At 69.3% G+C, this 57671-nt stretch carries 47 protein-coding genes, 1 tRNA gene, 1 pseudogene and 1 CRISPR repeat array (1 of these 50 cut by a window edge); of the genes and pseudogenes, 32 read left to right on the forward strand and 17 right to left on the reverse strand.

All coding sequences use genetic code 11. The features are described 5' to 3' along the window. Window positions 1-220: 220 nt before the first annotated feature. Window positions 221-1507, reverse strand: a complete 1287-nt coding sequence (locus SALPAC4_RS0119355; protein WP_019871735.1) for a hypothetical protein — start codon at window positions 1505-1507, stop codon at window positions 221-223. Between the two features lie 117 nt (window positions 1508-1624). Between SALPAC4_RS0119355 and SALPAC4_RS0119360 the strand changes: the two genes are divergently transcribed. Together SALPAC4_RS0119360 and SALPAC4_RS0119365 are read left to right on the forward strand one after the other, a co-directional pair. Continuing rightward, window positions 1625-2470 (forward strand): hypothetical protein, encoded by an 846-nt coding sequence (locus tag SALPAC4_RS0119360; protein ID WP_019871736.1) that lies wholly within the window; start codon window positions 1625-1627, stop codon window positions 2468-2470. Then, a complete protein-coding gene (locus SALPAC4_RS0119365; protein ID WP_019871737.1) occupies window positions 2467-3489 on the forward strand; it encodes an HAD-IIA family hydrolase in 1023 nt (340 codons plus the stop codon). The genes SALPAC4_RS0119360 and SALPAC4_RS0119365 overlap by 4 nt, the downstream gene beginning before the upstream one ends. A gap of 59 nt (window positions 3490-3548) precedes the next feature. Here the strand turns inward: SALPAC4_RS0119365 and SALPAC4_RS0119370 are convergent, their stop codons facing one another. Beyond that, window positions 3549-3896, reverse strand: a complete 348-nt coding sequence (locus SALPAC4_RS0119370; protein WP_018815353.1) for an SCP2 sterol-binding domain-containing protein — start codon at window positions 3894-3896, stop codon at window positions 3549-3551. Between the two features lie 109 nt (window positions 3897-4005). Between SALPAC4_RS0119370 and SALPAC4_RS0119375 the strand changes: the two genes are divergently transcribed. The 13 genes from SALPAC4_RS0119375 (at window position 4006) to SALPAC4_RS0119440 (ending at window position 19462) form a co-directional block, all read left to right on the forward strand. Next, a complete protein-coding gene (locus SALPAC4_RS0119375) occupies window positions 4006-4548 on the forward strand; it encodes a phasin family protein (RefSeq protein WP_019871738.1) in 543 nt (180 codons plus the stop codon). A 40-nt stretch (window positions 4549-4588) separates the two neighbouring features. Next, the gene (locus SALPAC4_RS0119380) at window positions 4589-4846 is read left to right on the forward strand and encodes a hypothetical protein (protein ID WP_027645087.1); all 258 of its coding nucleotides are present in this window, start codon (window positions 4589-4591) and stop codon (window positions 4844-4846) included. Between the two features lie 17 nt (window positions 4847-4863). Next, window positions 4864-5709, forward strand: a complete 846-nt coding sequence (locus SALPAC4_RS0119385) for a TlyA family RNA methyltransferase (protein ID WP_018738602.1) — start codon at window positions 4864-4866, stop codon at window positions 5707-5709. A gap of 64 nt (window positions 5710-5773) precedes the next feature. Continuing rightward, on the forward strand, window positions 5774-6658 hold the full coding sequence (locus SALPAC4_RS0119390; protein WP_018733353.1) for an NAD kinase: 885 nt from the start codon (window positions 5774-5776) through the stop codon (window positions 6656-6658). A 69-nt stretch (window positions 6659-6727) separates the two neighbouring features. Beyond that, on the forward strand, window positions 6728-8485 hold the full coding sequence (gene recN / locus SALPAC4_RS0119395; RefSeq protein ID WP_019871739.1) for a DNA repair protein RecN: 1758 nt from the start codon (window positions 6728-6730) through the stop codon (window positions 8483-8485). 121 nt (window positions 8486-8606) lie between these two features. Beyond that, window positions 8607-9785 (forward strand): putative cytokinetic ring protein SteA, encoded by a 1179-nt coding sequence (steA, locus tag SALPAC4_RS0119400; RefSeq protein WP_027645086.1) that lies wholly within the window; start codon window positions 8607-8609, stop codon window positions 9783-9785. Window positions 9786-9815: 30 nt separating this feature from the next. Next, the gene (locus SALPAC4_RS0119405) at window positions 9816-10757 is read left to right on the forward strand and encodes a copper transporter (protein ID WP_019871741.1); all 942 of its coding nucleotides are present in this window, start codon (window positions 9816-9818) and stop codon (window positions 10755-10757) included. 129 nt (window positions 10758-10886) lie between these two features. After that, a complete protein-coding gene (locus SALPAC4_RS0119415) occupies window positions 10887-11753 on the forward strand; it encodes a hypothetical protein (protein ID WP_027645085.1) in 867 nt (288 codons plus the stop codon). A 1-nt stretch (window position 11754) separates the two neighbouring features. Further along, a complete protein-coding gene (gene murJ / locus SALPAC4_RS0119420) occupies window positions 11755-13458 on the forward strand; it encodes a murein biosynthesis integral membrane protein MurJ (protein ID WP_019871744.1) in 1704 nt (567 codons plus the stop codon). Then, window positions 13455-14624 (forward strand): glycosyltransferase family 4 protein, encoded by a 1170-nt coding sequence (locus tag SALPAC4_RS0119425; protein ID WP_019871745.1) that lies wholly within the window; start codon window positions 13455-13457, stop codon window positions 14622-14624. The genes murJ and SALPAC4_RS0119425 overlap by 4 nt, the downstream gene beginning before the upstream one ends. Next, window positions 14624-16969 carry a hypothetical protein gene (locus SALPAC4_RS0119430; RefSeq protein WP_020113538.1) on the forward strand — a complete coding sequence of 782 codons (2346 nt, stop codon included), beginning with the start codon at window positions 14624-14626 and terminating at the stop codon, window positions 16967-16969. The genes SALPAC4_RS0119425 and SALPAC4_RS0119430 overlap by 1 nt, the downstream gene beginning before the upstream one ends. A 145-nt stretch (window positions 16970-17114) precedes the next feature. Further along, window positions 17115-18860: a CTP synthase gene (locus SALPAC4_RS0119435; RefSeq protein WP_027645084.1), complete on the forward strand. Its 1746-nt coding sequence runs from the start codon at window positions 17115-17117 to the stop codon at window positions 18858-18860. After that, window positions 18857-19462 carry an NUDIX domain-containing protein gene (locus tag SALPAC4_RS0119440; protein ID WP_018741676.1) on the forward strand — a complete coding sequence of 202 codons (606 nt, stop codon included), beginning with the start codon at window positions 18857-18859 and terminating at the stop codon, window positions 19460-19462. The genes SALPAC4_RS0119435 and SALPAC4_RS0119440 overlap by 4 nt, the downstream gene beginning before the upstream one ends. Window positions 19463-19521: 59 nt before the next feature. Here the strand turns inward: SALPAC4_RS0119440 and SALPAC4_RS0119445 are convergent, their stop codons facing one another. Further along, window positions 19522-19746, reverse strand: a complete 225-nt coding sequence (locus SALPAC4_RS0119445; RefSeq protein ID WP_019871748.1) for a TM2 domain-containing protein — start codon at window positions 19744-19746, stop codon at window positions 19522-19524. Window positions 19747-20059: 313 nt separating this feature from the next. Between SALPAC4_RS0119445 and ald the strand changes: the two genes are divergently transcribed. The 9 genes from ald (at window position 20060) to SALPAC4_RS0119490 (ending at window position 28349) form a co-directional block, all read left to right on the forward strand. Next, window positions 20060-21175, forward strand: a complete 1116-nt coding sequence (gene ald, locus SALPAC4_RS0119450) for an alanine dehydrogenase (protein WP_018733365.1) — start codon at window positions 20060-20062, stop codon at window positions 21173-21175. 17 nt (window positions 21176-21192) lie between these two features. After that, window positions 21193-22170 (forward strand): site-specific tyrosine recombinase XerD, encoded by a 978-nt coding sequence (locus SALPAC4_RS0119455; protein WP_019871749.1) that lies wholly within the window; start codon window positions 21193-21195, stop codon window positions 22168-22170. 169 nt (window positions 22171-22339) lie between these two features. Next, the gene (locus SALPAC4_RS0119460; RefSeq protein ID WP_018733367.1) at window positions 22340-23263 is read left to right on the forward strand and encodes a ParA family protein; all 924 of its coding nucleotides are present in this window, start codon (window positions 22340-22342) and stop codon (window positions 23261-23263) included. Between the two features lie 20 nt (window positions 23264-23283). Further along, window positions 23284-24342 (forward strand): segregation and condensation protein A, encoded by a 1059-nt coding sequence (locus tag SALPAC4_RS0119465; protein ID WP_019871750.1) that lies wholly within the window; start codon window positions 23284-23286, stop codon window positions 24340-24342. Beyond that, window positions 24335-25135, forward strand: a complete 801-nt coding sequence (scpB, locus tag SALPAC4_RS0119470; RefSeq protein WP_019871751.1) for an SMC-Scp complex subunit ScpB — start codon at window positions 24335-24337, stop codon at window positions 25133-25135. The genes SALPAC4_RS0119465 and scpB overlap by 8 nt, the downstream gene beginning before the upstream one ends. Next, window positions 25122-25892, forward strand: a complete 771-nt coding sequence (locus SALPAC4_RS0119475) for a pseudouridine synthase (protein ID WP_019871752.1) — start codon at window positions 25122-25124, stop codon at window positions 25890-25892. Before scpB ends, SALPAC4_RS0119475 begins: the two co-directional genes overlap by 14 nt. A 172-nt stretch (window positions 25893-26064) precedes the next feature. Further along, entirely contained in the window at window positions 26065-26748 is a 684-nt protein-coding gene (gene cmk / locus SALPAC4_RS0119480; protein ID WP_019871753.1) for a (d)CMP kinase, read from the forward strand. Next, the gene (gene der, locus SALPAC4_RS0119485; protein ID WP_027645083.1) at window positions 26745-28148 is read left to right on the forward strand and encodes a ribosome biogenesis GTPase Der; all 1404 of its coding nucleotides are present in this window, start codon (window positions 26745-26747) and stop codon (window positions 28146-28148) included. The genes cmk and der overlap by 4 nt, the downstream gene beginning before the upstream one ends. Window positions 28149-28275: 127 nt before the next feature. Then, window positions 28276-28349, forward strand: a tRNA-Pro gene (locus tag SALPAC4_RS0119490). A 114-nt stretch (window positions 28350-28463) separates the two neighbouring features. Here the strand turns inward: SALPAC4_RS0119490 and SALPAC4_RS0119500 are convergent. Beyond that, window positions 28464-29252, reverse strand: a complete 789-nt coding sequence (locus SALPAC4_RS0119500; RefSeq protein WP_019871755.1) for a tyrosine-type recombinase/integrase — start codon at window positions 29250-29252, stop codon at window positions 28464-28466. Window positions 29253-29313: 61 nt separating this feature from the next. Between SALPAC4_RS0119500 and SALPAC4_RS0119505 the strand changes: the two genes are divergently transcribed. Then, a complete protein-coding gene (locus SALPAC4_RS0119505) occupies window positions 29314-30408 on the forward strand; it encodes an IS630 family transposase (RefSeq protein WP_027644775.1) in 1095 nt (364 codons plus the stop codon). A 22-nt stretch (window positions 30409-30430) separates the two neighbouring features. On the opposite strand, the pseudogene SALPAC4_RS26850 reads toward SALPAC4_RS0119505, so the two are convergent. The 4 genes and pseudogenes from SALPAC4_RS26850 to SALPAC4_RS0119520 form a co-directional block, all read right to left on the reverse strand. Next, window positions 30431-30871: pseudogene (locus SALPAC4_RS26850) on the reverse strand (site-specific integrase); the annotation flags it as partial. Window positions 30872-30874: 3 nt separating this feature from the next. Continuing rightward, window positions 30875-31084: a helix-turn-helix transcriptional regulator gene (locus SALPAC4_RS0119510; RefSeq protein WP_018724371.1), complete on the reverse strand. Its 210-nt coding sequence runs from the start codon at window positions 31082-31084 to the stop codon at window positions 30875-30877. Beyond that, window positions 31081-32310, reverse strand: a complete 1230-nt coding sequence (locus SALPAC4_RS0119515) for a TRM11 family SAM-dependent methyltransferase (protein ID WP_019871757.1) — start codon at window positions 32308-32310, stop codon at window positions 31081-31083. Before SALPAC4_RS0119515 ends, SALPAC4_RS0119510 begins: the two co-directional genes overlap by 4 nt. Further along, window positions 32303-32992: a hypothetical protein gene (locus SALPAC4_RS0119520; protein WP_019871758.1), complete on the reverse strand. Its 690-nt coding sequence runs from the start codon at window positions 32990-32992 to the stop codon at window positions 32303-32305. The genes SALPAC4_RS0119515 and SALPAC4_RS0119520 overlap by 8 nt, the downstream gene beginning before the upstream one ends. Before the next feature lie 643 nt (window positions 32993-33635). Here SALPAC4_RS0119520 and SALPAC4_RS0119525 point away from each other — a divergent pair. Beyond that, on the forward strand, window positions 33636-36647 hold the full coding sequence (locus SALPAC4_RS0119525; RefSeq protein ID WP_223874794.1) for a tetratricopeptide repeat protein: 3012 nt from the start codon (window positions 33636-33638) through the stop codon (window positions 36645-36647). 468 nt (window positions 36648-37115) lie between these two features. Continuing rightward, entirely contained in the window at window positions 37116-37922 is an 807-nt protein-coding gene (locus SALPAC4_RS0119530; RefSeq protein ID WP_019871760.1) for a hypothetical protein, read from the forward strand. A 968-nt stretch (window positions 37923-38890) separates the two neighbouring features. On the opposite strand, the gene SALPAC4_RS0119535 is transcribed toward SALPAC4_RS0119530, so the two are convergent. Beyond that, window positions 38891-39430, reverse strand: coding sequence for an SLOG cluster 4 domain-containing protein (locus tag SALPAC4_RS0119535; RefSeq protein WP_317888998.1), 540 nt, complete (start codon window positions 39428-39430; stop codon window positions 38891-38893). After that, window positions 39405-40832, reverse strand: a complete 1428-nt coding sequence (locus SALPAC4_RS0119540) for a hypothetical protein (protein ID WP_019871761.1) — start codon at window positions 40830-40832, stop codon at window positions 39405-39407. The genes SALPAC4_RS0119535 and SALPAC4_RS0119540 overlap by 26 nt, the downstream gene beginning before the upstream one ends. Before the next feature lie 695 nt (window positions 40833-41527). Between SALPAC4_RS0119540 and SALPAC4_RS28630 the strand changes: the two genes are divergently transcribed. The 4 genes from SALPAC4_RS28630 to SALPAC4_RS0119560 all read left to right on the forward strand — a co-directional run bounded on the left by SALPAC4_RS28630 (window position 41528) and on the right by SALPAC4_RS0119560 (window position 45991). Beyond that, window positions 41528-41716: a hypothetical protein gene (locus tag SALPAC4_RS28630; protein WP_027644887.1), complete on the forward strand. Its 189-nt coding sequence runs from the start codon at window positions 41528-41530 to the stop codon at window positions 41714-41716. A 932-nt stretch (window positions 41717-42648) separates the two neighbouring features. Further along, complete coding sequence (locus SALPAC4_RS0119550; RefSeq protein ID WP_027644888.1) at window positions 42649-44445, forward strand: B12-binding domain-containing radical SAM protein; 1797 nt, start codon at window positions 42649-42651, stop codon at window positions 44443-44445. Next, window positions 44433-45539, forward strand: coding sequence for an aldo/keto reductase (locus SALPAC4_RS0119555; protein ID WP_019871764.1), 1107 nt, complete (start codon window positions 44433-44435; stop codon window positions 45537-45539). Before SALPAC4_RS0119550 ends, SALPAC4_RS0119555 begins: the two co-directional genes overlap by 13 nt. After that, window positions 45536-45991 carry an NUDIX domain-containing protein gene (locus SALPAC4_RS0119560; RefSeq protein WP_018727853.1) on the forward strand — a complete coding sequence of 152 codons (456 nt, stop codon included), beginning with the start codon at window positions 45536-45538 and terminating at the stop codon, window positions 45989-45991. The genes SALPAC4_RS0119555 and SALPAC4_RS0119560 overlap by 4 nt, the downstream gene beginning before the upstream one ends. 396 nt (window positions 45992-46387) lie before the next feature. After that, window positions 46388-46865: a CRISPR direct-repeat array (repeat unit 33 nt; unit sequence TCAATGAAGGGCAGCTCCGTTGGGAGCTGCGGC). Between the two features lie 185 nt (window positions 46866-47050). Here SALPAC4_RS0119560 and cas2 read toward each other — a convergent pair. Genes cas2 through cas7g form a run of 6 tightly spaced genes read right to left on the reverse strand, consistent with a single transcriptional unit; the run spans window position 47051 to window position 55469 of the window. Then, a complete protein-coding gene (gene cas2, locus SALPAC4_RS0119565) occupies window positions 47051-47353 on the reverse strand; it encodes a CRISPR-associated endonuclease Cas2 (RefSeq protein WP_019871765.1) in 303 nt (100 codons plus the stop codon). Beyond that, the gene (gene cas1, locus SALPAC4_RS0119570) at window positions 47350-48942 is read right to left on the reverse strand and encodes a CRISPR-associated endonuclease Cas1 (RefSeq protein WP_019871766.1); all 1593 of its coding nucleotides are present in this window, start codon (window positions 48940-48942) and stop codon (window positions 47350-47352) included. Before cas1 ends, cas2 begins: the two co-directional genes overlap by 4 nt. Beyond that, window positions 48942-49988 (reverse strand): hypothetical protein, encoded by a 1047-nt coding sequence (locus SALPAC4_RS0119575; protein WP_019871767.1) that lies wholly within the window; start codon window positions 49986-49988, stop codon window positions 48942-48944. The genes cas1 and SALPAC4_RS0119575 overlap by 1 nt, the downstream gene beginning before the upstream one ends. Next, window positions 49985-52729 (reverse strand): type I-G CRISPR-associated helicase/endonuclease Cas3g, encoded by a 2745-nt coding sequence (gene cas3g / locus SALPAC4_RS0119580; RefSeq protein WP_019871768.1) that lies wholly within the window; start codon window positions 52727-52729, stop codon window positions 49985-49987. The genes SALPAC4_RS0119575 and cas3g overlap by 4 nt, the downstream gene beginning before the upstream one ends. Beyond that, entirely contained in the window at window positions 52717-54237 is a 1521-nt protein-coding gene (gene csb2 / locus SALPAC4_RS0119585; RefSeq protein WP_020113540.1) for a type I-G CRISPR-associated protein Csb2, read from the reverse strand. The genes cas3g and csb2 overlap by 13 nt, the downstream gene beginning before the upstream one ends. Then, the gene (cas7g, locus tag SALPAC4_RS0119590; RefSeq protein WP_019871770.1) at window positions 54234-55469 is read right to left on the reverse strand and encodes a type I-G CRISPR-associated RAMP protein Csb1/Cas7g; all 1236 of its coding nucleotides are present in this window, start codon (window positions 55467-55469) and stop codon (window positions 54234-54236) included. Before cas7g ends, csb2 begins: the two co-directional genes overlap by 4 nt. 323 nt (window positions 55470-55792) lie before the next feature. Between cas7g and SALPAC4_RS0119595 the strand changes: the two genes are divergently transcribed. Next, window positions 55793-56080 carry a hypothetical protein gene (locus tag SALPAC4_RS0119595; protein WP_019871771.1) on the forward strand — a complete coding sequence of 96 codons (288 nt, stop codon included), beginning with the start codon at window positions 55793-55795 and terminating at the stop codon, window positions 56078-56080. 148 nt (window positions 56081-56228) lie between these two features. Here the strand turns inward: SALPAC4_RS0119595 and SALPAC4_RS0119600 are convergent, their stop codons facing one another. Then, on the reverse strand, window positions 56229-57671 hold the 3' portion of the coding sequence (locus SALPAC4_RS0119600) for an ATP-binding protein (RefSeq protein ID WP_018826008.1). Its footprint extends 696 nt past the window's final position; only the last 1443 of its 2139 coding nucleotides appear in the window; the start codon falls outside the window, past its right edge; it ends in the stop codon at window positions 56229-56231.

A 57671-nucleotide genomic window follows, 5' to 3' on the forward strand; every position in this document is an offset into this window, starting at 1 on the left:
TAAGCCCTCCAGCGCCGATGGTACTGCACTCGGGAGGGTGTGGGAGAGTAGGACACCGCCGGGCAAAACTTCAGTTGAGGGCCGACCCTACCCGGGTCGGCCCTCACTGCGTGCCGCCACCACCGGCCTAATCAGGAAGGATGAACCTGTGAACTCAGGACCGCACGGCGGCGACCGCTCCCGTCGACACGAAGACCGATCAGCTGGTCGTGACGGTGCGTCACGTCGTGACGGCCGTCCCTCCTACCGGGATGACCGAGCCGCTGAACGCAGCGGCGAACGTGGTCACCGCGGTGGTGACCGTCGTGAGGGTGGCTTCCGCGGTGGTGACCGTCGTGAGGGCGGCTTCCGCGGTGGTGACCGTCGTGAGGGCGGCTACCGGGGTGGCGACCGCGATGGCTACCGGGGTGGTGAGCGCCGTGAGGGTGGCTTCCGCGGTGGTGAGCGCCGTGAGGGCGGCTTCCGCGGTGGTGAGCGCCGTGAGGGCGGCTACCGGGGTGGCGACCGCGATGGCTACCGGGGTGGTGAGCGCCGTGAGGGTGGCTTCCGCGGTGGTGAGCGCCGTGAAGGTGGCTTCCGCGGTGGTGAGCGCCGTGAGGGCGGCTACCGGGGTGGCGACCGCGATGGCTACCGGGGTGGTGAGCGCCGTGAGGGTGGCTTCCGCGGTGGTGACCGTCGTGAGGGCGGCTACCGGGGTGGTGAGCGCCGTGAGGGTGGCTTCCGCGGTGGTGAGCGCCGTGAGGGCGGCTACCGGGATGGTGACCGCCGTGAGGGTGGCTTCCGCGGTGGTGACCGTCGTGAGGGTGGCTTCCGCGGTGGTGACCGTCGTGAGGGCGGCTACCGGGATGGCGAGCGCCGTGAGGGTGGCTTCCGCGGTGGTGACCGTCGTGAGGGCGGCTACCGCGGTGGCGAGCGCCGCGAGGGTGGCTTCCGCGGTGGTGACCGTCGTGAGGGCGGCTACCGCGGTGGCGAGCGCCGCGAGGGCGGCTTCCGCGGTGGTGACCGCCGTGAAGGTGGCTACCGGGATGGCGAGCGCCGTGAAGGTGGCTACCGGGATGGCGAGCGCCGTGAAGGTGGCTACCGCGGTGGTGACCGGGAGGGTTACCGGGGCGGTGAGCGCCGTGAGGGTGGCTTCCGCGGTGGTGACCGTCGTGAGGGCGGCTTCCGCGGTGGTGACCGCCGTGAAGGTGGCTACCGGGATGGCGAGCGCCGTGAAGGCGGCAACCGCGGTGGTGACCGTCGTGAGGGCGGCTACCGCGGTGGTGACCGGGAGGGTTACCGGGGCGGTGAGCGTCGTGAGGGCGGCTACCGCGGTGGTGACCGGGATGGCTTCCGTGGCGGTGATCGTGGTGGTGACCGTCGTGAGGGCGGCTACCGGGGTGGTGAGCGTCGTGAGGGCGGCTTCCGCGGTGACCGGGATGGTTACCGGGGCGGTGAGCGCCGTGAGGGTGGCTACCGGGGCGGTGACCGGGATGACTACCGGGGCCGCGACCGTCGTGCGGAGCACCGGTCTGAGCCTGACGCCCCGGTAGGACCGGAGCTTCCTGAGGAGATCGTCGCTACCGACCTAGACAAAGATGTTCGTGCCGAACTGCTCGCCCTAGCCAAGCCGACCGCCGAGAAGGTGGCCCGGCACCTGGTTGCAGTCGGCCAGCTGATCGACGAGGACCCGGCTGAGGCGCTGGCGCATGCCCTCGCAGCCCGGCGGCTTGCCGCCCGTATCGCTGCCGTCCGTGAGGCAGTCGGCCTGGCCGCGTACCACGCTGGTGAGTGGCAGACGGCGGTCGCCGAACTGCGGACGTACCACCGGATGACCGGCCTGCAGAGTCACCTTGCGGTGCTCGCTGACTGCGAGCGGGCGCTCGGCCGTCCGGAGCGGGCGATTGATCTGTACCGGGGCGCGGACCGGAAGGAACTGGACCCTGCGGTCGCCGGCGAGCTACTGATCGTTGCCGCTGGCGCACGGGGCGACCTGGGCCAGAAGGATGCCGCGGTGGCGATGCTCCAGGTGCCGGAGCTGACCGGGGAGGCGACGGAGCCATGGACGGTACGGCTGCGGTACGCGTACGCCGATGCGCTGCTCGCGGTGGGCCGGCGTGAGGAGGCCCGCGAGTGGTTCTCCCGTGCGGCGGAGGTCGACACTGACGGGGCGACCGATGCGGCCGAGCGCCTGTTGGAGCTCGACGGGGTGATGATCGAGGGCGACGAGGAGGACGAGGTCGAGGACGTCGCCACTGACCCCGGTGCCCTCGGCGCTGGGTCGGAACAGCCGGATGCGGAACACGCGGACGGGCAAGCACCCGATGCCGAGTCCACCGGGGCCCAAGACCGTGCTGACGACACCCCCGATGACGGTGCTGACGAAACCCCCGACGACGGTGCTGGTGACCCGAGCGGCCTCAGTTACCAGCGGTCCGGTGGCGACTCGGAAAGCCCTGTTGACGGCGATGAGGCGGGTACCGGGAAGTGACCCTGACCGGGGGAAGTCGGCTGGTCGACGGGTACGCCCTGGTCATCTTTGACCTGGACGGGGTGATCTACCTGGTTGACCAGCCGATCCCCGGGGCGATCGAGGCGGTGCGCCAGCTGCATGCTGAAGAGCGGGCGGTCGCGTACGCCACGAACAACGCGTCTCGTCAGTCCAGTGAGGTCGCCGACCTGCTCACCGGTATGGGCATCGCCGCCCGCCCCGAGGAGGTGCTGACCTCAGCGGCAGCGACCGCGCAGTTGCTCCGCGAGCGGCATCCGGCCGGGACGCAGGTCCTGGTCGTGGGGGCGGAGGCGCTGCGTGCCGAGATCCGCGCCGTTGGGCTTACCCCGGTCGAGCGGGCCGAGGATGAGCCGGTGGCGGTGGTTCAGGGTTATGGTCCGCAGGTCGGCTGGGCTGACCTGGCTGAGGCAACGGCGGCGATTCGGGGCGGGGCGACCTGGGTCGCTACCAACACCGACCGCACGCTGCCCAGCAAGCGGGGTCCACTACCCGGCAATGGCGCCTTGGTCGCCGCGGTGCGGATCGCGCTCGGTCGGGACCCGGACCTGATCGTGGGTAAGCCGGCGCCGGAGCTCTTCGTCGCTGCCTCCCGCCGGGCCAGCGGGGGGCGGGCCCTGGTCGTCGGTGACCGCCTGGACACCGACATTGAGGGCGCGGTGCGAGCGGGGCTGGACAGCTTGTTGGTGTTGACTGGTGTCAGCGACGTGGCCGAGCTGTTGGCTGCTGCGCCGGAGCATCGGCCGACGTTTGTGTCAGTGGACCTGGCGGGGCTCTTCGAGTCGGCTGCGGTGGTTCGGGTGCCAGGGCCGGCGGAGGCCGATGGGTGGTCCGCGGTGGTCCGCGACGGCCGGCTGGAGCTGTCTGGTGCGGGCCGTCCGTTGGATGCGCTGCCGGCGCTCTGCGCGGCGGCATGGTCCTCCGCACGGTCATCGCCAGTGCGGGCGGTCTCCTCGGCGGCTGAGCGGGCGCTCGCGACGTTCGGTCTTTTGCCCGGCTGAGTAGCTCCCGGTCTGTTGTCCGGCTGAGCAGCTCCGGCGAGGGTGGTGCAGGGCCGCGCTCAGGTCGACCCGAGCAGCTTGCGGAGCTTGATCAAGTCGAACGGGTTGGCTTTGATGGACACCCGTCGGGACGCCACCGCGCGGGTGATGTCCAGTTCCCCGCGGACCAGGGCGAGGAGGTCCTCGCTGGTCGTGCTCAGGGCGATCTTGGCTTTCGGGTCGTCACCGTCGGCGAGGTCGGTCAGCTGGCCGTCGGTGAGCCGGCCGTGGAACGCGGCGTCCAGGTCGGTGATCCGGCAGGCCAGCGTCCGGTCCAGGCCGACGTGCTCGCGCACCGCCTCGGCGTTGCCGTTCAGCCGAGTGGTGAGGTCCCGCAACGCCTGCCGGCACTCGTCAACGCTAGCCACATCGCCTCCACAACTCGCCACACCACTCTCCGGCACCGTACCGCACGGGTGGCCTGGCCACGCCGGTAGCGTGAGGACCGCACATCCCCTCTCGTGGAAGGACTCAGGCATGCAGGACGCGTGGCGTTCCTACCTTGCGGTGGCCATGGGCCTGACGGAGGCGCCTCGGAGGAAGGCCCAGGAGACGGCGCGGCGGCTGGTCGGCGCTGGCGGCGCTACCGCGGTCCAGCTTCAGGCGTTTGCCGAGGAATTGGTCTCCACCAGCGCAGCCAACCGGGAAGCGCTGACCAAACTGGTCCGCTTCGAGGTCGAACGGGCGATCGGGGCTGTCGGCCTCGCCACCGCCGACGAGGTGACCGAGCTGACCCGGCGGGTACGAGAGCTGGAGCGGCAGCTTCGGGAGGCGGACCCTTCGCCTGGACGCACCGTGACGGCGCCCGGCCCGGCGAAGCAGGCGGTCGTGAAGAAGACGGTGACGAAGAAGGCAGCCGCGAAGACGACGGTCGCGAAGAAAGCAGTCGCAAAGAAGGCAGTCGCGAAAGAGGCGTTGCCAGGAGAGCCCGTGACCGTCCGGCCGGCAACGGAGATGTCGGCGGCATCGCGATCGGCGAAGCGGGCGCCGCGTCAGAAGCAGCCGGGCGGTCCGGAGTGAGTGCCCGCCACCGCCGGTCGGGCTCCGCTGGCGGGCGGCCGTGACCGGCCTGCCCCGCCCCGGTCCGGCGCAGGGCGCTGCTCCAGCAGGTGGTTCGGGGCCGCCGCGACCAGCGACCCCGGCCGGGCTCGCCGCCGGGAGAGCCGGGGATGAGGCGCCGGCGCCGAACCCGGCGGTTGACGCCGCCGTGCAGGCGGTGGTCAACGCTGCGGGACTGCCCCTGGCGGACCAGATCGCGCAGTATGAGGCGGCATACGAAACGCTGCGGGAAACCCTCGCCAGCATTGACCAGTCCTAAGAGCCGGAGAAGCAGGTATGGCACGTCGTACCCGGTTGGACGCGGAGCTCGTTCGCCGTGGCCTGGCCAGATCGCGCGAGCAGGCCGCCGCCTTGGTGGAGGCTGGCCGCGTTAAGCTACGCGGGGTCCCGGCCCGCAAGGTTGCCGCGCTGGTCAACCCCGCCGATCCGCTGCTGGTCACCGGAGCGGACCCGGCCTCAGAGTATGTTTCGCGGGGCGGGCACAAGCTGGCTGGTGCCCTGGCCGCCTTCGGCCCGGGTGGGCTGACCGCCGCCGGGCGGCGCTGCCTCGACGCCGGCGCGTCCACCGGTGGTTTCACCGACGTGCTGCTGCGCGCCGATGCGGCCGAGGTGGTGGCTGTTGATGTCGGGTACGGGCAGCTCGCCTGGCCACTGCGCAACGACGAGCGGGTACGCGTCTTCGAGCGGACCAACGTGCGCACCCTTACCCCGGCGGCGATCGACGGGCCGGTTGACCTTACCGTCGCCGACCTGTCGTTCATCTCCCTGCGGCTGGTGTTGCCGGCCCTGGCGGCTTGTACCAGCCCGGGCGGCGATCTGGCGTTGATGGTGAAACCGCAGTTCGAGGTGGGGCGCGATCGGGTCGGCGCCGGTGGCGTGGTGCGTGACCCAGCGCTGCGGGCCGAGGCGGTGCTGGAGGTGGCCGGTGCGGCGGCCCAGCTCGGGTTGGGTCTCGCTGATGTCTGCGCCAGCCCGTTGCCGGGGCCCAGCGGAAACGTCGAGTTCTTCGTATGGTTACGCCGGGACGCGCCTGCGGCTGACCCGGAGCGGGTGCGGGCGGTGGTGACGGCCGGGGCCACCGGCGGTCGGTCCGGCACGGCGACGGAGGAGGTAGTGGGGTGAGCGTGCGGGTGAGGCGGGTGGCGCGCGGGGCCGGCGACGGGCCTCGGACGGTACGGCGGGCGCGGTGAACCGGACCGCGCTGCTGGTGACGCACACCGGGCGGCGGCGCAGCACCGAACACGCACGGGCGGTGGCCGGGGACTTGATCGCGGCTGGCTTCGTTATTCGTGTTCTCGCCGAGGAGGCCGAGGACCTTGACCTCCCTGGGGCGGTTCCGGTGACTGGTCCGGAAGCCGCGGAGGGCGCTGAGATCGTCTTCGCGTTGGGTGGGGACGGTACGTTCCTGCGGGCCGCCGAGCTGGCGCGGCCGGCGAAGGTGCCACTACTGGGGATCAACCTCGGGAAGGTCGGCTTTCTCGCCGAGGCTGAGATCGATCATCTGGACTCTGTGGTCCGCGACGTGGTGGGTCGTAACTATACGGTGGACGAGCGGCTCACGCTGGACGTGACGGCCGAGTTCGATGGTGGACCGACGATCGAGTCCTGGGCGTTGAACGAGATCAGCGTCGAGAAGGGGGAGCGGGCCCAGATGCTCGAGCTCCTCGTTGACGTTGACGGGCGGCCGCTGTCCCGCTACGGCTGTGACGGAGTCGTCTGCGCCACTCCCACCGGCTCCACGGCCTACGCGTTCTCCGGCGGTGGCCCGGTCGTGTGGCCCGAGGTGGAGGCCCTGTTGCTGGTGCCGATCAGCGCGCACGCGCTCTTCAGCCGGCCGTTGGTCACCGCGCCCACGTCCACCTTCGTCATCACCGTGGACCCCTTCACCAGTCTCGCGGTGCTCTGCTGTGACGGACGGCGGGTGTACGACCTTCCGCCGGGCGCGCGGGTGACGGTGCGGCGCGGGGCCCTGCCGGTGCGGATCGTGCAGCTGACGGCCCGGCCGTTTACCGACCGGCTGGTGGCCAAGTTTGATCTGCCGGTGCAGGGCTGGCGGGGCAGCCGACACTGAGCTGTCACCGCCGGTGCCCGCGGCTGTCGACTGGTCAAGCGTCGGGCACCGCGTCTACTGTCGGGTGCTGTGCTGGAAGAGCTACGCATCACCGGACTGGGCGTCATCGAGGACACGACGCTGCCGTTGACCGGCGGTATGAACGTGATCACTGGTGAGACCGGTGCGGGTAAGACCATGGTGGTGACCGGTCTCGGCCTGCTCTTTGGCGGGCGCGCCGACGCGGGGCGGGTGCGGGCCGAGCCCGGCCGCGCGGTGGTCGAGGGTCGACTGCGGCTGGCCGGAAGGGTGGCCGAGACCGTATCTACTCGGGTCATTGACGCGGGCGGCGAGCCGGATGAGGACGGTTCGGTGTTGCTCAGCCGCACCGTCACCACAGAGGGCCGTTCTCGTGGCCATCTCGGCGGCCGCAGCATGCCGGTGTCGATGCTCGCCGAGGTGGGCGAGCAGGTGCTCGCGGTGCACGGTCAGTCCGACCAACTGCGGCTGCTGCGCCCGGCCGAGCAGCGCGCGGCGCTCGACCGGTTCGCCGGTCCGGAGCACGAGAAGCTGCTCGACGCGCTGCGCGAGGTGTATACCCGGTGGCGGTCGGTGGTGGACGACCTGGCCAGCCGGCGTCGAAACGCGCGGGAGCGAAATCGGGAAGCCGACCTGCTACGCCTTGGTCTCGACGAGATCACCCGGGTTGATCCGCAGCCGGGCGAGGACGACGAACTCAAGTCGGAGGCACAGCGGCTGGAGCACGCCGAGGGGTTGCGGACGGCGGCGCGGTTGGCCCAGCAGTGCGTGGCCGGGGGGATGGAGGCCGCCGAGGACACCCCGGATGCCACGACGTTACTCGGCACTGCCCGCCGTACCCTGGATGGCCAGTCCGGCACCGACCCCGCCCTGGGGGAGCTGGCGACGCGGTTGGAGGAGGCGGCGACCCTGGTCGCGGATGTCTCCGCGGAGTTGTCGACGTACCTGGCGGGGCTCGACGCTGATCCGGCGCGGTTGCAGGCTGTCTACGAGCGGCGGGCCGCGTTACGTGCGTTGACCCGTAAGTACGCCGACGACACCGACGGGGTGATCGCCTGGGCCGAGCGGGCCCGGGCCCAGCTGTCCGATTTAGATTCCTCGGACGAGCTGCTTGACGAGTTGGACCGGGAGGTGTCTCGGTTGGCCGGCGAGGTGGCTGAGCTGGCCGGTCGGGTGTCGGTGGCGCGACAGGAGGCAGCTACCCGGTTTGCGGCCCAGGTCACCACCGAGCTGGCGGGGTTGGCCATGCCGCACTCTCGGGTGGAGGTGGGGGTGTTGCCCCGCCCAGTGGGGAAGTCCGAACCCGGCCTTTCGGTCAACGGCGTCGAGGTCGGGATCGGGCCGGACGGCGGCGACGAGGTGGAGCTGCGCCTACTGGCACATCCGGGTGCGCCGGCACTGCCGCTGCAGCGGGGCGCCTCCGGCGGTGAGCTGTCCCGGGTGATGCTCGCCATCGAGGTGGTCTTCGCCGGTTCGGGCGGCCCGCCGACGCTCGTCTTCGACGAGGTTGACGCCGGGGTGGGTGGCCAGGCCGCGGTGGAGATCGGCCGTCGACTGGCCCGGCTGGCTCGTAGCCACCAAGTGCTCGTCGTCACCCATCTGCCCCAGGTCGCCGCGTTCGCGAACCGGCACCTGGTGGTGGCGAAGGACACCGGTGGTGCGGTGACGACCAGTGGGGTGCGGGTGGTCGAGGACACCGAAAGGGCGCGGGAACTCGCCCGTATGCTTGCCGGTTTGCCGGATTCGGACCTGGGAATCGCGCACGCCGAGGAGTTACTGGCTGTGGCGGCGCGGGAGCGGCGGGTGTAACACCGGCCCGGGTGGCGTCACCGGCGCGCGGCTCCGGGCCGTAGTGTGCTTCTCTGGACTGGCGGCCCGCGCAAGGCATGTCGCGTGAAGGTCGCCCGCTTCACATGCCAGGATGGTTACGATGCGTCTACCCACGTTGCGTTGGAACCGACCCGCCGAGCCGGGCCGGGCCGGCGGCACCGCCCGCCTGGACCGTCGGACCAAACGTCTGGTTGGCCGGCTACGTCCCGGCGACGTCGCGGTGATCGACCACGTCGACCTGGACCGGGTCGCCGCCGATTCGCTGGTCGCGGTCGGTGTCGGGGCCGTCCTCAACGCCAAGCCGTCGGTCTCTGGCCGCTATCCCAACCTTGGCCCGGAAGTGCTGATCGAGGCCGGCATCCCGCTCCTGGACGACCTGGGCGAGGGCGTCTTCGAACGGATCCAGGAAGGCGACACCGTCCGGATCGAGGGCAACACGGTCTATCTGGGCGAAGAGCCGGTGGCCCACGGTGACCTGCAGGATGCGGAGACCATCGGGAAGGCGATGGCCGATGCCCGGGAGGGGCTGTCGGTCCAGCTGGAGGCGTTCGCCGCGAACACCATGGTCTACCTGAAGCAGGAGCGGGACCTGCTGCTGTACGGGGTGGGTGTTCCGGACATTCGCACCGAGATTCAGGGCCGGCACTGCCTGATCGTGGTGCGTGGCTACGACTACAAGGCCGACCTGGATGTGCTGCGCCCGTACATCCGGGAGTTCAAGCCGGTGCTCATCGGCGTCGACGGGGGGGCGGATGCCCTGGTCGAGGCCGGCTATCCACCCGACATGATCATCGGTGACATGGATTCGGTGACCGACGACGTGCTGCGTTGCGGCGCCGAGGTCGTGGTGCATGCCTACCCGGACGGGCGGGCACCCGGGCTGACCCGGGTCAATGGCCTCGGCGTCCCGGCAGTCACCTTTCCCGCCGCCGCCACCAGCGAGGACCTGGCGATGCTGCTCGCCGACGAGAAGGGCGCCTCGCTCCTGGTGGCGGTCGGCACGCACGCCACGCTCGTCGAGTTCCTGGACAAGGGACGGGGTGGGATGGCGTCGACCTTCCTCACCCGGCTGAAGGTTGGCGGCAAGCTGGTTGACGCCAAGGGCGTGAGTCGGCTCTACCGGCAGAACATCTCCGGATCCTCACTGCTGCTGCTGGTGCTGTCCGCGCTTGCCGCGATGGCCTCGGCCGTGGCGGTCTCCACCGTCGGCAAGGCGTACCTGGGTGTGGTCTCCGAGTGGTGGAACAATTTTGTGTTCCAGCTGGAACGGCTCTTCTGACGCCGTCCACCCGACAAAGAGGCTGCAGGTGTGATCAACTTCCGGTACCACGTGGTGTCCCTGACCGCGGTTTTCCTGGCGCTGGCGATCGGCCTGGTGGTTGGTACCACCGCGCTCAACGGGCCGGTGGCAGACGCTCTCAATGACAACGTCAATGAGCTGCGGAAAGACAACCAGGTGTTGCGTCAGGAGGTCAACAACCTCGAGGAGGAGTTGACCCGCGAGGATGACTTCGCCGCCGAGTTGGCCGCAGTGGTCATGCCAGGCCGGCTCACCGGCAAGCGGGTGCTGGTGCTCAGCCTGCCGACGGGGCGTAAGCACACCGATGGCGTGGTCAACATGCTTCAGCTCGGCAACGCCGACGTGGTCGGCCGGGTTGACCTGCAGGACAAGTTCATCAACCCGGAGAACAACAACGACCTGCTGGAGCTGGCCGTCACCGCGGCCCGTCCCACCAACGCGCCGACCACCAACCTGCCCGGCAACGGGAATGGTGTGGAGACCTCCAGCGCGCTGCTGGCCACGGTGCTGCTGGACGGGGTGCCGGAGGCGACACCGATCAGTGAGGCCGACCGGCGGGCCGTACTGGCTGCCTACACCAACGCCAACTACCTCACCACCTCCGAGCGGCTCACCCAGTCAGCGGAGGCGGTCGTGGTGGTCAGTGGCCAGCCGTACTCGGACAAGGACTCCTCGAAGAAGGACGAGTCGGTGGTCAAGGTCACTGAGCAGTTCGATCGGACCGGCGCGACCGTGGTCGGCGGCAACGGCTCGGAAGGCGGGAACCTGGTGGCCTTCGTCCGGGGCGACGCGGTGCTGGCCGGGAGGATCTCCACCGTCGACAACGCCAACACCGTCCAGGGGCAGTTGGTCACCGCGCTCGCCCTGGCACAGCAGGTCAACGAGGACAAGGCGGGTCACTATGGTGTCGGCGACAACGCCGCGTCGCTGGTTCCTAGACTGCCCCAATGATCGTGACGATCAACATCAGGCCCTGGCCCGCCAACTGGAGGGAGTCGGTGTGAGTGAGCGTGCCGAGCAGTCCGCGGCGGGCAACAGCCAAACGGATCATGTGTTTACCGCGGGGTGCGAGGTGACGACGTGAGCTGGTTGGGTCGTCTCGTCGTCGCCGGTGCCGGCGCCGCCGTCGCCCGTTACGCCCTGCGTGGGGTGCGGACCTCACCGGCGGGCCCAGCGTTGGAGCGGACGAACTTTCGGGGCCGGCCGGTGACCCTCGCGGCCGGGCCGGCGCTCGCCGCCGGTGCCGCCGTCGCCGGTGCCGCCGGCGCACCGGGTGCCGCTGCCGGCGGGGCGGCCCTGGTCGCCGGCCTCGGCGCCGGGGCGGTGGGGCTCTACGACGACGTGGTCGGCGCGCGGCCGGAGCAGAAGGCCGCCAAGGGCTTCGCCGGGCACCTCGCCGCGCTGCGCGAGGGACGGATCACCGCCGGCCTGGTCAAGGTCGTCGGTGTGGGCGCGGCGGGGCTGTCCGCCGCTGCGCTGCTCGCCGGTGACCCGGCCGTCGCCCGGCATCCGCGTCGGCAGCGGCAGGGCACGGTCGGCCGGGGCGTGGACGTCCTCCTCGGCGCGGGTGTGATCGCCGGCACCGCCAACCTGATCAACCTGCTCGACCTGCGGCCGGGACGGGCGGTGAAGTCCGGGCTGTTGCTCGGCGCACCGTTGGTGACAAGCCCGCACGGCGGGATCGTCGCCGGTGCTGCCGGCGCCGCCGCCGGGCTGCTCCCCGCGGACCTTGACGAGGAGGTGATGCTCGGCGACAGCGGCGCCAACGCGCTCGGTGCGCTGCTCGGCGTCACGCTCGCGGCGCGCACCGGACCGGTCGGCCGGGCCGGTCTGCTCGCCGTCCTCGCCGGTCTCACCGCCGCCAGCGAGCGGATCAGCTTCACCCAGGTCATCCGGCAGACCCCCGGGCTGCGCGAGCTGGACGCGCTGGGCCGTCGCGCCGACTGACGTGACGAACCCGGCCCCGTACGCCGCCGCCGGCCGAGTAGCCGGGGCCGCCGCGCTGATCGCCGTACTCACCGTGGTCAGTCGGCTCGCCGGCTTCGGTCGTACCGCCGTCTTCACCTGGACGCTCGCACCCACCGATCTTGGTGCTACGTACGTGGTGGCGAACGCCGCTCCGAACGTGATCTTCGAGATGGTCGCCGGCGGTGCCCTCGCCAGCCTGGTGGTGCCACTGCTGGCCGCTCCGGTGGCGGCGGCGGACCGGGGGGCGGTTGCCCGGACCACCGGGGCGCTGCTCACCTGGGTGCTCACCCTGCTGGTGCCACTCGCGCTGGCGGTGGCGCTGCTGGCCGGCCCGATCGTGGAGCTGCTGGGCGGCGGACTAGACCCCGCCCAGCAGGCCAGCGGCGAGCGGATGCTGCGGGTGTTCGCCCCGCAACTGCCGCTGTACGGGGTCGGCATCGTGCTCACCGGGGTTCTCCAGGCGCACCGCCGATTCGCCTGGCCGGTGATCGCCCCACTGCTGTCCAGCCTTACCGTCATCGCGGTCTACCTGGGCTTCACCGTCGCAGAGGGGCGGCTGGCCAGTGTGGCGGGCGTCAGCCGCGGTGGGGAGCTGTTGCTGTCGTTGGGAACGACCGCCGGAGTGGCGGTGCTGTCCCTGTCGCTGCTGATCCCGTTCCGCCGGCTGGGATACGCGCCGGTGCTCGGCTTCCGCTTCCCCGCCGACGCCCGCACCCGGGTCGGTGGACTCGCGGTGGCCGGCGCGGTGACGGTGACCGCGCAGCAGGTGGCCCTCGTGGTGAGTCTGAACCAGGTCTCCTACGGTGCGGTCAGCAACCTCGGTGCGTTCCAGCTCGCCCAGACGGTCTACCTGCTGCCGTGGGCGGTGCTGGCGGTGCCATTGGCGGTAGCCGCCTATCCGAGCCTGGCCGCCGCCGGGTCCGTCGGGGACGAGGCGGCATACCGGGCGACGTTGGCCCCGGCCACCCGGGGAGTACTGCTGCTGAGCTGCCTCGGTGCAGCCGTCCTGGTCGGTACGGCCGTGCCGGTTGGGCACTTCTTCTTCGTCAACGGCGCGGCGGCGACCGCCGCTGCCGGGATCGCCGGCTTCGCGCCCGGCCTGATTGGCTACGGGCTCTTCGCCGTGCTGAGCCGCGCCCTCTACGCACGGGGGCAGACGCGGGCGGCCACCGGCGCGATCGCCGTCGGTTTTCTCGTGGTGCCCGTCGCGGCGTTGCTGCTCAGCGTCGCGCTGCCGCTGCGGGACCGGGTTCCGGCGGTCACCCTGGCGAATTCGGTGGGGATGATGGTGCTCGGTGCCCTGCTGGTGCTCGCCGTCCGACGGACCGCCGGCGCCACGGCGCTCGCCGGCATCGGCCGGGCCGGGGTAGCCGGCCTGATCGGTGGAGGGCTGGCGGCGTTGGTGGGTTGGGCGGTGGCACGGTCGCTGCTGGCGGCTACCGATGGCACCCCGGGCGTACCGGTAGCCCTCGTACAGGGCATGCTGTCCGGTGTCGTGGTCGGTGTCGTGTTCCTCGCGGTGGTCTGGGTACTGGACCGGCCGGACGTACGACCACTGCTCGCCGGAGCGCTGCGAAAGCTCGGGCTGACCCGCGGGAGACGGTCGGCCACCCCGGCCGGCGGGCAGCGGAAGGACGGTGTCCCCCCGGAGCGGGGCGACGGGAAGGAGACGGTGTCCCGGTGACGGAACCGACCCCGGGGGCCGGCCGGGCCGGCACGGTCGCCCTGCTGCTCGCCTCCAGCACCGGCGGTGTGGGGCAGCACGTCCGGTCGTTGGCCGCCGGGCTGACCGGCGCCGGCATCGCGGTGCTGGTCTGTGGCCCGGCCGCGACCGAAGAGCAGTTCGATTTCACCGGTGTCGGCGCCCGCTTCCGGGCGGTGGAGATCCCGGCCAGCCCGACCCCCGCCGACCTGCGGGCGGTGACCGCGTTTCGCCGGGCCCTCGCCGCCGAACCGGTCGCTGTGGTGCACGCGCACGGGCTGCGCGCCGGTCTGGTCGCCGTCGTGGCCCGGCCGGCTGCCCCGCTGGTGGTCACCTGGCACAACGCCGTCCTCAGCGGGGGCCTGCGCGGTAGCGCGTCCCGTCTGGTCGAGCGGGTTGTTGCCCGCGGCGCTCAGGTGACCCTCGGTGCCTCGGCTGACCTGGTCGCACGAGCCACCGCGTTGGGTGCGTCGGACGCCCGGTTCGCCCCGGTCGCCGCGCCGCCGCTGCCCGAACCGCACCGCCGCCGGGACGCGGTCCGCGCCGAGTTCGGCGTCGGCAGCGACCAGCCGCTGATTCTGTCGGTTGGCCGACTACATCCCCAGAAGCGGTACGACCTCCTGGTTGACGCCGCTGCCCGGTGGCGTACCCGCGACCCGACGCCAGCCGTGGTGATCGCCGGCAGCGGACCGGCGTACCTGCAACTGGCGGCCCGGATCTCTGCGGCCCGAGCGCCGGTGACCCTGCTCGGGCACCGCACTGACGTGGCCGACCTGCTGACCGGTGCCGACATCGCCGTGGTCACCAGTGACTGGGAGGCCCGGCAGCTGTTCGCGCAGGAGGCGATGCGGGTCGGGGTACCGCTGGTGGCGACCGCGGTTGGCGGCCTGCCCGAGTTGGTCGGCGACGCCGCCATCCTGGTACCGCCGGGCGATGTCGACGCGGTTGACACCGCCGTCGTTAGTTTGTTGGCTGACCCGGCCCGGCGGACCGAACTGGGCCAGCGGGCCCGCGGGCAGGCAGCGACCTGGCCGACCGAGGCAGAGACCAGCGCCCACCTCGCCGCCCTCTACGCCGAGTTGTCCCCGGACGTGGCCGGCGGCCCCACCACCCCGGACGCTGGTGCACCGTCGACGGGACAGCGGTGATGCTGCGCCGACTCACCCCCGCCCTGCTGACCCTGCTCGTCGTGGCGCTCGGGGTGGCCGCGCTGGCCGCCCGGCCGGCGGTTCACTCCCCGGAGCGGACCGCCGATTTCGTGGTCCTGGCCGGCGTCGCCGGGCTGCGGTGGGAAGACGTGGACGCGCAGACGACACCGACGCTGTGGCGGTTGGCGCAGGAGGGCTCGATCGGGTCGTTGGCGGTGCGCTCTGCCCACCAGCCCACCTGTCCGGTGGACGGCTGGCTGACCCTCGGGGCGGGCAGCTTCGCCGCCTGGCCGGGCGAGCGGACGGAGGGCAGCTGTCCACCCACCGACGTCGTCGTGGAGCGGCCGGATGGAATCGGCGCGAACCTGCCGGACCAGGAGGGTGTCGTTCTGTCGAGCCAGGAACGGCTCTCCTGGGGGACCGTGCCGGGTTCGTTGTCGGAGTCGGTGCGTTGCTCGGTGGCGGTGGGCCCCGGCGCGGCGGTGGCTGCCGCCCGGCCGTTCGGCCGGGTGGACCGGTACGAGCCGGAACTGCCGGCGGACCCGACCGACCTCCTACGCTCGTGCGTGCTCAGTATTGTCGATCTCGGTGCCGTCGAAGGTGAGAACCCGGCGACCCGGGCGGCTGCGGCCCGCGCGGCCGACGCGCGACTGGCCCAGGTACTGGCCGCCCGCCCGCCCCGCTCCCTGGTTGTCGTCGCCGGGGTGGCGGACACCGGGGAGCCGTCCCGGCTGCACGTCGCGGTCGCCGACGGTGAGGGCTGGGAAGAGGGCTGGCTGACCTCGCCGACCACCGACCGTCCGGGCTATCTGCAACTGGTTGACCTGGCACCGACCGCGCTGACCGCCCTGGGCCGGCCACTGCCCGAGCGCCCGTTTCTGGGGCGGGCCGCCGACCTCGCCACCGCGATCGCCGGCCCGGTGGACGCCGACCTGGAAGCCGCGGCACAGCGCCGCGTCGCCGGCTGGTTCTTCGGGTTACTCGCCGCCGCGCAGGTGCTCCTCGGGGTGGCCGTGCTACCGCTGCTGCGCCGCGCTCGACGGCACGCCGGCCCGTACGGTCCCCAGCCGGTATCCCGGCGGATTGTCGCGGTGGTGGAGCTGCTGCTCGTCGCGGCTGCGCTCGCCCTGCCGGCCGCGCTCCTGGCCGACCTGCTCCCGTGGTGGCGTGGTACGCACCCCGGGTGGTTCTTCGCCGGGATCACCCTCGCGCTGATCGGCACCGCGACGGCACTCGTCCGGTTCCTGCCCGGCTACGGGAGCACGCTTGGGCCACTGGGCGCGGTGGCGTTCCTGGCCACGCTGACGGTTGGTGCCGACGTGTTGACCGGTGCCCATCTCCAGCTCAACGGTGTCGTGGGCTACTCCGCGGTGGACGGGGGCCGGTTCGTCGGCCTGGGCACGGTGGGGCTTGGGGTGCTCCTGGCCGGGGCGCTACTCCTGGCCGGCTGGCTCGCCCAGCGGGTTCGTCGCTCCCGGCGACCGGTGGTGATCGTGGCCGTCGGTGGGGTCGCCGTGGTGTTGGTCGGCAGCCCCTACCTCGGTGCCGACTCCACCGGCGCGATCGCGTTGACCGCCGGGGTGAGCCTCGCCGCGGCGATCAGCGCCAGTGGTTGGTTGACGCTCACCCGCCTGGCCTGGGCGACGATGGCTGGGCTGGCGGTGACGGTGGGTTTCGCCCTGGTCGACCTCGACCGCCCCACTGGTGAGCGAGGCGATCTGGGTCGGTTCCTGGCCGCGGTCGACGACGGGACCGGGGGGCTGATTGTTCACCGGGCCAGCACCGCCAACCTGGAAACGTTCTTCGGCAGCCCGTTGACGGTGCTGGCCCTGGCCGGTGTGCTTCTGGTGTGGTTCGCCCTACTGCAACCGTGGGGCGGTCTGCAGCGGCTGTTCGGCATCTACCCGGCGGTTCGGGGAGCGATGACCGGCACCGCGGTCGCTGCGGTGCTCGGCGGACTGCTGGATGGGGTGGCGCTGGACGTCGCTGGGGCAGCGGTGGCCGTGGTGGTGCCGATGGCGGCCCTCGCCGCGTTGCGGGTACTGGACCACTCCACCGACCGGACCAGCCCGACGCCCGGTGGGGACGGCGGCCCGACCGGCTCGACTGGCTCGAGCGGCTCGACCGGCTCCGACGGTAGGCCGGATCGAGGTCGGCGCTCGGAGAGCCCCGGTGGCGAAGACGGCCCGGCTGGCTCGGCACCGGGTGGCGACGGTTCGGCCGACAATCCTGGACCGTCCGGGGGCGGCGAGGCCGGTGCGGCGCCGGTGGACCGATGGGAAGCCGGGACGGCCGCCGGCAAGATCCCGACGGCTCGCGCATCGGACGAGGTCACGACGCTCTGACCCGCCAGCGGTAGACGATGCCGCTGGCGGGTGCGCCGGGCGGCGGGACCAGGTGGGGTGTTAGCGTGGAATCCCGTGGATCGCGTGATCACTCTGATCAACACGGCGGTCTGCACGACCGCGACAGACGACACGGGAGCAGGCCTTGGCCCCTTCAGTACGGACGACCAGGCACATTTTCGTCACCGGAGGCGTGGCCTCCTCGTTGGGTAAAGGCCTGACTGCCTCCAGCCTCGGTAGCCTGCTTACCGCGCGTGGCATGCGTGTGGTGATGCAGAAGCTCGACCCCTACCTCAACGTGGACCCGGGGACGATGAACCCGTTCCAGCACGGTGAGGTCTTCATCACCGAGGACGGTGCCGAGACCGATCTCGATGTCGGTCACTACGAGCGGTTCCTCGACCGGGACCTGTCCGGGAAGGCCAACGTCACCACCGGGCAGATCTACTCGGAGGTGATCGCCAAGGAGCGGCGCGGCGAGTACCTGGGGGATACCGTCCAGGTCATCCCGCACATCACCAACGAAATCAAGTCGCGGGTGCTCGGGATGGCCGAACCTGACGGCGAGGGCCAGGTGCCGGACGTCGTCATCACCGAGGTCGGCGGGACCGTCGGCGACATCGAGTCGCTGCCGTTCCTGGAGGCGATCCGGCAGATCCGCCACGATCTGGGGCGGGACAACTGTTTCTATCTGCACGTCTCGCTGGTGCCCTACCTGGCGCCGTCGGGCGAGCTGAAGACCAAGCCCACCCAGCACTCGGTCGCGCAGCTGCGCAGCATCGGTATCCAGCCGGACGCACTGGTACTGCGCTGTGACCGGGAGATCCCGGACAAGGTCAAGCAGAAGCTCGCCCTCTACTGCGACGTTGACCTCGAGGCGGTCACCGCCGCCGCAGATGCGCCCAGCATCTACGACATCCCGAAGGTGCTGCACCGGGAGGGTCTTGACGCGTACGTGGTGCGTCGGCTCGGCCTCTCCTTCCGGGATGTGGCCTGGGCCCGCTGGGACGACCTGTTGGAGCGGGTGCACCAGCCCCGACACACGATCACCGTCGCCCTTGTGGGTAAGTATGTTGACCTGCCCGACGCGTACCTGTCGGTGAGTGAGGCGATCCGAGCCGCCGGCTTCGGGCACCGAGCCCGGGTACGGCTGAAGTGGGTGCCCAGCGACGAATGTGTCACCTCGGCCGGCGCGGCGGCCGCCCTGGCCGGGGTTGACGGTGTCGTCATCCCCGGTGGGTTCGGCGTCCGCGGCATCGAGGGCAAGGTCGGCGCCGCCCGGCATGCCCGGGAGAACGGCGTTCCGCTGCTCGGCCTCTGCCTCGGCCTCCAGTGCATGACCATTGAGGTGGCCCGGCACCTCGCGGGTCTGGACGGTGCGAACTCGTTGGAATTCGACGGGGAAGCCACCCATCCGGTCATCGCCACCATGGCCGACCAGGAGGACATCGTCGCGGGCCGGGGCGACCTCGGCGGCACCATGCGGCTCGGGGCATGGCCGGCGGTGCTCACCGAGGGGTCGATCGTCGCCGAGGCGTACGGCAGCACCGAGGTCAGCGAGCGGCACCGGCACCGGTTCGAGGTGAACAACGCCTACCGTGACGTGCTCACCAAGGCGGGCCTGCACATCTCGGGGACCTCGCCGGACGGCCGGCTGGTCGAATTCGTCGAGCTGGACCGCGACCTGCACCCGTTCTTCGTGGCCACCCAGGCGCACCCGGAGCTGAAGAGCCGCCCGACCCGCCCGCACCCGCTGTTCGCGTCCTTCGTGGCGGCGGCCCTCGCGTACGCGCAGGCTGATCAGCTCCCGGTCGACCTGGACGGTGCGGCGGAGGCGAATGCCGCCAGTAACGGTGGGGCCTCCACGGCACCGGCGGCGTCGGCCTCGTGAGCCCGGCCGGTCACCGTTACCAGGTGCGTTCGCGCGTCGAGCGGTACCGGGGTCGGATCTTCGATGTGGTCACCGACGAGGTGACCATGCCCGGTGGCGGCACCGCCCTCCGGGACTGTGCCCGACACCCGGGCGCGGTATCGGTGGTGGCCCTGGACGAGGCGGGTCGGGTGGTGCTGATCCGGCAGTATCGGCACCCGGTCGGCCGGCACCTGTGGGAGCTGCCGGCCGGGCTGTTGGACATCGCGGGCGAGGACCCGGCCGCTGCCGCCGGCCGGGAACTGGTCGAGGAGGCTGACCTGAACGCGGGTCGGCTCGATGTCCTGGTCGACGTGCACAGCTCACCGGGGTTCACCAATGAACTGGTCCGGGTGTTCTTGGCCCGTGACCTCACCGAGGTGCCGGTCGGTCGGCGGCACGGCCGGGCCGAGGAGGAAGCCGATCTTCAGCTCGTCCGGGTTGCCCTGGACGAGGCGGTGGAGATGGTGCTGGCTGGGGAGATCACCAACGCCGCGACGGTCGCCGGGCTGCTCGCCGCCGCTCGCGCCCGAGACGGGGGCTGGACGGCGCTGCGGCCGGCCGGGACACCGCTGCCACGCTGAATACGTATGTGAAAGGGGGGCCGCGCGCGGCCCCCCTTTCACATATACGGTGAAACCGGTCAGTCGCGCAGCGGCCGGCCTTGGCCGTCAACCCCACCCTTGATCAGGATCAGGACGCCGTCAACGACGCCCCAGATGCCGCCGATGCCGCACGTCACCAGGGTGACGATGAGCTGGAGTACGCCGATCTTGGTGTGGCCCATGTAGAACCGGCCGACGCCGAAGCTGCCGAGCACGACCTGCAGGACGCCCGCGACGATTTTGCTCTTATCGGACCCACCCATCGGGTGGGTAAAAGGAGTAGTCACGAGGGGACACAGTAATGATCCACATCAGCTGTCTGAACGGGGGATCAGTAGGTCCGGCGAGAAGTGGCGAATCTGGTCCCAACAGCGGAGTGTGCCGCCCCGCACCGGGCGGTTACCAAGATCGGCTTGACACATCGTCAGCGGGAGCACCGACGACATGTCACAGTGCTGGCTCCCGGACGGTCAACTCCGGCCTAGACTGCCGCCGGCGGGGTGAGCACCGCGGCAACGGAGCCGCTGTGACGCCGCGTAGCCGGGGCGAGCAGCCCTGGAGGAGGGGGTCTGCATCGTGAAGGTCGGCATCCCACGTGAGATCAAAAATCACGAGTACCGAGTGGCGATCACGCCCGCCGGCGTCAACGAGTTCGTCCGCGCCGGCCATCAGGTCTTCATCGAGTCCGGCGCCGGCGTCGGCTCCAGCACCAGCGACGAGGACTTCGCCGCCGCCGGTGCCACGATCCTCCCCACCGCGGACGAGGTGTGGGAGACCGCCGAGCTGGTACTGAAGGTCAAGGAGCCGGTCGCGGAGGAGTACCACCGGATGCGGCCGGGCCAGGTCCTCTTCACCTACCTGCACCTGGCCGCCTCCAAGGAGTGCACCGACGCGCTGCTGGACCGCGGGGTTACCGCCATCGCGTACGAGACCGTCGAACTGCCCGACCAGTCGCTGCCCCTGCTCGCCCCGATGTCCGAGGTGGCCGGGCGGCTCGCCCCGCAGGTCGGCGCCTACCACCTACAGGCCCAGGGCGGTGGACGTGGCGTACTGATGGGCGGCGTCTCCGGGGTGTACGCGGCGAAGACCGTGGTAATCGGTGCCGGCGTCTCCGGGATGAACGCCGCCGCGATCGCGCTCGGCCTCCAGGCCGAGGTGCTGCTGCTGGACAAGAACGTGGCCCGGCTACGTCAGGCCGACGCGATCTACCGAGGGCACCTGCAGACGGTCGCCTCCAACGCGTACGAGATCGAGCGGGCGGTGGTTGACGCGGACCTGGTCATCGGCGCGGTGCTGGTGCCCGGTGCCAAGGCGCCGACCCTGATCTCGAACGAGCTGATCGCCCAGATGAAACCCGGCAGCCTTCTGGTCGACATCGCCATCGATCAGGGGGGCTGCTTCGAGGACTCGCGCCCCACCACCCACGCCGAACCGACGTACCCGGTGCACAACTCCGTCTTCTACTGCGTGGCGAACATGCCCGGGGCGGTGCCACACACCAGCACCTACGCGCTGACCAACGTGACCCTGCCGTACGCCCTGGAACTGGCCAACTTCGGTTGGCGGGAGGCGCTGCGTCGGGACCCCGCCCTCGCGCTGGGTCTGAACACCCACGATGGTCAGGTCGTCTACGGACCGGTCGCCGACGCGCACGGCATGGCCACCCTGCCGCTGGCCGAGGTGCTGGCCTGACCGGCGGCGACGCAACCGTGGCGGCCGAGGCCGGACCAGATCCCGCGCCGGCCCTACGCCGCGCCGTCCGCGGCTACCTGGACCACCTCGCCGTTGAGCGGGGACTCGCGGCGAACACCCTCGCCTCGTACCGGCGGGACCTGGCCCGCTACCTCGACACCCTCGCGTCGAGTGGGGTGACCGACCTGGCGTCGGTCGCCCCGGGCCAGGTGGAAGCCCACCTGGCCCGGCTGCGCGTCGGGGACGAAGAACGCCCGCCCCTCGCGGCCTCCTCCGCGGCGCGGGCCGTCAGCGCCGTACGCGGACTGCACCGCTTCGCGCTGCGCGAGGGCCTGACCGGTGCCGACCCGAGCCGTGAGGTCCGCCCACCCGCGCCGCCCCGCCGGCTACCCCGGGCGCTGCCCGTTTCCGACGTGATCCAACTACTGGAGGCGGCCGGACCGGTCTCCACCGCCGGCGCGGAGGCGCCACTCGGGCTGCGGGACCGGGCGCTGCTGGAGTTCCTGTACGGCACCGGCGCGCGGATCTCCGAGGCGGTCGGCGCCGCCGTTGACGACCTCGACACCGACTCCGGCGCGGTACTGCTGCGGGGCAAGGGCGGGCGGAACAGACTCGTTCCGATCGGCGGGTACGCCGTGGCCGCGCTGCACGCCTACCTGGTGCGCGCCCGCCCCGGCCTCGCCGCCGCCGGCCGAGGCACCCCGGCGGTCTTCCTCAACTCCCGCGGCGGCCCGCTGTCCCGGCAGGGCGCCTGGGCCATCCTGCGCGGTGCCGCCCGGCGGGCCGGCCTGCCGGATGCCGGGCCGCAGGCGGTTTCCCCGCACACGTTGCGTCACTCCTACGCCACCCACCTGCTCGACGGTGGCGCCGACGTGCGCGTCGTGCAGGAACTTCTCGGCCACGCCTCGGTCACCACCACCCAGGTGTACACGCTGGTCACCGTCGAACGGCTACGGGAGGTGTACGCGACAGCCCACCCGCGGGCGCTCGGTTGATGGGTGTGACACGCCGGACCGGTGCTGAGCGGCCAGCTCGCCGGTGGCGTACAGTCAGGTCCGGCGCGGACCTGGCGGAAGTGACGCGGCCCAGGATTCGCGACGGCGTCGCGAAGGACGTCGGTCGGCTCCGACGCCGGTATGGTCGTCGGGAGGGGGCAACGAAGACATGGTTGGCAACGGTGGCCGTGCCGAGACCTGGACCTCGGAGCTCCGCGAGCAGCAGTCCACACTCGGTAATGACCTCGGTCCGGCAGATCCGGCCGCGTACACGACGCGGAAGCCGATCCCCGAACCGATGCCGACCGATCGGCACGGCCCCGCCCGCATCATCGCGATGGCGAACCAGAAGGGCGGTGTCGGCAAGACCACCACGACCATCAACCTGGGCGCCGCGCTGGCCGAGTATGGTCGCCGGGTGCTGCTGGTCGACTTTGACCCGCAGGGCGCCCTCTCGGTCGGCCTGGGGGTCAACCCGCACAACCTCGACCTGTCGGTCTACAACCTCCTCATGCAGGACGACGTCACCTGTGACGATGTGCTGATCAAGACCGATGTGGCGGGACTGCACCTGCTTCCGGCCAATATCGACCTCTCCGCTGCCGAGATCCAACTGGTCAACGAGGTCGCCCGGGAGATGGCGCTGGCGCGGGTGCTGAAGAGCATCCGGAAGGAATACGACTTCATCCTGATTGACTGCCAGCCCTCCCTGGGCCTATTGGCGATCAACGCGCTGACCGTCTCCCACGGCGTGCTCATCCCGCTGGAGTGCGAGTTCTTCAGCCTCCGTGGGGTGGCCCTGCTGCTGGACACAATCGACAAGGTTCGCGAGCGACTCAATTTCGACCTGGAGCTCGAAGGCATCCTCGCCACCATGTACGACAGCCGCACCACCCACTGCCGCCAGGTGCTGCAGCGGGTGGTGGAGGCTTTCGGCGACAAGGTCTACCAGACGGTGATCACCAAGACCGTGAAGTTCCCCGAGTCCACCGTCGCCGGGGCGCCGATCACCACCCTCGACCCGGCCTCCTCCGGCGCGCGGAACTACCGGCAACTCGCCCGCGAGGTGATCGCCGCCCAGGCGGAGCGGTAGACCGAAAGTAGGGCGCCCAGGTGGTGGACTACGGTTTGCCGGTGACCGCACCGCCCCTCGACCAGCCCACGCCCGCCGGGGCCAGCGACCCCGCCCGCGGTGGGGAGGAGACCAGCGGCTTCACCGTTCGGTTGGCCAACTTCACCGGCCCGTTCGACCTGCTGCTGCAGCTGATCAGCAAGCACAAGCTGGACGTCACCGAGGTGGCGTTGCACCAGGTCACCGACGAGTTCATCGCCTACCTGCGGGCCCTGGGCGAGCACTGGGATCTGGACGAGACCAGCGAGTTCCTGCTCGTCGCCGCCACCCTGCTCGACCTCAAAGCGGCCCGGCTGCTACCCGCCGCCGAGGTTGAGGATGAGGCGGACCTGGCCCTGCTGGAAGCCCGGGACCTGCTCTTCGCGCGGCTGCTGCAGTACAAGGCGTACAAGGAGGCGGCGGCGCACATCGCGGTGCTCGAGGAGACCGGCGGGCGGCGGTACCCGCGGGCGGTGACGCTGGAGCCACGGTACGCGCAGGCCCTGCCCGACCTGGTGTTTGGGATCGGCCCACAGCGGCTACGGGACCTGGCTGCCCGGGTGTTCACCCCGAAACCGCCGCCCGAGGTGTCCATCGCGCACGTGCACCGGGTCCGGGTCAGCGTCCGGGAGCACGCCGAGATCATCGCCGAGCGGTTACGCCGGGCCGGCACGGCCACGTTCACCGGGCTCTGCGCGGACTGCGAGGCCCTCCTCGAGGTGGTGGCCCGCTTCCTCGCCCTGCTGGAACTCTACCGGGAAGGGCTGGTCGCCTTCGCCCAGGAAGAGGCCCTGGAAGAGCTGACCGTACGCTGGACCGGCCCCGTCGATGGCGGGGGTGACCTGGATATCGACGAGTACGCGGGGAGCCGCTCCACCGCCGGATCCGACGAGGCTGGCCCGGTCGACTCCGGCCCGTTCGACTCCGGCGCGGCCGGCGCTGGCCCGGCCGACTCCGGGTCCGGAGGGGCAGCGCCACCCCCGGCGACCAGGTCGTACCCGGCAGGGTCGGCGCCACCCGGCGGAGGGCCGGCTACGACAGAGGACAAGCGAGATGGGTGACGAGGAACACCGGGACTCCCTGGCCGACCAGGCCGCCGCGTGGATCCCGCCATGGGAACGCCACCGCGAGGCAACGACCAAACCGGTCGCGGAGGCAGCAGCCGCTGCCGCCTCGGACGGGGGAGACCCCAACCCCGAACCGCCCGGTGCTGGTGCCGAAGCGGGTACCGGCGCTGGCCGGGAGTCGGCACCCGAACGGGGACGGTCCCACAAACGGGGGCCGGCCCCGCCCCCCGCGTTGGTGCTCGACGACGCCGAGCTACACGGTGCCCTGGAAGCGATCCTCCTGGTCGTGGACGAGCCGGTCGCCGAGATGACCCTCGCCGACGTACTGGAGCAGCCGCTCGAACGGGTCCGGGCGATGCTGCACGCCATCTCCACCGACTACACCACCCGCGGGCACGGCTTCGAGCTGCGCCGAGCGGCCGGCGGGTGGCGCCTGTACACCCGGCCGGAGTACGCCGGGTACGTGGAACGGTTCGTCCTCGACGGCCAGACCGTACGGCTGACCCAGGCCGCGCTGGAGACCCTGGCCGTGGTCTCCTACAAGCAGCCAGTGACCCGATCCCGGATTTCCGCCATCCGCGGTGTGAACTGCGACGGGGTGATCCGTACCCTGGTCTCCCGCGGGCTGGTGGAGGAGTGCGGCACCGAACCGGAAACCGGTGCCCACCTCTACCGGACCACCACCCTGTTCCTGGAGAAGCTCGGCTTGGACAGCATCACCGACCTGCCGCCGCTCGCTCCGTTCCTCCCCGACGATGTGGAAGACCTCGCCGATGCCTCGCGATAACCGCGCCCCGAAACCCGACGCGCCCGTCTACACCGGCCCGGAACGCCTCCAGAAGGTGCTCGCCGCCGCCGGTGTCGGATCTCGACGTGCCTGCGAAGACCTGATCTTCCGCCGGCGGGTGACAGTGAACGGCCGGGTCGCCCAACTCGGGGACCGGGCGGATCCGACCTCCGACACCATCTACGTCAACGGCGAGCGCCTCCAGGCCGACATCCGGCTGGTCTACCTCGCCATGAACAAGCCCCGGGGCGTCGTCTCCACCATGGCGGACGAGAAGGGCCGGACCGCCCTCGCCGACTTCCTCGGCAACCGGGTGGAAGAGCGGGTCTACCACGTCGGACGCCTCGACGCGGACAGCGAGGGCCTGCTGCTACTCACCAACGACGGCACGCTCGCGCATCGGCTCATGCACCCCTCCTTTGGGGTGCCCAAGACGTACCTGTGTGAGGTGTCCGGCCCGATCCCGCGGTCGCTGGGCCGGCGCCTCGCCGCCGGCGTCGAGCTGACCGACGGTCCCGCGACGGTGGATGCGTTCCGGGTGGTGGACACGCTGGGCAAAACCGCCCAGGTGGAGGTAACCCTGCACGAAGGACGCAAGCACATCGTGCGGCGCCTCTTCGATGCGGTCGGCCACCCGGTGACCCGGCTGGTGCGTACCTCGATCGGGCCGATCCGGCTCGGGGACCTCCGCGCCGGACGCACCCGTCGGCTCACCAACGCGGAGGTCGCCGCGCTGTTCAAGGCCGTCGGCGACTGACGGCGGCGGTGGCGGGTACCGCAGCCGGTAGGCTCCGTGCGGCCCGCTGCGCGGGGGCGGTCGCTCCCGGAGGTGCGGCACCAGGGGAGCGCACCGTGCCAGGCATCATTGTCGGCGGGCGGACACCGCTTGCGGGTATGGACCCGCGAGGTACGGACTGAGGAGGACTGCGGTGGAGGAAAACGTACGGACCGGGCGCTGCGTGGTCGCTGTGGACGGGCCGTCCGGTTCGGGTAAGTCCACCGTTTCCCGGCGACTCGCGATCGCCCTGGGCGCCCGCTACCTCGACACCGGCGCGATGTACCGGGCGGTCACCTGGGCGGTCCTCCGCTCCGGAGTTGACCTGGCCGACCCGTCGGCCGTGGCCAAGGTCGCGGGGGAAACCGAGCTCGGCATCGGCACCGATCCCGAGGGATACGGCGTGACCGCCGACGGCGTACCCATCGAGGTGGAGATCCGTGGACCCGAGGTGACCGGGGCGGTCTCGGCCGTGGCCGCCGTACCGGCGGTCCGCTCGATGCTCGTCAACCGGCAGCGGGACCTCGCCGCCACCGCCGGTCGGATCGTGATCGAGGGGCGCGATATCGGTGCGGTAGTAGCCCCGAACGCCGACCTGAAGGTCTACCTGACCGCGTCCGCGGCCGCCCGGGCAGCCCGACGCAGCACCGAGGACGCCACCGACGTGGGTCAGACCGCCGCCGACCTTGCCCGCCGGGACCGGTTGGACTCGACTCGCAAGGCCGACCCGATGACGCAAGCCCCGGACGCCGTGGTGCTGGACACCACCGAACTCGGCATCGACGAGGTCGTCGCGCGGATGCAGGAGATGCTGGCTGAGCGGGGTGTGGGTCGATGAGCGAGCCAACCGGTTGGGTGGGGTGGGACGCCCCTGAACTCGACGCCGAGGAGGTCACGGCCCCGCAGCCGGTGGTGGCCGTGGTGGGCCGGCCCAACGTGGGAAAGTCGACGTTGGTAAACCGACTGATCGGGCGTCGGCAGGCCGTCGTTGAGGACGTACCCGGGGTGACCCGGGACCGGGTGCCATACGACGCGCAGTGGAACGGCCGACAGTTCGCCGTAGTCGACACCGGCGGCTGGGAACCGGATGCGAAGGACCGTGCCGCCGCCATCGCCGCCCAGGCGGAGTCGGCCATCACCACCGCCGACGTGGTGCTGTTCGTGGTCGACGCGGTGGTGGGCGCCACCGACGTGGACGAGGCGGCGGTGAAGATGCTGCGCCGCAGCGCCAAGCCAGTGATCCTGGTGGCGAACAAGGCCGACAACAGCTCCATCGAAATGGAGGCATCCGCGCTCTGGTCGCTCGGTTTGGGGGAGCCGTATCCGATTTCGGCGCTGCACGGCCGGGGCGCCGGCGAACTGCTCGACCTCATCCTGGACCGGCTACCGGAAGCACCCAAGATCGTCGAGGATCGTCCGCGCGGCCCCCGTAGAGTCGCCCTCGTCGGCCGGCCCAACGTCGGCAAGTCCAGCCTCCTCAACCGCTTCTCCGGGGAGATCCGGGCAGTCGTTGACGCGGTCGCCGGCACCACCGTCGACCCGGTGGACAGCCTGGTCGACATCGGCGGTGAGGCCTGGCAGCTCGTTGACACCGCCGGCCTACGTAAACGGGTCGGCCAGGCCAGCGGCACCGAGTACTACGCGAGCCTGCGTACCGCCTCCGCGATCGAGGCCGCCGAGGTCGCGGTGGTCCTGCTCGACGCCAGCGAGGTCATCAGTGAACAGGACCAGCGGATCCTGTCGATGGTCACCGATACCGGCCGGGCCCTGGTCATCGCCTTCAACAAGTGGGACCTGGTGGACGCCGACCGTCGGTACTACCTGGACCGGGAGATCGAGCGGGAACTGCGCCGCATTCCCTGGGCCATCCGGCTGAACCTCTCCGCCCGGACCGGACGCGCGGTGGAGAAGCTCGCTCCGGCGCTCCGGCGGGCACTGGCCAGCTGGGAGACCCGGGTACCGACAGCACAACTCAACGCGTGGCTCACCGCGCTGGTGCAGGCCACCCCGCACCCGGTGCGCGGGGGACGGGCACCGAAGATTCTCTTCGCCACCCAGGCGGGAGCGGCGCCGCCACGGTTCGTCCTGTTCACCACGGGCCCACTGGACGCGGGCTACCAGCGATTCGTGGAGCGCAAACTCCGGGAGGAGTTCGGCTTCGAGGGCAGCCCGATCGAGATTTCCGTCCGCCCCCGCAAGAAGGTCGGACCCGGCGGTCGCGGCAAAGCCCACGGCTAACTGTCAGCCCACCCACCCTCCCGGCCTGACCGGGAGGGTGGGTGCTGACACCGAGGGGTGGATACGGGCAACGGAAAGATCGTGCGGTAGGCTGTACCGGCTGTCGCGGGGAAGCCGGCGAGAGCATCGGGACGTGGCGCAGCTTGGTAGCGCACTTGACTGGGGGTCAAGGGGTCGTCGGTTCGAATCCGGCCGTCCCGACAGAAATGAAGCCCTGACCAGCGAAGATGCTGGTCAGGGCTTCGACTTTCTTCGATGAGATTGTGAGCCGTCCCCCGGAAACCCCCCGATTACTGGGGGCGGCAACCAGGTTTGTCATCCATGTTCATCGTCGTGCGTCGTGCGTCGTGCGTCGTGCGTCGTGCGGTGTGGGGACGTCCGCCCGTGGTCAGCGCCGAGCCGCTCGAGGACGTCGGAGACGTCCGGTGCTTGGAGGGGTTTGGCGATGTAGTACGTGTCGGTGACGTCTTCGCTGGAGTGCCCAAGCTGTGCTGTGGCGCTTTTGGTGTCTGCTTCTTCCTTGATGAGAGTGGCCACGGTCTTGCGGAAGGTGTGGGGGGTGACCCAGGCGAGGTCGGTGTCTGCGCGGGCTTGGCGCCATTGCCGGCGAACGTTGTTGGGTGATAGCCAGGTGCCGCGTCGAGAGGCGAAGATCGCGTTGTGAGGGTTGTCAGCGGCGATGACCTTGCGGGCTAGGAGCATGCCGACGGCGAATCGGGGCAGGGTGATCATTCGGTAGCCGGCGTCGCTTTTGGTCCAGGGCTGTCGGAAGAAGCCTTTGCCTTTGACGAAGACCAGTGTGCCGCAGATCGTCAGTGTGGGACGTTCGGCGGCCAGGTTCAGGTCTTCCCAGCGTAGGGCGAGTATCTCCCCGATGCGGGCCCCGGTGGCGAGCATGAGGTCGACGATGTCGGCTAGGTCGCCGGTGTGCCGCGGTCCGGGTTTGCCGGGTACTGGTTGCTGCCATTGGCGAATTGCTGCCCGGACGGTTTGGAGGTTTTGGTCGGTGAGGGCGACGACCTTACGGCGAGGCTTGCGGATTCGGCTGGTGTCGCGGACTGGGTTGGTTGGGATCGCGCCGTGACGTACGGCCAGAGCGAACATCTGGCCTAGTGTCCCGTGATTCTGTTGCCTTTACGTGATGTGGGTGTGGTTCGCTGGTGGGGTGGAGTTGACGTCGGACGAGCGGGCCGAGCTTCGGGCATTGATCAACAGTGGTGAGGTGTCTGCGGCGGTCGGGGCGCGGGCGCGGATCGTGTTGTGGAATGCCGAGGGCCGCCAGAAGAAGGACATCGCGGCGTTGGCCGGGGTGTCGCGTCCGACGGTGGACCTGTGGCTGGGCCGGTACGCCGCCGAGGGCGCCGCCGGCCTGTTCAGCCAGCGGCCCGGCGGGGGACGGGAGCAGGTGCCGGCCCGGATCAGGGCGCGGGTGCTTGCGTTGACCCGGATGAGCCCGCCGACCGAGACCGGTCTGTCGCACTGGTCCAGCCGGGAGATGGCCGCCTACGTCACCCGCACCGAGCGGGTGCCGGTCTCGCATCACTGGGTGGCCAACCTGTGGCGTGAACACGGACTCAAACCACACCGGTCCGGCACGTTCAAACTGTCGCGGGACCCGGCCTTCGCGCAGAAGGTCTTGGACATCGTGGGCCTATATCTGGACCCGCCCGGCGGCGCGGTCGTGCTCAGCCTGGACGAGAAGACCCAGATCCAGGCCCTCGACCGGACCCAGCCGCTGCTGCCGATCGAGTTCGACGCCACCGAGAAACGCACCCACGACTACGTCCGCCACGGCACCACGAACCTGTTCGCCGCCCTGAACATCGCCACCGGCGAGGTGATCGGCGAGTGCCGCCCGTCGCGCAACGGCGAAGAGTTCCTGGCCTTCCTACGCAAGGCCGTCAGGCCACACCAGGGCAAGGACGTCCACGTGGTGCTGGACAACCTGTCCACCCACACCACACCCGACGTCCTCGCCTGGCTGGAGAACAACCCCCACGTGCACTTCCACTTCACCCCGACCGGCTCCAGCTGGATGAACCAAATCGAGACGTGGTTCGGCATCATCACCCGCCAGGCCATCCGCCGCGGCACCTTCTCCTCCGTCCAGGTCCTGATCCGCTCCATCCGCGACTACATCACCACCTGGAACGCCAACCCCCGCCCGTTCCAATGGACCGCCACCGCCGAGGAGATCCTTGCCAAAGTCCAACTCGTACAGACCAGCGTCAAGAAACTCGTCGACAACAACGCCAAGTAAACCCATCAGAATCACGGGATACTAGGGCAACCTTGACGCCTTTGGCTGCTGAGGGACGGTCTCTTGCGATGTCGCGCAGGAACCGATCGAGACGCCCGACGCTGGTTTCACGGATGCGGAGGTCGCCGAGGGCGGGCAGGATGGCTGTTCGTGTGCTGGTTTGGTATCGCTGGACGGTCTGTGGTGCGATTCGTTCCTCACTGGTGATTTCTTCGATCCAAAGTTCGATAAGTCTGCTGATGCGAGTCTCCCGGGTGATTTCGTCGTCGTTGGGTGCGATGCGGTCACGTAGCTTGGCCTGCAATGCTCGGGTGGCGGCGGGGCCGGTGGCGCCGGTGGCTTCGGCGTCGCGGGTTTTGCCGTCGTAGTCGCGGAATCGGGCTCGGGCGCGGTGCCGGTTGGGTCCGAGTTTCTCGGTGCGGATGGCACCCCAGGTGCCGACGGGTAGTGGGGGGCGGGCCATGAGTTAGCGCTCCGGGTCGGTGTGGGCGTCGAGCCAGCGTTCGATTTCGGTGCGTCGGTAGCGCAGGGTGTTGCCGACGCGGATGGCGCGTGGTCCTTTGCCTCGGCTGTGCCAGGCGTAGAGGGTGTTTTTGGGTTTGCCGAGCCAGGCCGCGACGTCGTCGATGGTCAGCAGTGGGTCGGGCTGCCACCCGGCGGCGGTCGAGGCGTTCATCGCCGGCCTGCCGTGTCGGGCCCATCGGTCGGTCGGCGCGGGCGGTCGTGGGCGGTGGGTTGCCGGTCGGTGGTGGTGTCGGGCTGTTCGATGCCCGGTGTGGGGTGTGCGTAGGGCGGGCACGGGTGGGGTGTCCTTTCGGTGTCCCGGCCCGGGTGGGGCCGGGTGTGGGTGGCGCTGCCGTCGCCGGTGTTGGCGGTGGCGGGGTGCGCCGGGTGTGCCCGTCGATCCATCCGGGCGGGGGTGGAGGGATCAAGCCTGTGATCGGGGTGGATGGTGGTGGGGGCGTGCCTGCTGTGTATGGAGTCGCGCCGGGTGTTCCGTGGCTGGCTGACCCGAAAGACGATCACGTCTTCGTGCTGGACGAGCCACTGTGGGTCGCCGAGGTCGATGGCGTCGCCGACGTTTTTGATTTGGAAGAAGGAGGCGCGGGGAATGAGCCGGCCGTTGCGGACGCCGGCTATGAGGGCGACGCATTCCTCGACGAGTTCGAGTCCGGCGGTGCGTCCAGCGGCGACGATCATGCCGGGGACGTCGATGAGTTCGCCGTGGCGGCGGTAGGGGCGGGCGGTGATGACGAGGTGTCCGCCGGGTCGTAGGACGGTTCGGCAGCCGATGAGGATGTCGGTGAAACCGGTGGCGAGGGTGTCGTGGTCGCGGTAGGCGAGGTTGTCGCTGGTGCCGTAGCGGTGGTGAACCTTTTGGATCTTGCCGTGTCGGGGGCCGGGGGTGCGGACCTGGCCGTGGGTGGAGGACCCGTATGGCGGTGAGGTGACGACGAGGGCGACCTTGCCGTGCATCTGTGGTGGCAGCAGGGCGGGTAGCTGCCGGGAGTCGCCGGTGTAGACCCGTCCGGTACCGGGGGCGCCGCGTCGTTCGGCGAGGGTGAGGTTGACCGCTGCGAGGGTGGCCCATCGCTGTTCGTACTCGATGCCGACGCCGTGGCGGTCGAGGTGCATGGCTTCGACCATGGTGGTGCCGATGCCGGCCATCGGGTCGAGCACTGTGTCGCCGGGGTCGGTGTAGGTGGTGATGGCGTAGCGGGCGATGGTGGGAAGCATCTTGCCGGGGTGGGTGATCGATTCCGGGGTGTAGCGGCCTTTGCGTAGTTCTCGGGAGGGCTGCTGCCCGGTCGCCCACACCGATCCGGGGTAGCCCTGGCCGAGTAGCTCGGCTGTGGCAGAGCAGCCGGTGACGGGACGATCGGTTGACGAGAACTTAGACATTGGCGGCCTCCGGAGTCATCGACGCGAACACAAGAAGGTCTCGGTGTGCCCGTACGTGGCGCCCGGCGTGCAGTGGTGGGCGGGGCGCGGGTCGGGCGCCGGTGCGTGGCTCGGTCTCGGGCAGCGGAACCAGGACCGCCGGGATGTGCTGGTGGTAAAGCAGCCCGGCGGCGCGCGCGGCGCCGATGACCGCCGAGCGGTGCCCGCACGCGTTCACCTGCGGTCCGGTCGTGAGTAGGACGAGGAGGAAGCCACCGGGACGCAGCAACGTCTGCCAGGCTCCGATGGCCTGGCTGAGGTCGTTCGGGTCGCGGCTGTCGATATCTAGGCTCGGCAGGGTCGCTAGGACGAGTCCGGCTTCAGGGCGGGTGTTGCGGGCCGGGTGTCCGTCGAGGGTTTCGGGCCGCACGTGCGGGTGTTTACCGTTGGTGACGGCGAGGCCGGGTCGGCGGTGTAGGTGTTCGGCGGCGGCGGTAACGGTCGGGTGGCCGTCGAGGTCGAGGACGGTGTCGCCGTGGCGGGTGTAGCGGGCGAGCAGGTGGGCGACGTGGTCGGGGTGGATGCCGTACCAGTCGGGTAGCGGCCGTCCGGCCGGGTTGGTGGGTCGGCGGGTGTGGGTCGGGGTGAGTAACAGGGCGACGGGTGCCGGAGGGCGGGTGTGGGGGGTCTGGGTCTGCGGCATGGGGCGTATGGGCCGTGTCCGCCGACGAGCGCTGACACATAGAGATACAGGTTTCGAGGCTGGTTTGGACATCGAACCCGGGGCGCGCAGGACCGCCGCGCCGGTGAAGTTTGTCAGGGGTGTGGTGATGCAGCTTCGTGGCCGGAGTCGTCCATGATGGTGTGATGGCTGATGGGGCTCGGGTGCGCGGGTGGGTGGCGGCGGTCGTTGCGGGTTTGGGTGTCGCTGGGGTGGGGGGTTTCCTGGCCGTGCAGGGTTTGGATGATGCGAGCAGGTGGGCTGGGGTGTTTGGGCTGTTCGTTGGTCTGGCGGGTTTAGGTGTAGCGGTGGTTGGGGCGGTGGGTGCCCGCCGGCAGGCGGGTGGGCAGCAGGTGGTCGATGCGGCGGTGGGTGGTGGGGTTACCCAGATTCGTGGGGTCGGTGGTGATGTGAGGGTCGACTCGGCCGCGTCATGCGGGTCTCCGGGTTCGGGGGCTCCCGGGCGGCCGGTTCCTCCGTTGGGGGCGAGGGGTGCAGATGGGGGTGGGCAGTCGTTGATGCGGTCGTCGGTTGCGGGTTCGGTGGAGCAGGTCGGTGAGGTCAGCGGCGATGTTGAGGTGGATCGGTGACCCGCTGGTGGAGGCCGCCGGGCGGTGGACAGTCGGTGACCCGAAGCGTGGTCTTCGGTGATGTTGTGCAGGTCTACGGCGCTGGCGGGGAGGTGGTGGTCAGTCGGGATCGGCCGCCGTACCGGGTCGCGGTGGCTGATGTTCGGCCGGTGCCGGTGAATGTGGAGCGGGCGCGGGCGCAGCCGAGTCGCTTGTTGCTGGCCCAGCATCAGATCGTGCCGTTCGCCGGTCGTGAGGGCACCCTGGAGCGGCTGTCTGGCTGGATGGATGGTGGCGAGCCGGTTGCGGCGTTGCTGGTGCACGGGACGGGTGGGCAGGGCAAGACCCGTCTCGCCGGGCAGGTTGGTATCGAGTGCGCCGCCTCTGGATGGATGGTGTGGCGGGTCACCCAATCCCCGCTCCCGGCTGCTACCAGCGGGATGGTGTCGCAGGTTGGGCTATCTGGTGGTGGGGTGCTGGCGGTGGTGGACTACGCCGACCGGTGGCCGGCCTCGGCGTTGCTAGCTTTGCTTACTCAGTTGCGGGATCTGCACGCGCAGGTGGGGGTGCGGGTGCGGGTCCTGCTGCTGGCCAGGTCGGATGGCTACTGGTGGCCGGCGGTGGCCGACCGCGCCGACAGCGACCTTGGTATCGAAGCCGGTGGGATGCGGCTGCCGCCGCTGGCCGATGACAGCGTTGATGACCGTGCGAACCTGTTTACCGCCGCTGCTGGCCGGTTCGCCGCCGCGCAGGGCCTTGCGACACCGCAGGCGGGTTGGCCGGTGCCGGACCTGGACGCCGACGGGTTCGGGCAGGTCCTAGCGGTACACATGGCGGCGCTGGCCGTAGTCGACGCGCACCAGGATGGGAAAGCTCCACCCACCGACCCGGGCGCGGTGTCTGAGTATCTGCTGCGCCGGGAACAGGCGTACTGGCAGCAGCTACACGCTCGTAGCGAGGCGCCGGTGTCCAGTTCGCCGGAGGTGTTGCACCGCGCTGTCATCGCCGCGACCCTGACCGGTTCGCTGGCCCGCCCACACGCCCGACAAGCACTCACGCAGGCCCGATTTTCGGACAGTGGCACGGCAGCGGACCAGATCATCGACGACCACCGCGTCTGCTACCCGCCGGCCGACGCCCGAACCGTGTTCGAGCCGCTGCATCCCGACCGGCTCGGCGAAGACCTCATCGCCCTGTCCACTCCCGGGCATGACGGTAGCCGGCTGGCACGCGACTGGACCCCCACCGCGGTCACCGCCCTGCTCACCGCAGGCGGGTCTGCGCCGGTCTGGGCCGCACACGGGGTCACCGTTCTCGTCGAGGCCGCCTACCGTTGGCCGCACATCGCCACCGAGGTGTTGTATCCGCTGATCCTCACACATCCGCAGGTGGTGATCGCGGCCGGAGGAGCCACCCTCACCCGGCTGACCGGCATCCCTGGCCTTGAGCCGGCCGTCTTGGAAGCCCTCGAACCTCTGCTACCCGCCGGTCGGCATATTGACCTCGACATCGCCGCCGCCGTCATCACCACCACCCTCACCCGGCACCGTCTGACCCACACCATCGACCCCGCTGCCCGTGCCCACCTACACAACACCCACGCCATCCGCCTCGCCAACGTCGGCCGGTGGGAGCAGGCTCTAGCCGCAGCCGAGGAAGCCGGCCGCATTTATCGTGGACTGGCGGAGGCTAACCCGGACGCCTACCGGCCCAACCTCGCGATGTCGTTGACCAATCTCGGTATCTGCCTGTCGGAGTTGGGTCGGTGGGAGCAGGCTTTGGCCCCGGCCGAGGAGGCCGTCAGCATTTACCGTCGGCTGGCGGAGGCTAACCCGGACGCCTACCGGCCCAACCTCGCGATGTCGTTGACCAATCTCGGTATCCGCCTGTCGAGGCTGGGTCGGCGGGAGCAGGCTTTGGCCCCGGCCGAGGAGGCCGTCAGCATCTACCGTCGGCTGGCGGAGGCTAACCCGGACGCCTACCGGCCCAACCTCGCGAAGTCGTTGACCAATCTCGGTATCTGCCTGTCGGAGTTGGGTCGGCGGGAGCAGGCTTTGGCCCCGGCCGAGGAGGCCGTCAGCATTTACCGTCGGCTGGCGGAGGCTAACCCGGACGCCTACCGGCCCAACCTCGCGATGTCGTTGACCAATCTCGGTCTCCGCCTGTCGGAGTTGGGTCGGTGGGAGCAGGCTTTGGCCCCGGCCGAGGAGGCCGTCAGCATTTACCGTCGGCTGGCGGAGGCTAACCCAGACGCCTATCTACCCGGCATGGCCGGATCGTTGACCAATCTCGATATCTGCCTGTCGGGGCTGGGTCGGCGGGAGCAGGCTTTGACCCCGGCCGAGGAGGCCGTCAGCATCTACCGTCGGCTGGCGGAGGTTAACCCGGACGCCTACTGGCCCGACCTCGCGAGGTCGTTGACCAATCTCGGTATCCGCCTGTCGAGGCTGGGTCGGCGGGAGCAGGCTTTGACCCCGGCCGAGGAGGCCGTCAGCATCTACCGTCGGCTGGCGGAGGCTAACCCAGACGCCTATCTACCCGGCATGGCCGGATCGTTGACCAATCTCGGTATCTGCCTGTCGGGGCTGGGTCGGTGGGAGCAGGCTTTGACCCCGGCCGAGGAGGCCGTCAGCATTTACCGTCGGCTGGCGGAGGTTAACCCGGACGCCTACCGGCCCAACCTCGCGAGGTCGTTGACCAATCTCGGTATCCGCCTGTCGAGGCTGGGCCGGTGGGAGCAGGCTTTGACCCCGGCCGAGGAGGCCGTCAGCATCTACCGTCGGCTGGCCGAGGCCAACTCCGATGCTCTTCTCTCCGATCGGGCGAGATCCTTGTGGATGTACGCCTGGGTGTGTGTGAAGGCGCAGTTCAACTTGCGGCAAGCCCTGGAGTCGGTCACAGAGTCCATCGACCTCTATCGGCCCTTAGTGCAGCGGCTACCGCAGGTGTTCGGCGGACTGCTACTCGCAGCGTATCGGACGCGGGTCGATGTCCTGGATGGTCTTGGCTGCACCGCAGAGGCGAACGACCTGCGCCGGTGGCTCGACGGGCGACCGGAGGCGGGCTGACGCGTGGTGACGTTCGCTTCCGGGAAACGTCTCTAACGCTGCAGTGGCCCGGCCCGCTGGCGGTCGCGCGGTGTGCTCTCGCTGCTGACACCTTGCTTGCGAGACCGCACGACCTTGGGGATGGGACTTTCGGGAATCGGGTGTCGAGGGCTGGCCTTCAGCAAGATCAATCGGTTGAAGTTGCGGGTCAAAATCCCGCGCGGTCGGTGATTCTGTGTGACTGCGAGCGCCGGCGGCGCCGCCCGGCTGGCCGCAGTCACCTGTAACACGATCACGGTGGCCTATAACAAGATCACTGTTCAGGTTGATGGGGGGCCACGATCCCTGCGACAAGATCGGCTCTTTGGGCTGAACGGGTCTATCGAGTGTGTTGCACCGTGCGCGCCCCCGGTTGAGGGGTTGAACACGATCGAACGCTGGTCGCGTCTGGAGTCGTCAAGAAGGCGTGCGGTGCCGGGTCGGACAGCGATGTTCACCGCGTTATCGTCCGTGCCCGCCGTTGGTCTGGACGTGCCGCGTCTGGTGCGCGGCGAGCAGCCCTTCAACGTCGCCGCGAACGCGCTGCGCCTGCTGACCACCGGCCCGCAGCCGCTGGAGGTGGACGGCGCCACTCTCGGCGGGGGGCTGCCCGCGCGGCGGATTCCGTTGTCTGAGTTGGCGGCGATCCTGATGCACCCTTCCTGCGGGCACGCCACCAGCGACCAGGTGTGGTGCCTGCTCATCGGCCGCGCCCGCGCCGACGGCCCGGCCTGGGTAGTCGGTGCGGTTGGGGTGGCCCTACCGGGGCTGCGCCATGCGGCTCGCCGGTTGCGCGGCTTCTCCGGCGATGTGCAGGCCGAGCTACTGACCGCGTTCGTCGCGGCGCTGGGCAGCGTGAAGCTGGGTGGGCCGAGGGTGGTGCAGCGGTTGCTGTCGGCCACGTTCACCGCCGCTCGTGCCGCGCTGCGCGCCGCCGAGCCGCGCACGCCGGTGGAGTTGCCGGTGCCGTCGTCGGGCGGCGGGCACCCGGATGTCGTGCTGGCCCGCGCGGTCGCGGCCCGGGTCATCACGGCACGGGACGCGGAGCTGATCGGCGCCACACGGTTGGAGGGCGTGTCGGTGGCCGACTACGCCGAACGCCACGGTCGCGGCTACTGGGCGGTGGCCAAGGAACGCTCGCGGGCCGAGGAACGCCTCGCCGCGGCGATCCGCTGCGGGGCACTAACTGACGAGCACGCCACTGTGATCGCCGAGGCCACGACAACCGTCGCATTCGACCCGGCGCACCGTTGCTGAGCTGCGCCTTCACAACCTGGAGTCCAAAAGTGCGCCGAAATCTGTATCTCTTAGTGCGGGATTTTCCCGCACCTGGTGATCCGCTTTGACCGGCCCCGCTGACGGCGCTGACACCCCGCAACGGCCCCCGAATCCTTCGAAGGAGGACGGCCAACACGGCCGGTCGTTTGGTCACCAGCATCTCTCGCCCGTTTGCCCAGCCCCACACCTTGTGGGTGTGGGGCTGGGCTGCCCTTGGAAGGTGCCCACGTCCCATGAACCACCGCCCGTCACACCGCCCGAGTCCAACCCCGCGCCGCCCAATGACCGACCGGCCCGGTCCACGCCTGACCCGCACCGCCTCCACCCGCGCACCATCGACTACCAGCTCACCCTCGGCGGGACGACGCGGGCTCGGAACCAACCTTGCCGGCTGGTCTTCGGTGGCCTGCCACGCCTGCTGACCCGTCCACACCCGACCGCCGCCATCGACACACACGGCACTAGACAAGAACGGCATGCCATCGAACGGCAGCACCGACGCTCTACCGTCGGCCCACGCCAGCACCGCCACAGTGCTGGCACCACCACAGTCAATCGACAGCCGAACCTCTGCCCCCATCGACGTAGTCAAACATGAGGATCGCACTCACGTCACCCGTCGATCACTCACCGGAAGCAGGACCCCGAAGGCATCGCCGGGGCGATCACCATGACAACACTGTTGATCATCGCTCTATCCTTGCCGGGACAGCTCGGCCCGGCGACGTGACCCTCGTAGGGGTGATCGCGGCGAGCCTCGCGTGGCTAAGCTGGTACGCCGCGGCCCACGGCCTTATCGTCGGACTCACTGTTCAAGGCGTCCTGGGCTTCTTGGCGCGGGCGCGTTCCCGGAGTCGGACTGCATTACCGATGGGACCTGCGCTTCTCGCTGGTTGGCTTGCCGCGATATTGGCTCCGTGATGCGCTGCACGCTGCACCCGGCTATCTCATGTAGAACATGCAGCGTGGAGGGCCTCCGCGACGGCATCCTCTGCCGTGTCTACATACCGGAGGCCGGGTACGAGTTCACCGTCGGCCTTTACCACCCGCCATCCGCCGAGTGCCACGACCGGCACGTCGCCCCGGCGCATGGCGAGAGCGACCTCGCTGAGGGTGCCCCAGGAACCACCAACACTGATAACGGCGTCAGCGCTCCACACGATGATGGCGTTGCGGGCTTCACCCATGTTCGTGACGATCGTGGCAGACAGGTCTGGACAGGCGCCGTCCTTGCTGTCGTTGGGGCGGATGCCGATGACAACGCCGTTCTTGGTGCGTGCACCGGCTGCACAGGCTGCCATGACGCCTACGCCTCCGCCGCAGATGATCGTTGCTCCCCGGTCCGCCAAGAGTTCGCCGACGCGCCGAGCGTTCTCAACATCGTCGTCTGTGCAGTATCGGGGTCCACAAACGGCTACTTGAACGGCCACGCTGTCATGCCTCCAAGGTGAGGGATTGATGTCAGTCCGGCGAAGCGGGCAATTCACGTGAAGCGGTGTACGCGCAAAAGAGATGAACGCGTTCCCGTAGTTCGGCAGCGAGCGCCGACTTGGCGAAGGTCTGACTGGTCAGCGTTCGGTCTGTCGCCTTCATGCGCTTAATCACCGGCAGCGTCCGGCTCTCCGTCGGCAAGGAGAATATTGGTTGCAGATGCTCTTCAGCGCCGTCGAGGTCGTTCAACGCGAGGTGCGCGGCCACCAGGTCAACCTGTGCCGCAGCGAAGAACTCGGGGCATTGCTCGAGGTCCGGCTGCGCCGCGAACAACTCGAGGGCATGTGTAGCCTCGGACGCCGCTCGCTCGAAGTTTGGCTTGCCACCGAGGGCTAACCTGACCTCACTTGCGTAGTATGCGGCCTTGCCGAGATTGAAGTGAAACACCCCTCCTGGCCCGTCCCGATCTGGACCTATATGTGACCGAGCTGCCTGGGCCGTCGCCAGGGCACGATCGGCCTCCCGGTGATCGGCGGCTGCCGCGTACGCCCGCGCTTCCTGACTCGCGAGCCTTAGCAGACTCGTGCCGGCGGTGGCATACCGCTGGCCGCTGTGGGCCAACTCGGCGGCTCTGCCGTAGTCGCCGTTCCAGTAGGCGACGTTTGATTGCACCCAGCGAACGTAGACACGCAGGGCGTCGTCCTCCGCGAGATCTGCACAGAGCCAGGCCGTACGCGTATGGGTGTCGGCGGCATACGCTTGGCCAAGGTCCGCGCAGGTGTGGGCCAGAAGCGCACAGAGCTGGCCGGCGACCTGGTACAGGCTGGGCAACACGGCCGGGCGCTGACGGTCATCGAGCAACTCGAAGACCTCTGCTCGCAGTCGGGACAAGGGCCGAAACATCGCAAACGGTGGGCGCATCAGGTATTCATGCGCCATCTGGCTGACGTCAGCGCCGAGCTGGTCAAGGACGTCTTGGTCTACAGCTCCTCGCGCTCGCCGCACGAAGCGTGCGGACTCTTCGGCAGACATCGCAATCTCCTCGCTTAGCGCGCCGTCCCCGGACAGGCACGCCTTGTCGACGTGTACCTCCTCCGACGGTACGTCGCCGCGGCCGGAGGTTGTCGACAGGCCCAGCGCGATCTCAGCGATCGGCAGCGCCCCCGCAGGGTGCGCGAGCGTGGCCGGCGCGTCCGCGCCAACGGTAAACAGTTGCGTGGTGGTCAGCCCTGGGAAAAGACCTTCAAGGATGCGACACGAATCCGGGTGCGGCAGACCCTTCAGGTCGCATGCTAGCCACCGGGCAAGTTGGGACCGGCTTGGGTAGCCACCCACCAGATCAGGGTCAACCCGCTCGGCAACCCGATCCCACTCCTTACAGAACGTCGAGTACTTCTGCCAGTGACGCTCGCGAAGCAGCGCCTTTAGCAGAGTCGATGCCTTGGCCACGTCACCCATCCCTGTCCGGTTGGCTACGCCCGGCGTCCACATCGTAGCGCCGGGATCGTGGATTGGCTGCCGCTGGCCGCGTCCCAATGTCATGCGACACATAGACGCGACAGATACGCGACCGAAACTCCTCCACAGCTAGTGGCATGCAGTCGAAATGCGACGCGCGCTGACCACATGCTGTTAGGCATGCGGTAAGGGCTAACAGCTTCAGCCGACTCCCAGCTCGGTCCGACGACCTATCTACTCGAGGCAGCAGTCTCTACCGACGAGCACTTAGTACTACTTCGGTGGGCGGCGAACGGGTTTAGCGCATGAGCAACACCACGTGGTCGCCCAAGCCGCGCACGTCGTCCAGACCGGTTGAGACAAGGACATATTTGGTAACCCGCCACTGCTACAACAAGGATAAGCGGCGCGCATTGACACCTTCGCTCACTACGGTCCATCAACACCTAGTTACCCGGGAGGCTCGCCATGCCGACAGTCACGAATGAACACAAAGACTGCCTGCCCCAGCGAGGTAGCGGAACTTTCCTGGCCACGTCGTCCAATTCAGCCAGCACTCGGATTACCGCGTCAGAGCTGGATTCTGAGCGCTTGCTTTCGACTGGTCGTGCTGTGGGCCGGGCACGCGTGTACTACACCTCCCATCCTGGCTTGGACGTTCTTCAGTCCGTGCTGGACGGGCTGAGGAGGCTGTGATGGTCGCCGGCAGCAGGCGCCCGCTACATGGCAACCGTGATCCACACGGATCGCCTCCGCTGCCGGATGGCGAGGGGGTTCCAGTGGTGCCGAGGGAGCCCGGTCCGCCGACAACCAGGCAGAAGCTGGTCGCGGCGCTCGTTCTGATGATCGTTGTTGTTGGGGTTGTGATCGGGGCGTTGCGGTGATGGGCCAGGTCGCCCGGGGCTGTGGGTTGCGGGCCGGGAAGTCCGTTCGCCTGGACCGAACTTGTTCCCCGCAGTTCGTTCGCCCCGTTGTGGTTCGGGTGATTCGAGTTCTTGATCGGCCTACCTATCCCGGGTGGGTGTGGGTGGAGGGGCTACGAGCTTGACGCGTCCGGTGATGCGTTGCGGCGGCGACAACTGTTCATCCGGCACGACGGGACTCGGCCGACGATGTCTGGCCATGGGTGGGGCCGCTCGATCCGCGACGGACGGCGGCACTTACCGGGCGCCCCGGGCTGCACCCTGGCCGGCGAGTGCCTCGGCCAAACCGTGGTCCTGCACCGCCTAACTCCCATTAGCAGGCACACCCGAAAAGATCGATGATGCTGGAGCCAGGTTCGCCCAGGCTATTTGCCAGCAGGGTCGGAGATTCGCCGCCGAGGCCGCGAGCAAACTCCACTGATACGAGGTCAATGTGGCGTTCCATCGCAGGCTAACGCGATCACCAAGGAGGCCACTGAGGTGTCCTGACTTGCCACGGCTGAACCAATCAATCGACTGAGAAGGACGCTCCGGAGATGTCTAATCAAACTCTCAACGCTCAGGATGTAACTCCGCGTGACCGCCTTATGGATACCGTCGAACGCTGCACAGATAGAGCTGTTTCCTCGAACGAACTACGACGACTGCCGCTGGAACAACCACACGTGCTACGCCGAGCGCTGGAGGACCTACTGCCGGGGCGAGTTGTAGTCACCGGCACAATCGAGCGCCGGCTGCTGCTCATCGAACACGGGCACGGGGAGCGATGGATGGCCGTGGACCTGTCTGGCGAGGCGCACGCCACTCGGCGTTGGCCCGGTTGGACAGCGGATCACCTCATGCTAGAAACACCGAACTCGTGGCTGTCGCCAGCGGCTATCGATGAACAGGGAATGCAGCGCCTACTCCGCCCGCGTGTCCTGCTGACAGCTCTGTACCGGCCGGAGATTTTTCCATTGCCGCGGTTTCCGTTGGCGATTTCTGATCTTGCACGAGCAGCGCGAAGCACCCTGACCGGCCAGGTGGACCTGTTGGATATGCAGTTGGGGGTCACCCTCGACGACCTCATCGCCGCTCTTGAGGAGAATCCCCCCGACATCCTCGGAGTGTCCGCGACGTTTGGACAGCACGACCTGATGCTCCGGCTGCTGGATCAGGTGTACGGCATGGCCGTAGCCCCGCTGGTGCTTGCCGGCGGCAGCCTCACCGCGCGCAACGAGCGCCTACTGCTGGACCGATACCCGCAGCTACTCATAGCCCGTGGGGCCGGCGAGCCGACGATCCAGGACGCGATCAGCTACTGGCACGGCGACCTCTCACTGCCCGACATTCGAGGCATCGGCTACTCCGGCAACAGCCGTGCACAGAAGGGCCTACTGCAGGTGGGCCGGTACCGCCGGACCCGGACGATCGCCAACCGCGCACAGACAGACAACTTGCCGGAGCTGGACCTGCTCGATGCCACCTTCACCCACCGCGGCGTCGCGCAACTGGAAACGTCGCGAGGATGCACCAACTACTGCTCGTTCTGCCCACGCGGACATAAGGGCACGTGGTCCGGGGCACGCGCCGACGGAATGCCGGCGGTCCTGGCAGCGATGTCGAAGGTGTTTGACCGCCATCCCGAAACCTCGCGCACGCTGTACCTGGTAGACGAAGAGTTCATCGGCGGCGACCCGGATGCCGCGCCCCGGGCCCTGGCCGTCGCCGACACTGTTCATTCGGCGGGCTTTCGCTGGGAGTCGTCATGCCGGGTTGACCAGGTAGTGGACCCGCACCGCGACCGACAGTGGCACCTCGACCGCGCCCACATGTGGCACGGACTGCTGCAGCGGGGACTACGTCGCATGCTGTTCGGGGTCGAGTCCGGGGTCACGTCGATCCTTGAGCGATTCAACAAGGAGACCACAGCCGAGCAGAACGCTCTGGCTATCCGGACCCTGACCGCACTGGGGGTACCAACCCGGTTCACCTATATCACCTTCGACCCGCTCATGACCCGCGACGAACTGGCCGAGAGCCACGCGTTCCAGGCCCGCACCGACCTCCTCCTACGGCCGCTGCCCCACCTTCCGGTCGAGACCATCGTGGATGGGGTCCGCGATGAGACGTTCGTCGCCGCGCATACCACCGGTCGGCCGCTGCACACCGGCATCTCCTACATGCTCGTGTCCATGGAGTGCCTGATCGGAGCTGCGTATACCCGTCGCGCTGAACAGGCTGGCCTGACACGCACGGTCCGCCCGTCGATGGGCCGCGTTGACGCCGACTACGCCGACTGGCGCATCGGCAGCGCCTCGCACCACGCGCAGCTATGGATCGACCGGAACTTCGCGTTCGACTACACCCTCAAAAGCCTGGAGAAAGTCCTCGACGGCCAGGCGCGACGCCAGGTCCGCGCCGCGCGGGTGGTCCTCAAGAACGCCGCAGCGACACTGCTCGGCCGTATGCTCGACCTCATCGACCGGCACCCACTCCACACCCCCGCCCCGGAAGCTCTCAACCCCGCGTTGATTGACCTGCTGAACCGAGGGCTTGGCGAGGTACAGGCGGCCATGGCACCGACCATCGCCACGGTCCTCGCCGTGCTTCCCGCCGACCGAGCGGACATCCTCACCACTGCCCACACTCACTGGACCACCCCGACCGGCTGGGCGCTGATCAACACGGCAGACCCATGCGGCACGTGACCGCGCCCGAGCTGCCGCCGCGACAACTCACTCGGCTCGGCCGGACCTCCCCGGCACTGGCCGCCGGCTGCTGGCCCCTCGCCGGTCCCTGCGTCAACGATGGCGCGGATGTCGGCTGGGCACCCACCCACGACATCATGGCATTGGACGCGCTACGCGCCGCCTGGGAAAAGGGCCTGCGACTGTTCGATACCGCCGACGTATACGGCCACGGCCGAGGCGAGGAACGTCTCGGCTACTTGCTTGCCGAGGTACCCCGCGACAAGGTGATTGTGAGCACCAAGACCGGCTACGACCGGCGCAGTGGACACCCTTACCAGGCGCTTCAGATGAAGAGGCACCTACGACGGTCACTGACCCGGCTAGGCACCGACTACGTCGACATCTACGCCTACCACAGCACAGACTTCGGCTCAAATGACCAATACCTCGCCGAGGCGATCGCACAAATGCACGAGTTCAAACGCGAGGGCCTGATCCGCGCCATCGCGATTCGTGCTCCCCATGAATTCGCCACGCAGTGGGCGGACGAGAGCAGTCCCCGCGGACAACAGGCACGACGATTCCTGCACCTGCTCGACCGCTGCCAACCAGATCTGATCGCTGTCCGTCACAACCTGCTCAGCCCTGCCTACCGGACTGACGAGACCACCGTGATCGACCTGGCGCGACAACGCGGAATAGACCTGCTCATCAAGCAGGTCCTCGGACAGGGTCTTCTCATCCGCCACCCCGGACTCCCAGCGACAGCATCGCTGTTCGGCCCGGGTGACCACCGCCGACAGCACAACTGGTTTAGCCCCCTGGGCCGACGTCTGATCTGGGACGGTCTACAGCCGGTCCGGGACCGCTACGGTCACACACCCGCCGCACTGGCCAACGTAGCCATACGCTTCGCACTGACAACAGCCCCGACCGCCGTTGCGATGCTCGGCTTCCGCACCGCCAACCAGATCACCACGATCACTACCCCCGGCCCCGCCCTGACACCGCCAGAGGTCGCGGACCTGGCCGCGACAGGCGCCCGAATTCGCACAAGCCTTGACCAGGTGTCCCAACAACCGGACCCGACCATGACTGGAGTGCAGAGATGACCGAACCCCACCGCTTTCCCGTCGACGTCCTCATACTCCTTCAACGACCCGACGGACGGATCCTACTCACCAAACGCGCCGGCTCCGTCTACCTCGCCGGCTCCTGGGCTGTCCCCGGAGGCAAAGTTGACGCCGACGAAGACGTAATCACCGCCGCCATCCGAGAGCTTCATGAAGAAACCGGAGTAACGGTCACCCACGACCAGCTCACATTCATCGGAGTCACACACCACCGCCCCCCACACCACGACTCCCGCATCGGGTTCGGCTTCCTCGCCACCGACTGGATCAGCGAACCCCGCAACGTCGAGCCCGACAAATGCTCCCAGCTCGCCTGGTTCCCACCAGACGAGCTACCCGACCCGACCATGCCCTACACCGCCGAGGTGATCCGCCTCCACCAAGAGAAACAACGCTTCTCCTTGCACGACTGGTGGGGGATCGGTCACTGAAGTGACACCGGGATGCCCTCGCTACCACTAATACCCCGCGAGGTCGACGGTGCGGCGCCTGACCGGGCTTATCCTTGCACGGGCTGGTCCCCGCAACTGGCGTATCGCTGCGGGGACCAGCTTGTCGGTGGCCTGCGGCCAAGGCTGCTCCACCTGCGCGTGGCCGTGGCCAGCAGCCGAGCGGTGACCTCGTCGACCTGTTCAGGTTCGCCGCAGGCCCGACCGCTCGCCAGCGCCGGTCCTGCGCTGTCGGATATCTCCGATGCTTGTGGATGATCCCCTGATCATGGCCGGATTCGCTAGCCCTCGTATCACCAGCAGCGCGGACGCAGGGGCGGGCCGTAGAAGGGAACACACTCGTATGGCACCAAGAGCAAGGTGTGGACGTTTGAAGCCTCAATGAAGGGCAGCTCCGCTGGGAGCTACGACCGCGCCCACGTCCCTGGTGGGCGTCGTGTGCGCATCCGGCGTCTCAATGAAGGGCAGCTCCGCTGGGAGCTGCGGCCAGCAGCACGTCATGCGCGGACGCCTGGTGCTCGTGGGTGCCTCAATGAAGGGCAGCTCCGTTGGGAGCTGCGGCCGCTGCCGCACGATCCGTCGCCGCGCGATGGGTGCTCGAGCCTCAATGAAGGGCAGCTCTGCTGGGAGCTGCGGCGCAAAGACCTAGCCGTGTTCGTGCGACTCATCGACGAGCTTCAATGAAGGGCAGCTCCGTTGGGAGCTGCGGCCGGGGTCTGGCCGGGAGGTACCCCGACGTGAACACCGCCTCAATGAAGGGCAGCTCCGTTGGGAGCTGCGGCGCCGGCGCGTTCCTGGATGCGATCGGTGATGACGACCTGCCTCAATGAAGGGCAGCTCCGTTGGGAGCTGCGGCTGGGTCAGAATTATAGCCGCTCTGACCTGCACCTGAACCGGTCTGCTGCGAAGGGTGCGCTTCCTGCGAGGCGGAGTAGCGCTCAAGGCCGCGTACCCGCAGACCTACCCGGCATGTGAGCTGGGCTGACACCCTGGCGACGGGTCCGCGCTTGGCGGCGAGACGACGCAGGCTTCGCCGGTGGTTCAGAGGATCGCTGGTCCGTGGTTGGTGATGGTGCGGCTGCAGCCGATCACGTCGAGCGATCGACGGTTGTTCTCGCGAAGGGTACCCAGGTTGCAGAAGATGACGGAGTCTCTTTCCTCGTCGATCATTTCGGTGAGTTGGGTGCGGAGCCGTAGGAACTTGGCTGGCCGGGTGTCCACGATGAACACGCTGTGCTGTATGCGGTCGCCGTATGATTCGAGTTTCTTGGTGACCTTCGTTCGGCGGATGTCGTCGGATATGTCGTACGCGATGAGGTAGCGTCGCACGTCGTCAAGGTTCATCGGGTTTTGATGCCTTGGTATCGGGGCTGCGTTCCGTCGATCACTCCCAGGACGAGGCGTGCTTGGATCTCCATTGCCCGTCGCCAGGTCACGTCGTATCCGAAGATCGGGTGCCGAAAGGTGCCGGTGACGCGGCGTTCGTAGCCGGTGATGAGGGCCTTGCGGCCGCGTTCGCCGATTCGGGTCGTTCCGAGTGCGGTCGAGAAGTCCCGCGTGTGGATCTCGCCGTTGTTGAATGCGTTCAGGACGACTGAGTCGGCTATTGGGGCCCGGAACTCCTCGACCAGGTCGAGTGCCAGTGCTGGCTTGTTGCGTCCGCTGCTGTGTAGGAATCCGGCGTGTGGGTCGAGTCCGCAGGCGACGACGGCCCGCAGGACGTCAGCGGTCAGCAGACCGTAGCAGAAGTTCAACGCGGCGTTGATCGGGTCGCGGGCGGGGCGTCGGGTCCGCGTCGAGAAGGTCAGCCCTTCGGTTGCCACGACTTTTGGCCGGAGCATGGTGAGGAAGTGCGCGAAGTAGCGTGCTGCGGCATCGCCTTCGATGCCGAAGAGGCTGGTCAAGGACGGCGAGTCGAGGGCTTCCCGCTGTAGCTCCCGTAGCCGTGTCACGGCTGTTTGGGCATCGCCGTGTCGGCGCAGCAGTGTTGCCTGGTTGGCGATCTTCGTCGCCACGAACTGTCGGGCCAGGTCGATGCGCCCGTGCTGGGATGCGACGTGCTGGAGCAGTCGCGGACCGCCGTTGGGCCCTTGGGCTGCCCTGGCCCATCCGGTGACTCGCCCCGAGCTGGTGCACCAGACTACGGACAGGCTGCGCCACAACAGCTCGCGGATGAGGCCGCTGGAGAGGTCGACGTTGCCGTGCACCACCACGCCCTGCACGCGTTCGATGGGGAATGTGCCGAGTTTCTCGCCGCTCTTGCTGACCTCGATCCGGCCCCGTGTGATGTACGCCCGCGAGCCTGGTGTGGTCAGGTGCAGGACCTGCGTGTCCGGATCGGCCACGACGATCCGGCGGGTCACCAGTGTGAGGGGACGTTCGTCCGGGAGGCAGACGGAGATGTGTGAGCAGCGGGAGCAGCGCCGGTCGTCTTCGAGTGGCGGCGGCGCCTGCTCGGCGGCGAGGGTACGGGCGGTGTCCGCCACCATGTCCCGTGCGAGTGCCCTGTCCGCTGGGGTGAGGGGTACGTCTACCCGGGTGTGGTGGTTGGTGAAGTAGATCACCTGCCCGGAAACCGGGTAGCCCATGTCGGCCAGGGCTCCGGCCAGGAGGGCGACCTGGATCCGCATCGGTTCGGTGACCTCGGGGCGGCGACGGACCGGGGTGGCCTTGTGTTCCACGATCGTCATCGCGGCGTTCTCGTCGAGTTCGACGGTGTCGCAGCGTCCGGTCACGCCGAGGTCGTGGCTGATCACGTCGACTGCCCGGTAGCGGCGAGCGCGTGACCCGGTCGGGTCGTCGGCTGGCGTGTGAGCTTGCCTGCCGATCTCCACCTGGTGGGTGTCGGTCTTTTCCCCCATGGCTTCGAGCCAGGCCCGGCGTGGGCAGAACGCCTGGTGCGCCACCAGGCTGATGGGGATCAGCTCGGGCATCAGCGGCGACCGGTCTTGAGTAATTCTCCGAGCATGGCGCGGCGTTCGGGTGCGCTGGCGCTGCCGAACCGGTGTACCGGGAAGCGGACGACCGCGGTGACGCCCCGGTGCGCCAGCCATTCACGGGCTACCTCGCCGCGGGACGCTGCGTCGTCGGACGTGCGCCCGAGGTCGCTCGGGGACAATCCGGTCGCGGCGTACTGGGATAGCTGTCCGCTCGCGAGGATTGTGCGAGTACGGGCGGTTACCCAGCGGCCGTTCCATACAGGTACGTAGAAATAGCCGGCGGTGCCCCGGCCGATGTGGCCGCTCGTCGTGGCGAATCCTGTGCTGCGTTGCGCGATGGGGAACTGCGAGATGCCCCAGAGCGCGCACCAGGCCAGCGCGTTGTCGGTCGGGCCCGGTGCGGCGAACCCGGTCGGCGTACGGCTGTCTGGTCGGTCTTTGCCGATTTCGTCGTGGACGGTGTGCCCGAGCAGTCCGTCGCTGACTGCGGCGGCGGTCCTGGCGGCGACCGCTGCGGCGAGTGGCCGGATTCGGTTGCCGACGAACTCGGACCCCTGGTTGCGGGGCTGCATCTCCAGTCGGCTGGCGCCGTCGTCCTGTAGCCGCTGGCCCTGCGGGTTCTTACGCCAGTAGCTAGGTTCTCCGAGCGTGGCGACCAGTCGGAGGTCGAGCAGTGCCCGGGCATCCATGAGTTGGTCGAGTACGTCGTGTCGCCGTTTCTGGAGCGAGTGCCAGCCGTCGCTGCTGGAGATGACGCTGATGCGGGGGCTCATCAGCGCTCGCTGCTCGCCTGCGCTGATCCGCCGGCTCGGCCAGCTTTGCGGGGTGTCGTGCTGGGCCGCATGCCGGCGGACGATCTCGCCGATCGTTTCCGGATCGGCTTGCGGCGCGCTGAGTACCGGTCGGGATGACATGCCCGAGGTCCACGACAGCCGGACGTCTTCCAGCCCGCCGTCCTCGACGATCGCGGCGAGGCCGTACAACGCCAGGTGTGACAGCATCGTTTTCGGCTCGGCGGTCGTGAGTACGAAGTCGGTCATGATCCCTCCGCGGAGACCTGGCCGTCGGCCGCGCGGAGCAGCGCCTCCAGGTAGGCGCAGCCCCACACCCCCCAACGGATGTGTGTACGTTCGATCAGCTCGTCCCACCGGCCCTCGTCGTACAGCGTGGCGATGGTCTCGTCGGCGTTGTCCACCAGTTGCTGGCCGGTGTGTGGGAAGCCGTGGCGGCCGTGCCCGTGGCTGGTGCCTATTAGCCGGGCCGCCAGTTCCCGGCGCTGGTCTCCGAGCATGGCCAGTGTGGGCCAGGCGTATGCCACCGAGAGCTGCTCGTGTCGCCAGCCGGTCGGCAGGCCCGTGGCCGCGCGGAGCCGTTTGATCGTCTGAGGGTCCCGTACTCCGCTCTTGGCCAGCGGCTCCTCGGGGGCTGGGCCGGCGCGCAGCGAACGTTGGAACCGGTCGTCTGCCTTCCCGTCGTCGTGGTGCAGGCCGGCGAGGCGCAGCGCCTCCACTAGCGCGGTGTCGAGGCCGAGACGGGTGGCGACGATCTCGGTTCGTTCCGCTACGGCTTCTGCGTGCCGGCGGAGCGCGACGGGCTTGCGGCGCGGGGTCCACGTCTGCCGCAACTCCGCGTCGGTGGTCGCCGTGCGAAGGTCGACGACGATCAGCCGGACGAGTTCCGGCTGATCGTCGTGCGAATCGTGCCAGTCCAGGGTCACCTCGGCCTCGGCTGGCTCGTCGGCTGGCCGGTCGAGTAGGCCGGCCGCCGCGACCACCATCGGGCGCGGCGCCAGCTCCTCGCGATGCACGCGGAGCAGCCGGGCGACTTCCACCGGGTCAGGTTCAGCCTGTTCGGAGGCGGCGGCGACGGCGTCGAGGAGTCGGCGGTGCGCGGCGGTGTCCCGCTCGATGCGGAGCACGACCTCTCCCGGCCCTGGTTCACCGGGTGCGTCGAGCACATCGTCGACCCGGTCGTTGCCGTCTGGGTCGACGACTTCGGCGGTGAACAGCTCGGTGGCGTCGTCGATGACGATTTGGTCGCCGGGCCGAAGCCGGTCGTCGTCGATCAGTGGGCGCGGCGCGTCGTCGCCGGGGCGGACCAGTACCGAACCCGGCTTCAGGCGCTCCAGGATCTTCGCCGCTTGCCGAATCGAGACCGGAAACACCTCGTGCTGCCGGGGCGGAAGCTTCTCGATCAACCGGACAGCGTCGTTTTCGTCTGCCGGCAGCGCGCGCCGGACGACGAGGCCGATCTCGTGGTCGGGCGCGTCGAGGTTGTCGGAGAGCCAGAGGTCGAGGTCGTCCTGGTCGGCGGCGAGGTCGTCGCTGGTGCGGGCGAGGTGCCACGCCTGGGCCAGTTCCAGTCGTTGGAGTAGGTCCCGCCTTAGCGTGGGCGCCGGCGGCCGGGGCTCACGCAGTGCCCACGGAGCCAAACCGGCCGGATCGGTGGACTGCCGCTTCAGCCAGGTGAGGGCCGCCGCCAGATCGTCGCACTGGTACGGCCCGGACTGGGCCCCGGCGGGCAGGTCCGTCGCCGGCACCACCACGGTGACCTCGGTCGTGCGCGACCCGAGCCGGTTGACCCGGCCGGCCCGCTGGGCGATGGCCCCGCCGGGCGCCAGCTCCGTCACCGCGGCGGCCAGGTCGAGGTCCACCCCGACCTCCAGGCTCTGCGTGCTCACCAGGACATCGACCTCGCGGTCGCCGGTGATGCTGAGCAGCGTCGACATCGGCGGCCGTAAACGGGACACGTCGTGGGGCCGCAGCCGGCCGCAGACCAGCTCCGTCTTCATACCCCGCGCCCGCAGTTCCTCGGCGACGGCGGCGGCGACCGGGACAGTGTTGACGAAGCAGCCGACCGTCGGGCCATACGCCTCGCGGAGCCGCACCGCCTCGTCCGCCAACGCCATGACGCCCGCCTTCCGCGCCGGGCCGCTGTGCGGGATCGGCCAGGACGCGAGGGGCAGCAGGGTTACGGGCTTCGGTGCGGTCAGCCGCTGCCGCAGCGCCTCGTCCACGTCCAGGTCGCCGGGTTCGACGCCGACCGCCACTCCGGCGTCGGCGCGGGGCGTGGCGGTGGTCTCGACGACCTGGAGGACCGGCACACCGAGCGGCTCCTCGGCCACCGTGGCCAGCTCGCTGACCCGGCGGGCCGTGGTCACCAGTTGCTGGGACAGGTGCGCCTCGTCAACGACAGCGACCGTGTCGTATGCGAGCAGACCGGCCTCACGGGGCCATGCCTGCGCCCGCGACCCGTAGCCGGACAGCAGCAGCCGCGAGCCCCACATGTCGGGCGTGGCGCAGAGCACGGCGCAGCCGAGCGGGTCGTCCAACCAGTGCCGGGACGGCGGCGCACCGCCCCGCAGCAGCGCGGTCGACAGCGGACGGGCACCCGGTTCCCTGCGCCCGGCGCGCAGCGAGTCCAGCGCGTCGGCCGTCCGGGCGAGGACGGTCCTGCCGCCCCGGGCTTCCGCTAGCTTCTTCGCGATCGATGTCGCGTGCTCGTGCTGGTCGTCGACGAGGGCCCGGCGGTCCACCACGAGGGCCAGCCGGCGCGGCACCCGGACCGGGTGGCCGGAGGCCATCAGCGCCACCGCGAACACGTGTACGTCGACGACGCTGGTCTTGCCCGCCCCGGTTGGGGCGACGAGCTGGTCCGGCCACCGGCCGGTACGCAGAATGTGGTCGAGCAACCGCTCCTGCCATTGGAACGGCCGGTGTCCACCACGGGCTGAAGCGAAGAAGGCGCCGAAGTCAGCGCGGTCGACGCTCACCGGGCCCACCTCCGCACCATGTCGGACGGCAGGTCTCTCGGCACGAGCAGGCCGCCGCCTAGGTGCCGGCTCTGCCCGATGGCGGCGATCGTCCGAGGGCTGGCCAAGCTACCGAGGCTCAGCACCGCCCGGTACGGCTGGATCACCGTGTTCCGGTTCACCTTGTGCACGTAGCGGCCGACGTCCCCGTCCATCAGCCGTACCGCCGACTCGACCCGGACCCCGCGCCCGGCGGCGGCCGCTGCCAGCGCGCGGTAGCGTGCGTCGCCCCGACCTGGCGCGGAGAATTCGTGCCGCCAAACGAGCGCGACCGACAGCGCGGCGGCGTCGGCGAGGGACCAGCGGCCGCCGCGCGGCGGCCGGCTGTCGGGCACGGCGACCGGCTCGGTCTGCCACCACCGCTCGGTGCCGGCGGCCGGCTCCGGCCAGAACGAATCGGCCGGGACTTCCACCGGCGGCTTGACTCCGAACGGACCAGCCGCGACCTTGACGTGCCGCAGCCGCTGCACCGCCATCCGAATCAGGGTGAGGTCGATGTCGCTGGCCTCCCGGGGCAGCAGCAACGCCAGCGCGGTACCGCCGACGTGTGGCGCGTCGGGGCCGAGGAACTGGATCGCACAGCGGTTGCTGGGCCGAGGCACACCCTTCTCGTAGTCGCCGGTCAGGACCGCGGGTGCGCCGTAGCCGACCAGCTTGACGAGCGCGCGATGCACGCCGACCGCGTACTGCACCCGCAGCTGCGGCGGGATCGGCCGGTCGACCTGGAACAGCAGCACCGACGTCCACGGCGTCGGCGGCGGTGGTGGTGGTTCCGGCCGGGCGTACCGGCCGAGTTCCAGACCTGCCGTCACCACCGGCGGCGCGGTGGTCTTCTCACTCGACCGATGTGCGTCGGCCCGCAACAACGGCGCGACCGACGTCTCGCAGTGCGCCGCCTCCAGCGCGTCCACCCGACCGGAGGTGGCCACCGTGAGGTCCAGGCCCTCCCCGGTGAACAGGTCGGCGTCCCGGTCAAGACGGTGGGTCGGGTCGGCGGCGGCCCCCGCGAGCCGCACCGGCGACTCGCTGGTCCCCAGGTACGGCACCTCAGGGCAGAGCGCCCCCAGCGCGGCGGCCACCGGCTCGGGCGGATCCTGCTCCCACGTCCACGCGAACCGCCCGGCCACCGCGACACCGGTCACCGCCGGCTTACCGACCAACTTCTCCGACAAAGGGCTACGGCCCTCCTTGACCACCAGCCCTTCCTTCCGGTAAGCCGTCGCGGCGCCGCCGTTGGGCAGCGTCTCCGGTACGGCGATGCCGTCCGGCGGGTGCGCCTCCAGCCAGCGCAACGCGTCACGATCGGCGTCGCACGGCCGCAGCCCGTCCCCGTCGGCGACCGCCCGCACACCCTGCGCCGCCGCACAGACCAGCGCGGCGTGCAGCCGGGCCGGCGACGGCAGTGGGTCGAGCTGACCGCTGCCCACCTGCCCCTTGTAGACGCCGAGGAGAGGTTCGGCGACGATCGCGAAGCTCACGAGTTGTCGTCCGTCTCGGCCACACCGGAGACGATGTCCGGGTTGCCGGTGACCCGCATCGCCAGGCCCGACCACTTGACGTCGGCGGCCTTCTCGGCGTGCGCGAGCGCCTCGCTCAGCAGCAGGTCAGCAGCGTCGATGCTGAGCGGCTCGACGTCCAGAAACGCGCCGCCCCGCTGATCAAGCCGGACCTTCGGCATCTCCGCCTCGACCAGGTCGCAGTTCGCCCGCAGATACAGCTCGGCGTCGGAGCGGGCCAGCGCGTTGAGCGCCAACGCGGCCAACAGCGCCCGACACGCGGCATCCCCCTCGACACCAGCCCCGAACCGCATCTGGCGCAGCGTGGCGAAGGACAGCACATGGGTACGGATGATGGTGTCACAGGCGACACCGGCCAACTGGTCGAGCGTCGGCGGGATACCGCCCAGGCCGAGCGCGGACGCCGACTTCGCATCGCCGGGCTTGATCCCGTTGGCGGCCTTGACGATGTCGCCGTAGGTCGCCGGGCTCAGCTCCGCCTGTTGCCGGGTGGCCGTCTCGGTCATCGCCTTCTTGTTGAGGTTGATCTGCATACCGACCGGATCGACCCGTGCGCCGCCCCGCAGGGCCGGCGTGGGCTCCGCCAGCGCACCGGCCTGGTCGCGGACCGCCGCGACGAAGCCCACAATCTCCCCGACCAGCGCGCTGCGCCACCGCCCCTGACGGCTGCGCCGGCTCGAATCCCAGCCACCGAAAACCAGCGTCACCGGACTCGTCTCCAGCAGGGCCCGAGCGTTGGCGGGGGTCGCGTCCCGGACCGCCCGGTACGCCTCCGTCTGCGTGGTCGGCTGCCCGTCGATCGCGCCGGCCCGGATGTGCCCGTCGAACACCCGGTGCGGCAGCGTGAGATCGAAATAGTGCTCGACCGCCCCGTCCCGCTCGTAACTGACCCGCACATGCGGCACCCGCGACAGCAGAGGATGCCGGTCCTCAACGGCCTGAGCCAACGCCACCTCAGCCCGGTTGAGCTGAGACTGCTTCGAGTCGATCACCACCGCGTACCGACTCTCGTCACCGAGGTAACGCTGCTCGTACGCGTACACGCCGCCCCTCTTGCCCCGCGCGGCGAACTTGGCCGGCGCCACCGACGTGTGCCGACCACCCGCCGGCTCCAGCGCCGTGGTCGACGTGAGACAACTCGGCCCGCCAGCCGACCCGACGGCAAGCAACGACGCAAGATCCAACGAACGCATTCAGATTCCTCCTACATGTGCCATCGATTCGCTACAGTCCTCTTTATCTAAATTCTCTGACGCGTGCTGTCGTACATGGCTGTCTTAATTAGCCTGCGATCCCGGCTGTGTATTGTCAGCGGACAATCGCTTGGTGGGGCTCACCGTATCAAGAGGGACCTCTGTGTACAGGTAGGCCCGACAGCGCACTAACACGCTGACAGGCGTCCACGCGACCGTGACCGTGCCGCACGGGGCGTCATCGGTGCCAGCACGGGCCGATCGGTACCCGAATCCGGGGGGACAAATAACGGCTGATCGACTGATCAAGGGAGAGACGCCAGATGACGACCGAGACCACCGTGGAACAGTCGGCCAACGGGCCGGTAGGTGCGGTCACGGATGAGCAGTTGATCGCGATGCTGGCCGATCGGGCTCGTGGTGACGGGTTGAAGCTGACCGGTCAGGGTGGGGTGGGAGTGAGCGCGCGTGGGCTGATCAACTCCGCGAGTGGTTGTGGAGGGCTTCCGCCATGTGGGTCGAGTTGGCGTACCGGGGGCATGGGCGCCGCGTTGATCGACCGTCGGGTCTACCTGCCGAAATTCTGGACCAACGACCGCACCCGGTGTTAGCAGGCCGGCGTCCCCAACGATGTCGCCTTCGCTATCCACTCGCAGTTGGCCGACGACATGATCATCGCGGCCGTAGACGCGCAGGCGCCCGTCCTTCACGCACGCCGCGCAGCGTTTCTACCTGTCCGCGACCCTGGTCAGCGGACGTCTACTTGGCCCTTTCGGCTTGTGCGATGAGGCTGCGGACGGCGCCTGCATGGGGATCTCCGAGTGGATCGAGGATCTGAAGCGCTTGCTGCCAGCTTCGCTGAGCGTCGTCGTGTTGGCCGGTGGCGTGGTAGGTGTCGCCGAGAGCAGCGAGGGTCAGTCCTTCGGAGCGTCGGTCGTCGAATCTGCGGAAGAGTTTTAGGGCCAGCTGGTGCTGTTTGAGGGCCTCGTCGTGTTGGTCGGCCTGTTGGTAGGCCAGGCCGAGGGGGTAGGAGGCCCAGGCGACGCTCCATTGGTCGTTGATGCCGTCGAGGATGGCGACTGCTTGCTGGTAGTGGGCGATGGCAGTGTCGAGTTGTCCGCGGGCGCGGTGGCAGTTGCCTAGGCTGAGCAGGGACATGCCTTCGCCTCGGGTGATGCCGTGGTGACGGAAGACCTCCCGGGCCTGGCCGTACAGGTTGAGGGCTTTTTCTATTTGTCCGAGTTCCTCGTGGATGAGGCCCTGGCCTCGGAGGCTGAATCCTTCAACCCAGTGGTCGTTGACGTCGCGGCTGGCGCTGACTCCTTGGCGGTAGTAGTCGAGGGCGGTTTCGCGTTGTCCCGTTCGCCAGTAGGCGTCGCCGAGGCAGCGGAGGTTGGCGGCTTCGCCGAGGCGTGATGCGGCGGTCCGTGCGGCGCGTAGGCCGGTGAGGTGGATGTCGCGCCAGTCGGCCCAGTACGACTTGAGTTCGAAGAAGCCGTCGCTGACGACGGGTAGTTGCCATGCGATGTCGTAATCGCCCAACTCGTCTGCTAGCCGAATGGTGTCGAGGAGATTGAGCCGTTCCCGCTCGAACCATGCCATTGCCTCGGCCACAGTGCTAGGTGGGGTGAGTGGTACGTCGGGTCCGGCTGGGGGAAGGGCGATGGCGTGGGAGTAGGGCAAAATGATCTTGCGGCCTTCCTCTGCCATCCACAGGTACCAGGTGGAGACGCGGCGTCGTGATTGGTGTTGTTGTTCGGGTGTCTCTTCGGCTTGTGCGCGTTCGAGGGCGTAGGCGCGCAGGAGGTCGTGGAGCAGATAGCGGTCGCGGGCGGGGTTCTGCACCAGGTGCGCCGCGGTGAGCTGGTCGAGGAGGTTGCGGGCGCGGGGGAGGCTCACGCCGGCGATGGCTGCCGCTGCGGCGACGGAGATGTCGGAGCCGGCGTGCAGCCCGAGGTGGCGGAAGAACCGCGCCGTGCCTCCGGGTAGCGCCTGGTAGGACCAGGAGAACACTGCTCGGACGTCGGAAAGCTCGTCCTCATCGACGGTGAGGGCGTCAAGCTGATGGTCGACGAGGGCGAGGTCGGCCACGAAGTCGGCGAGGGTGGCGTAGGGGGTGTTGGCGATGCGTTCCCCGATTATCCGCAGGGCGAGCGGGAGGTAGGCGCAGCGGCGGGCGAGGTCGGCGGCGGCCTGGGGTTC

The organism is Salinispora oceanensis, from assembly GCF_000383575.1.
In the GTDB taxonomy this organism is placed as follows: domain Bacteria; phylum Actinomycetota; class Actinomycetes; order Mycobacteriales; family Micromonosporaceae; genus Micromonospora; species Micromonospora oceanensis.

What these genes read in the sequence shown, in the direction of transcription:
- SALPAC4_RS0119375 (WP_019871738.1), top strand. Translation starts at nt 4,006, where the DNA reads ATGCAGGACGCGTGGCGTTCCTACCTTGCGGTGGCCATGGGCCTGACG.
- SALPAC4_RS0119385 (WP_018738602.1), top strand. Translation starts at nt 4,864, where the DNA reads ATGGCACGTCGTACCCGGTTGGACGCGGAGCTCGTTCGCCGTGGCCTG.
- steA (WP_027645086.1), top strand. Translation starts at nt 8,607, where the DNA reads ATGCGTCTACCCACGTTGCGTTGGAACCGACCCGCCGAGCCGGGCCGG.
- SALPAC4_RS0119430 (WP_020113538.1), top strand. Translation starts at nt 14,624, where the DNA reads ATGCTGCGCCGACTCACCCCCGCCCTGCTGACCCTGCTCGTCGTGGCG.
- SALPAC4_RS0119445 (WP_019871748.1), bottom strand. Translation starts at nt 19,746, where the DNA reads ATGGGTGGGTCCGATAAGAGCAAAATCGTCGCGGGCGTCCTGCAGGTC.
- SALPAC4_RS0119460 (WP_018733367.1), top strand. Translation starts at nt 22,340, where the DNA reads ATGGTTGGCAACGGTGGCCGTGCCGAGACCTGGACCTCGGAGCTCCGC.
- scpB (WP_019871751.1), top strand. Translation starts at nt 24,335, where the DNA reads ATGGGTGACGAGGAACACCGGGACTCCCTGGCCGACCAGGCCGCCGCG.
- SALPAC4_RS0119475 (WP_019871752.1), top strand. Translation starts at nt 25,122, where the DNA reads ATGCCTCGCGATAACCGCGCCCCGAAACCCGACGCGCCCGTCTACACC.
- der (WP_027645083.1), top strand. Translation starts at nt 26,745, where the DNA reads ATGAGCGAGCCAACCGGTTGGGTGGGGTGGGACGCCCCTGAACTCGAC.
- SALPAC4_RS0119500 (WP_019871755.1), bottom strand. Translation starts at nt 29,252, where the DNA reads ATGTTCGCTCTGGCCGTACGTCACGGCGCGATCCCAACCAACCCAGTC.
- SALPAC4_RS0119510 (WP_018724371.1), bottom strand. Translation starts at nt 31,084, where the DNA reads ATGAACGCCTCGACCGCCGCCGGGTGGCAGCCCGACCCACTGCTGACC.
- SALPAC4_RS0119515 (WP_019871757.1), bottom strand. Translation starts at nt 32,310, where the DNA reads ATGTCTAAGTTCTCGTCAACCGATCGTCCCGTCACCGGCTGCTCTGCC.
- SALPAC4_RS0119520 (WP_019871758.1), bottom strand. Translation starts at nt 32,992, where the DNA reads ATGCCGCAGACCCAGACCCCCCACACCCGCCCTCCGGCACCCGTCGCC.
- SALPAC4_RS0119530 (WP_019871760.1), top strand. Translation starts at nt 37,116, where the DNA reads ATGTTCACCGCGTTATCGTCCGTGCCCGCCGTTGGTCTGGACGTGCCG.
- SALPAC4_RS0119540 (WP_019871761.1), bottom strand. Translation starts at nt 40,832, where the DNA reads ATGGGTGACGTGGCCAAGGCATCGACTCTGCTAAAGGCGCTGCTTCGC.
- SALPAC4_RS28630 (WP_027644887.1), top strand. Translation starts at nt 41,528, where the DNA reads ATGGTCGCCGGCAGCAGGCGCCCGCTACATGGCAACCGTGATCCACAC.
- SALPAC4_RS0119550 (WP_027644888.1), top strand. Translation starts at nt 42,649, where the DNA reads ATGCAGCGCCTACTCCGCCCGCGTGTCCTGCTGACAGCTCTGTACCGG.
- SALPAC4_RS0119555 (WP_019871764.1), top strand. Translation starts at nt 44,433, where the DNA reads ATGCGGCACGTGACCGCGCCCGAGCTGCCGCCGCGACAACTCACTCGG.
- SALPAC4_RS0119560 (WP_018727853.1), top strand. Translation starts at nt 45,536, where the DNA reads ATGACCGAACCCCACCGCTTTCCCGTCGACGTCCTCATACTCCTTCAA.
- cas2 (WP_019871765.1), bottom strand. Translation starts at nt 47,353, where the DNA reads ATGAACCTTGACGACGTGCGACGCTACCTCATCGCGTACGACATATCC.
- cas1 (WP_019871766.1), bottom strand. Translation starts at nt 48,942, where the DNA reads ATGCCCGAGCTGATCCCCATCAGCCTGGTGGCGCACCAGGCGTTCTGC.
- SALPAC4_RS0119575 (WP_019871767.1), bottom strand. Translation starts at nt 49,988, where the DNA reads ATGACCGACTTCGTACTCACGACCGCCGAGCCGAAAACGATGCTGTCA.
- cas7g (WP_019871770.1), bottom strand. Translation starts at nt 55,469, where the DNA reads ATGCGTTCGTTGGATCTTGCGTCGTTGCTTGCCGTCGGGTCGGCTGGC.
- SALPAC4_RS0119595 (WP_019871771.1), top strand. Translation starts at nt 55,793, where the DNA reads ATGACGACCGAGACCACCGTGGAACAGTCGGCCAACGGGCCGGTAGGT.